The 44,845-nt window shown below is 44.3% G+C and carries 35 protein-coding genes, 7 tRNA genes, 5 other RNA genes and 2 pseudogenes; 16 read left to right on the top strand and 33 right to left on the bottom strand.

What is annotated here, in order from left to right; translation table 11 throughout:
- On the top strand, window positions 1–224 hold a 224-nt coding region (locus C6H66_RS13875; protein ID WP_146111051.1), incomplete at its 5' end, for a transposase.
- Window positions 225–377: 153 nt separating this feature from the next.
- Here C6H66_RS13875 and C6H66_RS13880 read toward each other — a convergent pair.
- Window positions 378–731 (bottom strand): hypothetical protein, encoded by a 354-nt coding sequence (locus tag C6H66_RS13880; RefSeq protein ID WP_036812805.1) that lies wholly within the window; start codon window positions 729–731, stop codon window positions 378–380.
- A 567-nt stretch (window positions 732–1,298) separates the two neighbouring features.
- Here C6H66_RS13880 and nadS (C6H66_RS13895) point away from each other — a divergent pair.
- From nadS (C6H66_RS13895) to nadS (C6H66_RS26815), 3 genes and pseudogenes are all read left to right on the top strand, one after another.
- Window positions 1,299–1,526: a NadS family protein gene (gene nadS, locus C6H66_RS13895; RefSeq protein ID WP_105395881.1), complete on the top strand. Its 228-nt coding sequence runs from the start codon at window positions 1,299–1,301 to the stop codon at window positions 1,524–1,526.
- A gap of 91 nt (window positions 1,527–1,617) precedes the next feature.
- Complete coding sequence (locus tag C6H66_RS13900; RefSeq protein WP_105395882.1) at window positions 1,618–2,787, top strand: RNA-guided endonuclease InsQ/TnpB family protein; 1,170 nt, start codon at window positions 1,618–1,620, stop codon at window positions 2,785–2,787.
- Between the two features lie 45 nt (window positions 2,788–2,832).
- Window positions 2,833–2,955: pseudogene (nadS, locus tag C6H66_RS26815) on the top strand (NadS family protein); the annotation flags it as partial.
- 75 nt (window positions 2,956–3,030) lie between these two features.
- Here the strand turns inward: nadS (C6H66_RS26815) and C6H66_RS25980 are convergent.
- From C6H66_RS25980 to C6H66_RS13955, 10 genes are all read right to left on the bottom strand, one after another.
- Window positions 3,031–3,163: non-coding RNA, RtT sRNA (locus tag C6H66_RS25980), on the bottom strand.
- A 44-nt stretch (window positions 3,164–3,207) separates the two neighbouring features.
- Window positions 3,208–3,340: non-coding RNA, RtT sRNA (locus C6H66_RS13915), on the bottom strand.
- Between the two features lie 44 nt (window positions 3,341–3,384).
- A non-coding RNA gene (locus tag C6H66_RS13920) (RtT sRNA) lies at window positions 3,385–3,517 on the bottom strand.
- A gap of 44 nt (window positions 3,518–3,561) precedes the next feature.
- A non-coding RNA gene (locus C6H66_RS13925) (RtT sRNA) lies at window positions 3,562–3,694 on the bottom strand.
- A 44-nt stretch (window positions 3,695–3,738) separates the two neighbouring features.
- Window positions 3,739–3,871: non-coding RNA, RtT sRNA (locus C6H66_RS13930), on the bottom strand.
- Window positions 3,872–3,915: 44 nt separating this feature from the next.
- A tRNA-Lys gene (locus C6H66_RS13935) sits at window positions 3,916–3,991 on the bottom strand.
- A 37-nt stretch (window positions 3,992–4,028) separates the two neighbouring features.
- A tRNA-Lys gene (locus C6H66_RS13940) sits at window positions 4,029–4,104 on the bottom strand.
- Window positions 4,105–4,147: 43 nt separating this feature from the next.
- A tRNA-Val gene (locus C6H66_RS13945) sits at window positions 4,148–4,223 on the bottom strand.
- Window positions 4,224–4,266: 43 nt separating this feature from the next.
- Window positions 4,267–4,342: transfer RNA gene (locus C6H66_RS13950), tRNA-Val, on the bottom strand.
- A 30-nt stretch (window positions 4,343–4,372) separates the two neighbouring features.
- Window positions 4,373–4,448: transfer RNA gene (locus C6H66_RS13955), tRNA-Val, on the bottom strand.
- A 270-nt stretch (window positions 4,449–4,718) separates the two neighbouring features.
- Between C6H66_RS13955 and gltX the strand changes: the two genes are divergently transcribed.
- The 3 genes from gltX to C6H66_RS13970 all read left to right on the top strand — a co-directional run bounded on the left by gltX (window position 4,719) and on the right by C6H66_RS13970 (window position 6,597).
- The gene (gene gltX / locus C6H66_RS13960; protein WP_105395883.1) at window positions 4,719–6,137 is read left to right on the top strand and encodes a glutamate--tRNA ligase; all 1,419 of its coding nucleotides are present in this window, start codon (window positions 4,719–4,721) and stop codon (window positions 6,135–6,137) included.
- A gap of 251 nt (window positions 6,138–6,388) precedes the next feature.
- Window positions 6,389–6,464, top strand: a tRNA-Ala gene (locus C6H66_RS13965).
- A 57-nt stretch (window positions 6,465–6,521) separates the two neighbouring features.
- Window positions 6,522–6,597: transfer RNA gene (locus C6H66_RS13970), tRNA-Ala, on the top strand.
- Window positions 6,598–6,692: 95 nt separating this feature from the next.
- Here the strand turns inward: C6H66_RS13970 and C6H66_RS13975 are convergent.
- The 4 genes and pseudogenes from C6H66_RS13975 to zipA form a co-directional block, all read right to left on the bottom strand.
- On the bottom strand, window positions 6,693–6,908 hold the full coding sequence (locus tag C6H66_RS13975; protein ID WP_105395896.1) for a DUF3820 family protein: 216 nt from the start codon (window positions 6,906–6,908) through the stop codon (window positions 6,693–6,695).
- 83 nt (window positions 6,909–6,991) lie between these two features.
- A complete protein-coding gene (locus C6H66_RS13980; protein WP_105395884.1) occupies window positions 6,992–8,176 on the bottom strand; it encodes a NupC/NupG family nucleoside CNT transporter in 1,185 nt (394 codons plus the stop codon).
- 362 nt (window positions 8,177–8,538) lie between these two features.
- Window positions 8,539–10,557 carry an NAD-dependent DNA ligase LigA gene (ligA, locus tag C6H66_RS13985; RefSeq protein ID WP_105395885.1) on the bottom strand — a complete coding sequence of 673 codons (2,019 nt, stop codon included), beginning with the start codon at window positions 10,555–10,557 and terminating at the stop codon, window positions 8,539–8,541.
- Between the two features lie 60 nt (window positions 10,558–10,617).
- Window positions 10,618–11,530: pseudogene (zipA, locus tag C6H66_RS13990) on the bottom strand (cell division protein ZipA).
- 250 nt (window positions 11,531–11,780) lie between these two features.
- On the opposite strand from zipA, the gene cysZ reads away from it, so the two are divergent.
- From cysZ to crr, 5 genes are all read left to right on the top strand, one after another.
- Window positions 11,781–12,521 carry a sulfate transporter CysZ gene (gene cysZ, locus C6H66_RS13995; RefSeq protein ID WP_181150207.1) on the top strand — a complete coding sequence of 247 codons (741 nt, stop codon included), beginning with the start codon at window positions 11,781–11,783 and terminating at the stop codon, window positions 12,519–12,521.
- A gap of 114 nt (window positions 12,522–12,635) precedes the next feature.
- Entirely contained in the window at window positions 12,636–13,589 is a 954-nt protein-coding gene (gene cysK / locus C6H66_RS14000; protein WP_046397729.1) for a cysteine synthase A, read from the top strand.
- A 552-nt stretch (window positions 13,590–14,141) separates the two neighbouring features.
- Window positions 14,142–14,399 carry a phosphocarrier protein Hpr gene (gene ptsH / locus C6H66_RS14005; RefSeq protein ID WP_036782535.1) on the top strand — a complete coding sequence of 86 codons (258 nt, stop codon included), beginning with the start codon at window positions 14,142–14,144 and terminating at the stop codon, window positions 14,397–14,399.
- Window positions 14,400–14,708: 309 nt separating this feature from the next.
- The gene (gene ptsI, locus C6H66_RS14010; protein WP_036782538.1) at window positions 14,709–16,436 is read left to right on the top strand and encodes a phosphoenolpyruvate-protein phosphotransferase PtsI; all 1,728 of its coding nucleotides are present in this window, start codon (window positions 14,709–14,711) and stop codon (window positions 16,434–16,436) included.
- 48 nt (window positions 16,437–16,484) lie between these two features.
- Window positions 16,485–16,994, top strand: coding sequence for a PTS glucose transporter subunit IIA (gene crr, locus C6H66_RS14015; protein WP_015833547.1), 510 nt, complete (start codon window positions 16,485–16,487; stop codon window positions 16,992–16,994).
- Window positions 16,995–17,163: 169 nt separating this feature from the next.
- Here crr and cysM read toward each other — a convergent pair whose 3' ends face one another.
- The 6 genes from cysM to C6H66_RS14045 all read right to left on the bottom strand — a co-directional run bounded on the left by cysM (window position 17,164) and on the right by C6H66_RS14045 (window position 22,825).
- Window positions 17,164–18,045: a cysteine synthase CysM gene (gene cysM / locus C6H66_RS14020; RefSeq protein WP_105395887.1), complete on the bottom strand. Its 882-nt coding sequence runs from the start codon at window positions 18,043–18,045 to the stop codon at window positions 17,164–17,166.
- 137 nt (window positions 18,046–18,182) lie between these two features.
- The gene (gene cysA / locus C6H66_RS14025) at window positions 18,183–19,271 is read right to left on the bottom strand and encodes a sulfate/thiosulfate ABC transporter ATP-binding protein CysA (RefSeq protein ID WP_046396262.1); all 1,089 of its coding nucleotides are present in this window, start codon (window positions 19,269–19,271) and stop codon (window positions 18,183–18,185) included.
- Between the two features lie 14 nt (window positions 19,272–19,285).
- Window positions 19,286–20,131, bottom strand: coding sequence for a sulfate/thiosulfate ABC transporter permease CysW (cysW, locus tag C6H66_RS14030; RefSeq protein ID WP_105395888.1), 846 nt, complete (start codon window positions 20,129–20,131; stop codon window positions 19,286–19,288).
- Window positions 20,131–20,964, bottom strand: a complete 834-nt coding sequence (gene cysT / locus C6H66_RS14035) for a sulfate/thiosulfate ABC transporter permease CysT (protein WP_040151766.1) — start codon at window positions 20,962–20,964, stop codon at window positions 20,131–20,133. Before cysT ends, cysW begins: the two co-directional genes overlap by 1 nt.
- Complete coding sequence (locus tag C6H66_RS14040) at window positions 20,964–21,986, bottom strand: sulfate ABC transporter substrate-binding protein (RefSeq protein ID WP_040151765.1); 1,023 nt, start codon at window positions 21,984–21,986, stop codon at window positions 20,964–20,966. The genes cysT and C6H66_RS14040 overlap by 1 nt, the downstream gene beginning before the upstream one ends.
- A gap of 230 nt (window positions 21,987–22,216) precedes the next feature.
- Window positions 22,217–22,825, bottom strand: a complete 609-nt coding sequence (locus C6H66_RS14045) for an RpoE-regulated lipoprotein (RefSeq protein ID WP_040151763.1) — start codon at window positions 22,823–22,825, stop codon at window positions 22,217–22,219.
- A gap of 174 nt (window positions 22,826–22,999) precedes the next feature.
- Between C6H66_RS14045 and C6H66_RS14050 the strand changes: the two genes are divergently transcribed.
- Entirely contained in the window at window positions 23,000–23,416 is a 417-nt protein-coding gene (locus C6H66_RS14050; RefSeq protein ID WP_181150206.1) for a YgiW/YdeI family stress tolerance OB fold protein, read from the top strand.
- A 46-nt stretch (window positions 23,417–23,462) separates the two neighbouring features.
- On the opposite strand, the gene C6H66_RS14055 is transcribed toward C6H66_RS14050, so the two are convergent.
- Entirely contained in the window at window positions 23,463–23,894 is a 432-nt protein-coding gene (locus C6H66_RS14055) for a GNAT family acetyltransferase (protein WP_036781605.1), read from the bottom strand.
- Between the two features lie 150 nt (window positions 23,895–24,044).
- Between C6H66_RS14055 and hemF the strand changes: the two genes are divergently transcribed.
- From hemF to C6H66_RS14070, 3 genes are all read left to right on the top strand, one after another.
- Window positions 24,045–24,953 carry an oxygen-dependent coproporphyrinogen oxidase gene (hemF, locus tag C6H66_RS14060; RefSeq protein WP_046396260.1) on the top strand — a complete coding sequence of 303 codons (909 nt, stop codon included), beginning with the start codon at window positions 24,045–24,047 and terminating at the stop codon, window positions 24,951–24,953.
- Window positions 24,954–25,186: 233 nt separating this feature from the next.
- Window positions 25,187–26,386, top strand: coding sequence for a metalloprotease PrtS (gene prtS, locus C6H66_RS14065; protein ID WP_248000678.1), 1,200 nt, complete (start codon window positions 25,187–25,189; stop codon window positions 26,384–26,386).
- 159 nt (window positions 26,387–26,545) lie between these two features.
- Window positions 26,546–26,863, top strand: a complete 318-nt coding sequence (locus C6H66_RS14070; RefSeq protein ID WP_046396755.1) for a protealysin inhibitor emfourin — start codon at window positions 26,546–26,548, stop codon at window positions 26,861–26,863.
- 24 nt (window positions 26,864–26,887) lie between these two features.
- Here the strand turns inward: C6H66_RS14070 and der are convergent, their stop codons facing one another.
- The 11 genes from der to C6H66_RS14125 form a co-directional block, all read right to left on the bottom strand.
- The gene (gene der, locus C6H66_RS14075; RefSeq protein WP_036781615.1) at window positions 26,888–28,369 is read right to left on the bottom strand and encodes a ribosome biogenesis GTPase Der; all 1,482 of its coding nucleotides are present in this window, start codon (window positions 28,367–28,369) and stop codon (window positions 26,888–26,890) included.
- Window positions 28,370–28,523: 154 nt separating this feature from the next.
- On the bottom strand, window positions 28,524–29,696 hold the full coding sequence (bamB, locus tag C6H66_RS14080; RefSeq protein WP_105395890.1) for an outer membrane protein assembly factor BamB: 1,173 nt from the start codon (window positions 29,694–29,696) through the stop codon (window positions 28,524–28,526).
- A gap of 13 nt (window positions 29,697–29,709) precedes the next feature.
- Window positions 29,710–30,330, bottom strand: a complete 621-nt coding sequence (locus C6H66_RS14085) for a YfgM family protein (protein ID WP_046396752.1) — start codon at window positions 30,328–30,330, stop codon at window positions 29,710–29,712.
- Between the two features lie 11 nt (window positions 30,331–30,341).
- Window positions 30,342–31,619, bottom strand: a complete 1,278-nt coding sequence (gene hisS, locus C6H66_RS14090; protein ID WP_105395891.1) for a histidine--tRNA ligase — start codon at window positions 31,617–31,619, stop codon at window positions 30,342–30,344.
- Between the two features lie 124 nt (window positions 31,620–31,743).
- Window positions 31,744–32,865 (bottom strand): flavodoxin-dependent (E)-4-hydroxy-3-methylbut-2-enyl-diphosphate synthase, encoded by a 1,122-nt coding sequence (ispG, locus tag C6H66_RS14095; protein ID WP_105395892.1) that lies wholly within the window; start codon window positions 32,863–32,865, stop codon window positions 31,744–31,746.
- 71 nt (window positions 32,866–32,936) lie between these two features.
- Entirely contained in the window at window positions 32,937–33,977 is a 1,041-nt protein-coding gene (gene rodZ / locus C6H66_RS14100) for a cytoskeleton protein RodZ (RefSeq protein WP_105395893.1), read from the bottom strand.
- A gap of 120 nt (window positions 33,978–34,097) precedes the next feature.
- Entirely contained in the window at window positions 34,098–34,511 is a 414-nt protein-coding gene (locus C6H66_RS14105) for a tetratricopeptide repeat protein (RefSeq protein WP_036781627.1), read from the bottom strand.
- Window positions 34,512–34,616: 105 nt separating this feature from the next.
- On the bottom strand, window positions 34,617–35,795 hold the full coding sequence (gene rlmN, locus C6H66_RS14110; protein ID WP_036781629.1) for a dual-specificity RNA methyltransferase RlmN: 1,179 nt from the start codon (window positions 35,793–35,795) through the stop codon (window positions 34,617–34,619).
- Between the two features lie 184 nt (window positions 35,796–35,979).
- Window positions 35,980–36,405, bottom strand: coding sequence for a nucleoside-diphosphate kinase (ndk, locus tag C6H66_RS14115; RefSeq protein ID WP_036781631.1), 426 nt, complete (start codon window positions 36,403–36,405; stop codon window positions 35,980–35,982).
- 222 nt (window positions 36,406–36,627) lie between these two features.
- Entirely contained in the window at window positions 36,628–38,949 is a 2,322-nt protein-coding gene (pbpC, locus tag C6H66_RS14120) for a peptidoglycan glycosyltransferase PbpC (protein WP_105395895.1), read from the bottom strand.
- A 57-nt stretch (window positions 38,950–39,006) separates the two neighbouring features.
- Window positions 39,007–44,037, bottom strand: a complete 5,031-nt coding sequence (locus C6H66_RS14125; RefSeq protein WP_105395897.1) for an alpha-2-macroglobulin family protein — start codon at window positions 44,035–44,037, stop codon at window positions 39,007–39,009.
- Window positions 44,038–44,845 lie beyond the last annotated feature (808 nt).

A 44,845-nucleotide genomic window follows, 5' to 3' on the forward strand; every position in this document is an offset into this window, starting at 1 on the left:
ATCTCCATTGGGTATTGGATGCGACGTTTCATGAGGATGATTGTCAGATTTATCGAGAAAATGCGGCGGAAAATATCGCGATATTGAGGCGAATTGCCTTGAATATGCTGAAAACAGAAGGCAGCAAATTAAGTATAAGAAAGAAACGAATGCGAGCCTGGATGAAAACGCAATTTCTGGAACAAGTCGTACAAGCAGGATTTTCTAATCTGAATAATATTTAAGCATTCATGCGGTTGCCCTGCGCGCTAAAACCAAGGCTACCAACCTTGCGAATAGCATTAAAAACAAATCACCCTATTTAAGGGTAAATGCAAAAAACCAACCTCACCAGTTGGTTTTTTACATTTATATACTATGCAGTTAAGGCTATATGGTTAAGCAGCCTTATGACGTTTATTGGATTTTCTTTTTTCACTTCTCATTGCTTTGCTGTGAGCCTCGGCGAGCACCCGTTTTTTCTCACTATTGGCAAAACGATTTAAAACTTGTCTGATTAATGGCTGGTAGCCTAAGCCATTAAGGTCAGCTATCATTTTCAAATCTTCAATCAGAGACCGATTTAATCTGATTGAAATGGGCTGTAACTCCAGCGCTTCGTTAATCAGATCTTCTGTTACATCATCAGATACTTTAACGTGAGCTTCACTACAACCAAGCTCACCGTTCTCCCATGCTTCATCAATGGAAGCTATCAGGTTATTTGCTCGCTTATCAGTTTGTTTGCTCATTTCTCTGTTTCTAGACCATATTTTTTGTAGATTCTCAATTCATCTTCGTTAGGTGCATAAGCTATCCTTATAGCCCCCCCCTTTTTCAGAGTAATAGATAAAAGACTATCTTCAACTTAACACCATAATCAGTTTCAGTTATAAACCATTTAGTGGGGAGCAGTTCTGTTATCTTCCCTTGTATCCTCAAGAAAACGTTCAACCCGATTAGAAAAACACTGGAGTATATCCTCTTCATTAACCGACGGGTTTTTACATGCTAATTTCAATCTGATGTTTGATGATATCAAGAGCTTCATGTGCTTCGGCGTTTTTAACTCATGGTTAATCTGTATATACAGAATACTCCGCTAGACAGATCTAAACAACTCAAAATGACTCACAAAATATCAATGGACTTTGTATCACTAATAGATAAGATATATTATTTGAACGTGAGATTTGTATATACACATAATGATGAAGCTCATGCTAAGAATATTGATGCTATTCTGCAATTTCACAGCACAAATACAGTACACGAGAATCTAGCTGTGGTAATAAAATTACTAAAAGATGAGGTGTAACATGAGTTTTCTTGACGAATTGAAAGCATCCCTAGAAGAAGCAGTTGAAATTAAACAAGGTAATAAAGCCGCAGCGCGTGTAACCCGATACGAAGTTGCCGACGTTAAAGCTATCCGTGCTCAACTTAACATTTCACAGGCAGAGATGGAGGAGGCTTTAGCAAAAACCGCCGTAAACCCTTGCCCAGTGCGGGCGGAGATATCAGGCGAAAAGCCCAGAGGGCTTTAGGGCTGGCGACTCCGACGTCTCCTGACTGAATGGATATCTGCCGGTAAAACAGGCTAAAATGAATGCACTTTTTTTTCAATGAGCGCTGAATATGTTAAGAGCGACCAAAGTCCGCCTCTACCCCACACCCGAACAGGCAGAGTATCTTAACGGCCAGTTCGGGGCGGTCCGTTTTGCGTACAACAAGGCGCTGCACATCAAAAAGCATGCCTACAAACGTCACGGCGTGAATTTAAATCCACGCAAAGACCTCAAACCGTTACTGGCGGTCGCGAAGCAATCCCGCAAGTATGCCTGGCTCAGGGCATATGATTCTATCGCGTTACAGCAGGCGGTGATCAATCTGCATACTGCGTTTGATAATTTTTTCAATCCGAAGTTGCGCGCCCAATTTCCCACGTTCAAACGCAAACAGGGCAGACAATCCAGCTATCACTGTGTTGGAGTGAAAGTGCTGGAGGGCGCAGTGAAGATCCCGAAATTGTCACCGATAAAGGCCCGTATACACAGAAAAATTGACGGGAAAGTGAAGAGCATTACGCTCTCTCGCACCACCACGGGAAAATATTTCGCCGCTATCCTGTGTGACGATGGCGGGGAGGCACCGGAAAAGCCGGGCGTTATCACCCGCGTGACCGGGTGTGATATGGGTTTGTCCCACTATCTTATCGAGTCGACCGGGGAGAAGGTCAATAACCCGCGTCACCTTATCAACGCCGCCCGTAACCTGCGTCGTAAGCAGAAATCGTTCTCCCGCAAACAACAGGGCAGCGCTAACCGCGGCAAGGCCCGCTTACGTCTGGCGGCAGTCCACGAACGGGTAGCCCATGCCCGCGCTGATTTTCAACACAAACTCTCTCGAACAATGGTTGACAAAAACCAAGCGGTCATTGTTGAGACGCTGAAATCGGCTAACATGATGAAGAATCACCACCTTGCCCGCGCTATCGGGGATGCGGGCTGGCATGGCTTCATCAAGAAACTGGAATACAAAGCCGCAGCGGCGGGCGTTCATCTGGTCAAACTGGATCAGTGGTTCGCCAGCTCGAAAACCTGCCATTGCTGCGGTCACAAAATGCCGGAAATGCCGCTAAATAAGCGGATCTGGCAATGCCCTTTCTGCCGAGTCGAACATGACCGCGATATCAATGCGGCGATCAACATCCAGCGCAAGGGCATAACAGAATTACAGGCGGCGGGACTCGTCGTTTCTGCCCACGGAGGCCAGCGTAAATCCGTCATAAAGACGGTGGCGGCCTGAGAAGTGGGAAGCCTAGCCGTTTTTTACGGCGGGGAGCAGTCACGCACCAGCCTTGATACAATTAAAAGCTGGGAGCAGAAGCGTCGAAATCCGACAGGACTAGCGGCAAAGGTGTTAGCTATCATCCAAGAAAACCCTAATTTCTATAAGGCCCTGGAGACGCATTGATTAAAAGTCAACTGCTCTACCGACTGAACTAACAACCTGACTGTAGGAAAATTATTCTAATTGCGTCTTTTGAGATGGTGGGTCGTGCAGGATGACTCGGCCTACTGCCTCGCCCTTCGGGCCTGCGCTCACGCGCTGTTGTCTCGCTTCGCTCGGCTCGAACCTGCGACCCATTGATTAAAAGTCAACTGCTCTACCGACTGAGCTAACAACCTGACTGTAGGAAAACTATTCTGATTGCGTCTTTTGAGATGGTGGGTCGTGCAGGATGACTCGGCCTACGGCCTCGCCCTGCGGGCCAGCGCTCACGCGCTGTTGTCTCGCTTCGCTCGGCTCGAACCTGTGACCCATTGATTAAAAGTCAACTGTTCTACCGACTGAGCTAACAACCTGACTGTAGGAAAACTATTCTAATTGCGTCTTTTGAGATGGTGGGTCGTGCAGGATGACTCGGCCTACGGCCTCGCCCTGCGGGCCAGCGCTCACGCGCTGTTGTCTCGCTTCGCTCGGCTCGAACCTGTGACCCATTGATTAAAAGTCAACTGTTCTACCGACTGAGCTAACAACCTGACTGTAGGAAAACTATTCTAATTGCGTCTTTTGAGATGGTGGGTCGTGCAGGATGACTCGGCCTACGGCCTCGCCCTGCGGGCCAGCGCTCTCGCGCTGTTGTCTCGCTTCGCTCGGCTCGAACCTGTGACCAATTGATTAAAAGTCAACTGCTCTACCGACTGAACTAACAACCTGACTGTAGGAAAAATATTCTAATTACGTCTTTTGAGATGGTGGGTCGTGCAGGATGACTCGGCCTACGGCCTCGCCCTGCGGGCCAGCGCTCTCGCGCTGTTGTCTCGCTTCGCTCGGCTCGAACCTGTGACTAATTGATTAAAAGCCAACTGCTCTACCGACTGAACTAACAACCTGACTGTAGAAAAACCATTCTAATTGCATCTTTTGAGATGGTGGGTCGTGCAGGATTCGAACCTGCGACCAATTGATTAAAAGTCAACTGCTCTACCGACTGAGCTAACGACCCATCTGTAGGAAAACTACTCTAATTACGTCTTTTGGAATGGTGGGTCGTGCAGGATTCGAACCTGCGACCAATTGATTAAAAGTCAACTGCTCTACCGACTGAGCTAACGACCCATACCAAATAGATGTGATATCGCCTGAAATAATCTTAATGAAGTGGTGGGCGATACCAGATTCGAACTGATGACCCCCTCCTTGTAAGGGAGATGCTCTACCAACTGAGCTAATCGCCCACTTCAATAACTATTACTGCTTCTATACCACTGAATTTATGATTGGTGGGCGATACCAGATTCGAACTGATGACCCCCTCCTTGTAAGGGAGATGCTCTACCAACTGAGCTAATCGCCCAATCATAAAATCTTTTTTATCACAACGAGATGGTGGGCAATACCAGATTCGAACTGATGACCCCCTCCTTGTAAGGGAGATGCTCTACCAACTGAGCTAATCGCCCCGTCGTGATGGGGTCGCATTATAGGGATAGTTCAGAATGAGTCAACGCTTTTTCTAGAGAAAAATATCGTTCGTCTCAAAATTAAACAAGGGTGAGATAATTATCGTCACTATAGGGTACAGTTTAGACAAATACACTGACTTTTCTCAACAACTCCCCGTTAACAGCATTGAGGAATTAAGGTGCAGTGATAAAATAGCCCCCCTCTTTTATTACTTAAATCACCGATAACGTTCATTGAAAAGTGAAACGTAATTAAGGCAATCCCCAATGAGTAAAATCAAAACCCGTTTCGCACCAAGCCCAACCGGCTATCTCCATGTTGGCGGTGCTCGTACCGCACTGTATTCCTGGTTATATAGCCGCCATAACAAAGGCGAATTTGTATTGCGTATCGAAGATACTGACCTTGAACGCTCAACTCAGGAAGCTATCAATGCCATTATGGACGGTATGAACTGGTTAAATCTGAATTGGGATGAAGGCCCTTATTATCAGACGAAACGTTTTGATCGCTATAATCAGGCGATCGATCAAATGCTGGAGCAAGGAAGTGCTTATCGCTGCTATTGTTCTAAAGAGCATCTGGAAGAATTGCGCGAAACTCAAATGGCAAATGGCGAGAAACCACGTTATGACGGCCGTTGCCGTGATAATTCATGTCAACATAACCCAGATCAGCCCCATGTCGTCCGTTTCCGCAATCCACAGGAAGGTTCTGTTGTTTTTAATGATCGTATCCGCGGCCCCATTGAGTTCAGCAATCAGGAACTTGATGATCTGATTATCCGTCGTACCGATGGCTCACCAACGTATAATTTCTGTGTTGTTATCGATGACTGGGATATGGAAATCACTCATGTCATCCGCGGTGAAGACCATATTAATAATACACCTCGTCAAATTAATATTCTGAAAGCGCTCAGCGCTCCCGTGCCAGAATATGCGCACGTTTCGATGATCCTCGGTGATGATGGTAAAAAGCTGTCTAAACGTCACGGTGCAGTGAGCGTGATGCAATACCGCGATGATGGTTATCTGCCAGAAGCCTTGCTGAATTATCTGGTCCGTCTGGGTTGGTCGCATGGTGATCAAGAAATTTTCAGCATTGAAGAAATGACTAAACTGTTCAGTCTGGATGCTATCAATAAATCCGCCAGCGCATTCAATACAGAAAAATTGCAATGGTTGAACCATCACTATATTAATACCCTGCCTCCAGAGAAAGTTGCCGTTCATCTAGCATGGCACATGGAGCAACAAGGTATTGATACCCGTAATGGTCCACAGTTGGTTGATCTGATTAAATTACTGGGCGAACGCTGTAAGACTCTGAAAGAGATAGCCGAATCTTGCCGCTACTTCTATGAAGATTTTGCTGAATTTGATGCCGATGCAGCGAAGAAACATTTGCGCCCAGTCGCCCGTCAACCTCTTGAAGTTGTCCGTGCGAAGCTGGCTTCAATTACTGACTGGACGCCAGAAAATGTTCATCATGCCATTCAATCCACCGCTGATGAGCTGGAAGTCGGTATGGGTAAAATCGGTATGCCATTGCGGGTTGCGGCTACCGGTGCAGGTCAATCCCCAGGTGTGGATGTCACTATTCACGCTATCGGGCAAACTCGTACTTTATCCCGTATTAATCAAGCGCTGGAGTTCATTGCTCAACGCGAAACTCAATCTTAATTAATGCATCAAAGGCATCACTTACTACAGGTGATGCCTTTCTGTTTTCCAAAAATCCTATTTAATTGCTACCTCTTTATCACTTTCCCAAACACCTTCTATTTCATTTCAACCCATTGCTCATCCTCCTGTTTTGTTAATTGATCATAAAATTGATGGCTTTTTCAACGCTTGTTGTGAGAATGATAAGTTAGCCGTTGACAGTATTTGCAGGGTTTCATATTATGCGCCCCGTTCCATTAATTTTGATTGGGGCTATAGCTCAGCTGGGAGAGCGCTTGCATGGCATGCAAGAGGTCAGCGGTTCGATCCCGCTTAGCTCCACCAAATCCTTTATATTGAGATAAGGTGTTTGGTCCTAAAATTAGGAAATACCACGCTCGTGGGGCTATAGCTCAGCTGGGAGAGCGCTTGCATGGCATGCAAGAGGTCAGCGGTTCGATCCCGCTTAGCTCCACCAAAATTATAAGGCCCTGAAAGCCATGCTTTCAGGGCCTTTTGGTTATTCCCATTCATAACCACCATTATCGAATAAAAAACAAACGTCAACTTTGGCTAGCCTTTTTTCAATGGTTTCACCAACGAATCTAGTTCCTCCAGTTTTATTGCTAAAGTCATCTCCATCAGCGCCCCCAATTTACCTTGTGGAAATTCCCCCTTACGAGCGAACCACAATAAATACTCTTCCGGTAAGTCAATGAGCATACGCCCTTTGTATTTACCGAACGGCATTGCAGTATTAGCAATTTCTATCAGGTTTTCTTTTTCCATAATTTGCACGTCTATAAGGAGAAATAGGTGAAAGGGAATCTGCATCATCCATGATGCAATATTCCACGATAAAACATCATCTTTTACAGTACCAAACCTGCAATAGCCGCAGATAAGAAGCTGACAAGCGTTGAACCAAATAGTAGTTTCAAACCAAACCGAGAAACAACATTACCCTGTTTCTCATTCAAGCCTTTAATCGCACCTGCCACAATCCCAATAGAAGAGAAGTTAGCAAAAGAAACCAAGAATACCGACAAAATACCCTGTGAACGAGGAGAAAGTTCTGTCACAATGGATTGTAAGCTGTGCATTGCCACAAATTCGTTAGCAACCAATTTGGTTGCCATAACACTACCAACCCGTAATGCTTCATCTGTAGGAATTCCAATCACCCAAGCAAATGGATAAAACACGTAGCCGAGCATTTCCTGAAAACTCTTCTCAAACACCAGGCTGAACAAAGCATTAATAGCCGCAATCAGGGCAATGAAACCAATCAACATAGCAGCAACAATGAGGGCCACTTTAAAACCCGCCAAAATATATTCACCTAGCATTTCGAAAAAACTTTGGCCTTCGTGAAGATTACTCATCTGAATATCTTCTTCACTGTCAACAGCATACGGATTAATCAGCGATAGGATGATAAAGGTACTGAACATATTAAGCACTAATGCCGCTACAACATATTTAGGCGCTAAAATTTGCATGTAAGCCCCAACGATCGACATAGAAACCGTTGACATTGCAGTCGCAGCCATCGTGTACATGCGACGCTCAGACATTTTTCCCAGTACGTCTTTATAAGCAATAAAGTTTTCAGACTGCCCAAGTATCAGCGAACTGACCGCGTTAAATGATTCCAGTTTACCCATGCCGTTGACTTTAGACAGCAGAGTACCAATAACCCGGATGATAATTGGCAATAGTTTGATATGCTGCAAAATACCAATCAGCGCAGAAATAAAGATAATCGGACACAATACATTCAGAAAGAAGAATGCTAGTTTTGCATCCATCATGCCGCCAAAAATGAATTCAGTTCCTTCACCCGCATATTTCAGTAAATGCTCAAACAACCCGGCAAATCCCATGACAAATTCCTGACCAACACCAGAATTCAGGAAAAACCAAGCCAAAATAAGCTCAATAACAAGCAATTGAATAACATAACGAGGACGAATACTTTTACGGTCATTACTTGTCAAAATAGCAAGGCCGCCAATGACAATCAAAGCTAAGAAGAAATGCAGGATCTGAGACATATCACACTCCAAACACGATAGAAAGCGAGTTTTTATCAACGCATTCTATGCAATAAAAGGCGATCAAATAAGAATATACCCGTTATCTTTCAAGTCGCCTCTTTGTTGGCTGCACTCGCTCACCCCGGTCACATAGTTATCTATTGCTCCCGGGGATTCACTCCCTTGCCGTCGCGATGCATCTTAAAATCCATAGGGTATAGATATCACATTAGACTGAAATAATTCTTACTGTAAATCTTTACTTAATGTGTCTGATCACATTTTTAGCTGAATCGAATAAGATAAGCTTTAAAAATACCTTAACAACATATGACTGATTATTGAGAAAAACTCTCAATAATCAGTATATAAACAAAAAGTTATTCACCCAATAAACGGATCATTTCTTCTTCATCAATAACCGGAATATTCAACTCATTAGCTTTAGCTAATTTTGAACCGGCAGCTTCACCCGCAATCACCAAATCTGTTTTCTTAGAAACGCTGCCCGTCACTTTTGCCCCAAGTGCAACAAGTTTAGCTTTGGCTTCATCCCTGGATAACTGATGCAATGAACCTGTCAGCACAACTGTTTTACCCGAAAATGGGCTGTCAATTTTCTCAGCTTTCGTTACAACGACCGGTTCCCAGTCGATACCGATATTATCAATCAGATCGTCAATAACTGCTTGGTTATGGGGTTCATTGAAGAAGTTAACGACATGTTTTGCCACCACTTCGCCAACATCTTGAACCTCTTTCAATGCTTCCTCATCAGCGGAACGTAATTTATCCAGTTCGCCAAAGTGAGCAGCCAAATTAGCAGCGGTCGCTTCCCCAACTTCACGGATACCCAACGCATAAAGGAAACGGGCAAAGGTGGTTTCTTTCGCTTTTTCCAACGCATCTACCACATTCTGGGCAGATTTCGGCCCCATGCGATCAAGCCCAGTCAACTTGCCTGCCGTCAGCCTGAAAAGATCGGCCGGGGTTTCGACATACTCTTTATCCACCAGCTGATCGATAATCTTTTCTCCCATGCCGTCAACATCCATCGCCCGACGGGAAACAAAATGTCTAAGTGCCTCTTTACGCTGAGCGCCACACACCAATCCCCCCGTACAACGCGCTACAGCCTCCCCTTCAATCCTTTCAATATCTGCCCCACATACCGGGCAATGTTCAGGGAAAATAACTTCATTACTGTCCTGCGGCCTTCTCACTTCCAAAACACCGACAACTTGTGGAATTACATCACCAGCACGACGGATAATAACCGTATCGCCAATCCGCAAACCTAAACGTTCAATCTCATCCGCATTGTGCAATGTTGCATTACTGACAGTCACACCAGAGACCAATACTGGCTCCAGACGTGCTACCGGTGTGATCGCACCAGTACGACCAACCTGAAACTCAACATCACGAACAATTGTCATTTGCTCTTGAGCGGGAAACTTGAACGCCGTTGCCCAACGTGGCGCACGAGCGACAAAGCCTAATGTTTCCTGTAATTCCAGCGAATTAACTTTGACAACGACACCATCGATATCAAACCCCAATGCGGAACGCTGGTTTACGATATCATGATAAAAATCAATAACCTGTTGACTATCGGTACAAACTTTAACTTTATCGCTGACCGGCAATCCCCATTTCTTAAACTGTATCAATCGCTCGTAGTGACTAGCTGGTAATTCTCCCCCTTCCAATACGCCAACACCATAACAGAAGAAAGCCAATGGGCGTTTAGCCGTAATACGGGGATCGAGCTGACGCAACGAGCCAGCCGCCGCATTACGTGGGTTAGCAAATACTTTTGCCCCCGTGCGACGCGCCTCCTCATTCAGTTTCTCAAACCCTTTTTGCGGCATGAAAACTTCACCGCGAATCTCAATACGCGCTGGAATATTTTCGCCGAATAGACGCAGGGGAATTGCACAGATAGTCCGTATATTTGATGTAATATTTTCCCCGGTTGTACCATCACCGCGGGTTGCAGCCCGTACCAACTCACCATGTTCATACAACAGGCTGACCGCCAAACCATCCAGTTTCAGCTCACAGCACACAACCAAATCCTGAGTCTCTTTCAGACGGTCACGCACCCGCTTATCAAACGCCAGATAACTCTCTTCATCAAATACGTTATCCAGTGACAACATCGGAATTTCATGGCGGACTTGTTCAAAAGCCGTCAGAGGAGCCGCTCCAACCCGCTGTGTTGGTGAATCCGATGTAATCAACTCAGGATACTGTCCTTCAAGATCCTTCAATTCCTGCATTAACCGATCATATTCCGCATCAGGGATCTCTGGCGCATCCATGACGTGATACAGATATTCATGATGACGCAGTGTTGTTCTGAGCTTTTCTATTTGTTGAGCCGTTGATTTCATGATTTATAACCAGCGATAAAAAGCCCCCGGCTGGCGGAGGCTTGAACATTCGATAATTGATTATACCTGAACACCAAGTGTGCTGCGAATACGCGCTTTATACAATTCGATTTTTTGCGGTGTTAGCATTTTTCGCTCATCATCAAGCACCACGCCCCCAACATCAGAGGCAATACGCTGAGCTGCCTGTAACATCAGTTTAAAATTCTGATTAGATTCTCCGTAAGAAGGGACTACCATAAACATGGAAATCCCCGGAGTTGTAAAATCAGCCATTGTTTCAGGATTAAATGAACCCGGTTTCACCATATTTGCCAAACTAAACAGTACCGGGCCACTACCTGATGGGTTCACGTGACGGTGAAAAATCTGCATTTCCCCAAACTGGAAGCCAGATTGCAGAATACTTTGCAGCAAGGGTTCACCATTCAATGCTTGGCCGTGATGTGCTGCTACGTGAAGAACCAAAACGATTTCTTTCACCTTGGTCTGAGTTTCTTGTTCGCCAACCGCTTCTTGAAACTTTTCTTCAATCGCAGATCTGTTTTTTTTCAGGCTCACTCTGCTCTTCGAATTCAAACAGACCGAGTTGGGGTTCCTGCTCTTCTATGACTGCTTTTCTCGCTGTCGTCTCAGGCTGATGACCCGTCAGCAACGGATCATCGCTTTCTTCAAGCGTTGCAGCATCAATTTCAGTCAACTTTTGCTGACGGCGCTCGATAGCTGGCTCAGCTTTATACTCCTGATGAGATTTCACCTGTTTATGGGCATAAGGCTTTTGCTGATTGCCGAACGCTTCATCGTCACTGTCATCGACGAAACTGTTCTGACGATCATGTTTATGACGTTTGACTGGGCGATCACGAAAAAGCGAAGAACGCTCTTTACGGCTGGTCCACAACCCATGTAACAGCAAAGCTATTATTGCTATCGCACCAACAATGATTAATATCAGACGCAAATCCTGCATCATTGCTATCTCTGTTGTTTAATTAAGTATGCCACCACGGCGGAATATTTTCTGTATTAACTGTATTTGTCAAATAACACAAGTGCAAGCTTATACACACTTTTCTTATCAGAAAGATGCCTAATAAGCCCCTTTTGCGTTCTTTTTATACAGAACAATACTAGTCAGTCGAAAATCCTACCTATATGATAGCGTTTCAATCACACAGGAGAGAATAGGAAGTATGCTGAATTTGACAAAATTGCCCAAAAATTTGAGCGGCTTTCAGTATTTGATGCAAGGTTGCAAATTAATTACTCGACCAGGCATTAAAAGATTTGTCTTATTGCCTTTGTTGGCAAATATTTTGTTTCTCGGCGGTTCATTTTGGTGGCTCTATCAGAAACTGGAGAACTGGATCCCTTGGATAGTGAGCAAAGTACCGGATTGGATGCAATGGCTCAGTTATATTTTATGGCCGATGGCCGTGCTCTCTGTTTTGCTGATTTTTACTTACTTATTCAGCACAATAGCGAATTTTATCGCAGCGCCATTCAATGGTCTGCTAGCAGAAAAACTGGAAGCGGATTTAACAGGAATCCCCGCACCGGATACCGGCGTTATAGCACTCTTCAAAGATGTTCCACGTATCCTAAAACGGGAATTAACCAAGTTGTGCTACTATATTCCACGTGCTCTGGTCTTATTGTTACTCTATTTTATTCCTGTTATCGGGCAAACTGCCGCGCCTGTGCTCTGGTTTATTTTCAGTGCCTGGATGTTATCAATTCAGTATTGTGATTATCCCTTTGATAACCACAAAGTCAGCTTTCCAACAATGCGTAGCGCCCTTCGCCAAAACAAAATAATTAATCTGCAATTTGGCGCAACAGTGAGTATTTTAACCATGATACCCATTGTCAATTTGGTGATTATGCCTATTGCCGTATGCGCGGCGACGGCAATGTGGGTCGATCGCTATCGAGATCAACACGCCCCGCGTATTATGCCATGATATTCATTTAAGTTATTCTTTTAGACAATAAAAATATATTTAAGTTATATTTCCATTAACCGGTTGTTGGCGTATTGTTGACCGGATATCACTAAAGGGAGTTGAAAGACGAGTATGAGTAAAATTTACGAAGATAATTCTTTGACTATTGGTCGTACCCCGTTAATTCGCCTAAAACACTTTGGCAATGGGCGTATTCTGGCAAAAGTAGAATCCCGTAACCCAAGTTTTAGTGTAAAATGTCGCATTGGCTCCAACATGATTTGGGATGCTGAAAAACGCGGTATCCTAAAACCGGGACAAGAATTAATAGAACCCACCAGTGGTAATACTGGTATAGCGCTTGCGTATGTCGCCGCCGCTCGGGACTATAAATTAACGCTGACAATGCCAGAAACCATGAGTATTGAACGCCGCAAGCTCTTAAAAGCATTGGGTGCTCAGTTGATACTGACGGAAGGCGCTAAAGGTATGAAAGGCGCCATTGAGAAAGCTAACGAGATTAAAGCTAGCGATCCCGACCGCTACATTATCCTGCAACAGTTCAGTAATCCGGCTAACCCGGAAATCCATGAAAAAACTACAGGCCCGGAAATCTGGGAAGATACAGACGGTGAAGTGGATGCATTTGTTTCCGGTGTAGGGACCGGCGGTACACTAACAGGCGTTACCCGTTACCTGAAAAACACCAAAGGTAAAAATGTCACCGCGGTTGCCGTAGAACCCGAAGAATCACCCGTCATCAGCCAGACTCTGGCCGGTGAAGAAGTGAAACCTGGTCCCCATAAGATTCAAGGTATTGGCGCGGGTTTTATTCCAGATAACCTTGATTTGAAACTGGTTGATCGCGTTTTCAAAATCAGTAGCGAGGAAGCAATTAAAACCGCACGTGAAATCATGGTGAAAGAGGGCATTCTGGTAGGTATTTCCTCTGGTGCCGCCGTTGCAGCAGCGGTAAAACTTTCTCAGGAACCGGAATATAAAGACAAAAATATCGTTGTCATTCTGGCTTCATCAGGTGAACGCTATTTAAGCAGCCCACTGTTTACTGACTTGTCTGATGAATAAAAGTTTTTAAGTAAGTTACTTAGATTTATTGATAAAAAAGCACCTAAATGGTGCTTTTTCTGTGTGGTAGATCAAACTTTTTCACTTTGCCAGATGATTTCTTACAATGGGTCTAGTATTTAACCAATAATAATTATTTCGATGCTCGAAATTAATTAACAGGAGTAGTAGTTTCAGTTAAGTAGTTCCGCGATCTATCTTTACTTCAAACTATCAATCAGAAGCATCGGAAAGAACAATTTTTTTGATAATGAATAAAAATTTTTATTACATTATCAACCTGAGAGTCTATCTCAGTAGACGTCGTTAGTGCTGTTTATTCTTACCAGTAAAAGTAAATACAGACAGCACACATGGCCCGGAAGTTATGGGTCGTACTAAAGAGCGTTCAGAGGCTATTTAGCGCTTTTGCCAGAACATTACTCAGTTCGCTCTTTAGGTAAATAAAATCGTCTTACATGGGATAGGCAGTGAATAAACACTCAAGTTAAAATTTGTCCATTACAAATTCTTAACTTACATAGCAAAAATCTAAGTTATTGAGGAAACGTTATGTTCCAGCAAGAAGTCACTATTACTGCGCCAAATGGCCTACACACCCGTCCCGCGGCACAGTTTGTTAAAGAAGCCAAAAGTTTCTCCTCCGATATTACACTGACTTCCGGTGGTAAAACTGCCAGTGCCAAAAGCCTGTTTAAGCTACAAACTTTGGGACTTACTCAAGGCACTGTAGTGACTATTTCTGCTGAAGGCGAAGATGAGCAAAGAGCAATCGAGCATCTGGTTAAGTTGATGGCAGAACTGGAATAATTTTCCGTTGACCGCAAAGCCAGTCAAGATCCAGAGATTGTGAATATACCCTATGGATTTCAAGATGCATCGCGACGGCCAGGGAGTGAATCCCTGGGAGCATAGCAAACTATGTGACCGGGGTGAGCGAGCGCAGCCAACAAAGAGGCAACTTGAAAGATGACGGGCATAAACAGGTATTCACTTAGCCGTTCCTCATCCCCGGATAAACTTTTATCTGGGGATGTCAGTTTAAATGCATGTCCTAAAACAGCAAACCATCTGCGGGCTGGCTCTTTAAAGAATAATTATTAGTAGTTAGGTAACATCATGATTTCAGGCATATTAGTATCACCAGGCATCGCTTTCGGTAAAGCTCTATTACTGAAAGAAGACCCAATTATTGTCAATCAGAAAAAAATCAGTCAAGAGCAAGTCGAACAAGAAATTTTCCATTTCAAGCAAGGCCGTGAAAAAGCTTCATCCCAGCTAGAAATCATCAAGAATATAGCCGCAAAAAACCTCGGAGAAGAAAAAGCTGAAATCTTCGAAGGACATATCATGCTATTGGAAGATGAAGAACTTGAGCAAGAAATTATTTCGTTAATCAAAAACGATTTCAGAACTGCGGATGCCGCAGTCTATTCCGTTATTGAAACTCAGGCCCAAGCCCTTGAAGAATTGGATGATGAATACCTGAAAGAACGTGCCACAGACGTGCGTGATATCGGTAAGCGCTTGCTGAAAAACATTCTGGGTATGCCCATTGTTGATCTTGGCTCAATTTCAGAGGAAGTCATTCTGGTTGCCAACGACCTGACTCCATCGGAAACCGCACAACTTAATCTGGAAAAAGTACTCGGGTTTATTACCGATTTAGGTGGCCGAACTTCCCACACGTCAATCATGGCCCGCTCTCTTGAACTGCCAGCGATCGTCGGTACCACCCAAGCGACAACAACCATCCAGAATGGCGATTATCTAATCCTGGACGCGGTAAATAATCACATTTATATCAATCCATCTGATGCGGAAATTGAACAGCTAAAAAAGACCAAAAACGAATATCTGGCGGAAAAAACTGAACTTGCAAAGTTGAAAGATCTCCCGGCGATGACTCTTGATGGCCATCAGGTTGAAGTCTGTGCCAATATCGGTACCGTCCGTGATGTGATTGGCGCTGAGCGCAATGGCGCCGAAGGCGTCGGTTTATACCGTACAGAATTTCTGTTTATGGATCGTGATGCGCTGCCAACAGAAGAAGAACAATTCCAAGCTTATAAAGCTGTTGCCGAAGCAATGGGCAGTCAGGCGGTTATTATACGTACGATGGATATCGGTGGTGATAAAAATCTACCCTATATGAATCTACCGAAAGAAGAGAATCCATTCCTTGGTTGGCGTGCAATTCGTATTTGCCTTGATCGAAAAGAGATCTTACATTCTCAGTTACGTGCTATCTTACGTGCATCTGCTTTCGGTAAACTACGCATTATGTTTCCAATGATTATTTCTGTAGAAGAAGTACAGGCACTGAAAGCAGAACTTGAATTGCTGAAAGGTCAGCTTCGCGAAGAAGGTAAAAAATTCGATGAAGCGATCGAAGTGGGGGTGATGGTAGAAACACCAGCTTCCGCAGTTATTGCTCATCACCTGGCAAAAGAAGTTGACTTTTTCAGTATTGGGACAAACGATCTAACTCAGTATACTCTTGCTGTAGACCGCGGTAACGAGTTGATTTCTCATCTTTATAACCCGATGCTACCAGCAGTATTGAGCCTGATTAAGCAAACCATTGATGCTTCACACGCTGAAGGTAAATGGACGGGGATGTGTGGCGAGCTTGCAGGCGATGAACGTGCTACATTGTTGCTATTAGGCATGGGGCTGGATGAGTTTAGTATGAGTGCGATTTCTATTCCCCGCATCAAGAAAATCATTCGTAATACGCGTTACGAAGATGCAAAAGCGCTAGCTGAGCAAGCACTTTCTCAGTCTACCGCTCAGGGGTTGATAGAATTGGTTGATACCTTCATCAAAGAAAAAACACTTTGCTAACAATATCGGTTAAAACGCGGTCCAGTATAAACAATTAGGAGAAGATTCATGGGTCTGTTTGATAAACTGAAATCTCTAGTTTCAGATGATAAAAAAAACAGCGGCACTATTGAAATTATCGCACCTTTATCTGGTGAGATTGTCAATATTGAAGATGTTCCAGATGTTGTTTTCGCCGAGAAAATTGTGGGCGACGGTATCGCTATAAAACCCGCCGGCAATAAAATAGTCGCACCAGTTGATGGAACAATCGGTAAAATATTTGAAACCAACCATGCGTTTTCTATCGAATCGGACAGCGGTATTGAGCTATTTGTCCATTTTGGTATTGATACGGTTGAACTTAAAGGCGAAGGCTTTAAGCGTATTGCTGAAGAAGGTCAGCGTGTACAAAAAGGTGATTTAGTTTTGGAGTTCGATCTTAAACTCCTTGAAGAAAGAGCAAAATCGACCCTGACACCTGTTGTTATTTCCAACATGGATGAGATTAAAGAGTTATCCAAGTTGAGTGGTTCTGTCACTGTTGGTGAAACCCCCATTATGCGGATTAAAAAGTAGCGACACTAAACTGTCACAATACCATTTTCATCTTAAAAAAACGGCCGACAATCACGGCTGTTTTTTTTATCTCTTATCTTGGATTTACACCATTTTCCAGTGAAAATTAGCTAGTGTGAGCAGAGTTTGCCGCCTTTTTTACTCTACTCACGCTGAATGTATAACCGAATTAATTAAATACTCCGGTAGAAAGATATCTGTCGCCACGGTCGCAGATAATGGCAACAATGACAGAACCTGGATTTTGTGCTGCAACACTTAATGCTCCGGCAACAGCACCGCCGGAACTGACCCCACAGAAAATGCCTTCTTTCTGAGCTAATAAACGCATAGTATATTCAGCTTCCTGCTGAGTGATATCCAGCACTTGATCTACTAACTCCTTGCGGAAAATGCCAGGCAAATAAGCCGGCGACCAGCGGCGAATACCTGGAATATGGCTATCCGCCGCCGGCTGTAAGCCAATAATCTGTACACTATTAGACTGGCTTTTTAAATAGCGGCTAACACCAGTAATGGTTCCAGTCGTTCCCATACTGGAAACAAAATGTGTAATACGCCCTTGCGTCTGTCGCCAAATTTCCGGCCCTGTCGTCGTAAAATGCGCTAAAGGATTATCCGGGTTATTGAATTGATCAAGAACTTTGCCTTCGCCATTACGCTCCATTTGCTGAGCTAAATCACGTGCGCCTTCCATGCCCATTGCTCTACTCACCAAAATCAGTTCTGCACCATAAGCTCGCATAGAAGCCTGACGCTCAAGGCTCATATTATCAGGCATCAATAATTTAAGATGATAACCTTTTACTGCGGCAATCATTGCCAACGCAATACCCGTATTTCCGCTAGTGGCTTCAATCAACACGTCACCGGGAGAAATTTCACCGCGCAATTCAGCTTGCTGAATCATTGATAGCGCTGTTCTGTCTTTTATCGAGCCGGCCGGATTATTACCCTCAAGTTTTACCCATATTTCCACCCCTAGCTTATCGGTGATTCGTTGTAATTTTACCAACGGGGTGTTACCTATAAAATGTTCCAAGCTTGCCACAGCTATTACCCAAATTTTATTTAATAGAAAAGCGAAATAACCATATTCAGGAATATATCGCAAGACTTAAATAAAAAATGCCCATCCCTGGCGGTAAGGAGATGAGCAAAATGGTACCAACCAAATCTAAATAATTATCAGGCAGTTTGGGCTAAACTCAATGTTTGCAATTGTTTATCACCCGCATACAAACGCGCTTCAGTGCCACCAATAAAATATCGGCTTCCTCTTGTGGGTACTGAAGTCTCATCAAACCAAATAACAGCAACCGACTCATGATGCCAGCCGAGAGGCTGAACCGAAAGCTGCCAGAAATGCCCTCTAGGACTGACCTCAGTCACCTGTACCGGCAACGGACTGGAAAGTGTCGATTGCGAGTTCATCATGATATCCCACGGACGCAAGAATACATCGACATTCCCCTGATGGATTGGTGTCACATTGAGAGGCAAGTGCTGTCCGCCAATCAATAGCTGAGAACCTTTAATTTCACCATTAAAATGATTGACCTCCCCAAGAAATTCCATCACAAAACGGCTTGCCGGATAACGCCATACCTCTTGTGGCGTACCAACCTGTTCAATATTCCCTTGTCTCATGACAACAACCCGGTCAGCCACTTCCATCGCCTCTTCCTGATCGTGAGTGACAAAGACACTGGTAAATTTAAGTTCTTCATGGAGTTGGCGTAGCCAACGGCGTAATTCCATTCTTACCTGAGCATCCAGTGCGCCAAATGGCTCATCGAGTAATAGAATTTGTGGTTCAACAGCCAATGCTCTTGCCAACGCTACCCGCTGTTTCTGCCCGCCAGAAAGTTGCGATGGATAACGTTCAGCAAGATGCGTTAATTGCACCATCTCCAGCAACTCCATAACCTTACGGCGGATAGCCGCCATATTCGGACGCCTACGTCGTGGCAATACGGTCAATCCAAAAGCAACATTATCAAACACAGTCATATGCCGAAACAGTGCATAATGCTGAAATACAAATCCAACTTGCCGATCTTTAGCATGCATACGGCTAACATCTTGCCCGTGGAAGCTCAGTTTCCCCTCGGTTTGTTGTTCCAGACCAGCAATAATCCTCAACAAGGTTGTTTTACCGGAGCCTGACGGACCAAGCAGAGCAATCATTTCTCCAGAAAAAATATTCAGAGTGACATCGCTTAGAACCTGAGTCCGACCAAAATATTTACTGATATTGTTAATTTCAATACTCATATTCTGCTCCTACCTTAACCATGTTGACGGCTTAACCGCCACTGCAAAGCACTTTTAACAATCAAAGTGATAATTGCCATCAATGCCAACAATGCCGCCGCGGTAAATGCCCCTACGGTGTTGTAATCTTGATGCAGTAGTTCAACCTGCAACGGCAATGTGTAAGTCTCACCACGAATAGCGCCGGATACCACTGAAACAGCGCCAAATTCACCAATCGCCCGGGCATTGGTCAAAACCACACCGTATAACAACGCCCAACGAATATTAGGTAACGTCACCCGCCAAAACATTTTCCAGCCAGACGCCCCCAATAAAATTGCAGCTTCATCCTCCTGGCTCCCCTGACTAAGCATCATCGGCACCAGTTCTCGCACAACAAACGGACAAGTCACAAATATCGTCACCAAGACCATCCCCGGCCAGGAAAACATCAATTGGATATCATAGGGTTCCAGCAAGCTCCCTGCCCAACCATTCGAACCATAAAATAATAAGTAGAGCAGTCCAGCTACGACCGGCGAAACAGCAAACGGAATGTCGATCAATGTCAATAAACATTGACGCCCCGGAAATTGAAAACGCGTCACCAGCCAAGCGAGCATGACGCCAAAAATTAGGTTTACCGGAACGGTAATTAATGCGATTAGTATTGTTAACCAGATGGCATGCAACATGTCAGGATCTAAAAGATTCTCAGTGACTACCTCAACTCCTTTAGAAAAGGCGGTCATAAATATCCAGACAATGGGGATCACTAACAGTAAGATTGAAAACAATACGCCTGTTATGATCAACGCCCATTTACCCCAATTTATAGGTAGTCGTTGCGCTACATGAGATTCAGATAATTCAACCATTAATGCCCTCCAATCCGTTTACCAAAGCGGCTTTGCAGAGTATTAATGCTAAACAGTAAGATCAGAGATATTGCCAATATAACCGATGCGATGGCGCTGGCCGCTGGGTAATCAAACTCCTGTAAGCGGATGAAAATCATCAGCGATACTACTTCTGTTTGCCATGCAATGTTACCGGCAATAAAGATCACCGCGCCAAATTCCCCCAAACTGCGGGTAAAAGAGAGTGCGGTGCCCGCAATTAAAGCAGGAGACAATTCTGGCAATACAACCCGCCAGAAAGTTTTCCAACGATTAGCGCCTAATGTTTGAGCTGCTTCTTCATATTCTGGCCCTAGCTCTTCAAGTACCGGCTGAATAGTTCGCACTACAAATGGCAGGCTTGTAAACGCCATCGCCACCGCAATACCCAACCAAGTATTGACTACTTTCACATCAAAGTGCCCAAGCAAAGAGCCATACCAGCCACTAACAGAGAATAGCGTTGCCAATGTCAATCCCGCTACCGCAGTAGGTAACGCAAAAGGGAGATCCATCAAGCCATCTAATAAGCTACGGCCTGGGAAACGATAGCGAGTTAAAACCCATGCCATCAGCATACCAAACACCGCATTAAACAAGCTGGCAACCGCTGCTGCCAACAATGTCACTTTGTAAGCCGCCACAACTTGGGGATTAGCAATCACCTGCCAATACTGTTCCCAAGTCATACTGGAAAGCTGCACAACTAATGCGCTCAGAGGTAACAATAAGATCAAACAGGTATAGAACAGGCTACTGCCTAAGCTTAACCCGAAACCAGGCAATACTCGTTTACTGGATCTCGAAAACATTACTTATGCCCCTCGGCCAGCAATTGATCCAGTATGCCGCCAGTATTGAAATGGGTTTTCATCACTTGCGGCCAACCACCAAATTGATCCTCCAATCGAAACAGCTTGGTTGCTGGAAAACGGGCTTTCTGCTGAGCCATCACGTCTTTATCACTGACACGATAATTAAAGCTGGTAATGATCTGCTGTGCCTGTGGGCTATAAAGATAATTTAGATAAGCTTTGGCCGCTTTCTCTGTACCATTTTTCGCAATATGCTTATCAACCCAAGCCACTGGGAATTCTGCCAGAATACCTACCGGTGGAACGATCACTTCATATTTATCATCACCATACTGCTTGCGAATGTTGTTCACTTCAGATTCGAAACTGATCAGTACATCACCCAAACCACGTTCAATAAATGAAGTTGTCGCCCCACGACCGCCAGTATCAAACACGGCGACATTTTTCAGGAAACGCTTCATCCACTCACGAGTTTTTCCTTGGTCTCCACTATTTTCCTGCTGAATAGCTCCCCAGGCAGCCAAATAAGTATATCGGCCATTACCGGAGGTTTTAGGGTTTGGGAAGACTAATTTGACATCTTGACGCACCAAGTCATCCCAATTACGAATATTTTTGGGGTTGCCTTTACGTACAAGAAACGCCATCGTGGAATAGTAAGGTGAGCTGCTATTTGGCAAACGGTTTTGCCAATCAGCTGGGATCAGCTTGCCGCGATCATGCAAAATTTGCACATCTGTTACCTGATTGTAAGTCACCACATCAGCCCGTAATCCCTGGAGAATCGCCAATGCTTGTTTGGAGGAACCGGCGTGGGATTGTTTGATTATCAATTTGTCTTGTGGATACTGTTCATTCCACTGTTTTTCAAATTCAGGATTCAGTACAGAAAATAACTCACGTGCAACATCATAAGAGCTGTTTAACAGCTCTACAGCAAAGACATGACTGCTGCCTAATAAAGTTACTACTACCAGTCCGTTTAGTATTATATTTTTTACTGAATACTTTTTCATTTCTCACCTTATCCGTTATTTCATCAAATAACGCGCCAGTAACTAATGTATCCAGTTTATTTATAACAGGGTAGATAACTATCACCGTTTAATATACTAAATTGCAATTAGAAAGCATGAAACGCAATAAGCTGGAGAAATAGTAAGGCTTTTAAATGGAAAATGCGGGCCTGTTACGGCACCGCAAGAGGAACCTAAACCGACTCAGTTGGTGCTTTAATTAGGAACGCTTATCGCTTCCAAATGATACGTTCCACTTTCCAATTTTTCAGCACATCATCAGAAGGAATCAAACCTTCAGGACCACTCCAATGGCCTGTAAACAGATAACTAACATGTCTGCTCTGTGGGGATGCACAGACAATAGCGCTCTTCTCTGATTCACCTACCGTGTTTTGGCAAGCACCAAATGCCCTGCTATAAAGTGCCGAAAATGGCATACCAACCTTTGTTCCCCAGACGGTTTCAATATTTTCATCCAACACTTCAATACGACTGATTTTTCCATCGGCCTGACCAAATAGCGCTATCTTCAATTGATCACCGTCCATTGCTTGAAAGAGTGTCACCAATTGACCATTTTTTGTTTCCATGCCGCTGCGTAAGTGGTACTTTCTATCCAACCCCTTCTCTATTGCTTCTTTATTCATTGCTGTCAGACTATTTATTTCTCCTACACCCTGATCTGAGATTTTTAAGGGGCTACCAAACCAGCTAAAAGGAGACAAATTCGACCATGAAAAACCCGATGAACCCGTACAACCGGCCAGTAACAATGCACCACTTATGGTGATAAAACGCAATCCTGTCAACATGTTAGTTAAAGTATACTTCTGCATAACTGGTTCCCTTATAGCTCAATACAGCGATAGGCACTGAGACATCACATCTGATTGTTAGTTTCAGAGAATATTTAAATTAATTACTTTAGATTAATATTTTATTGATAAAATACAACTTAGCGGTATTATTACCTCCCCCTAAAAATCATCACTATTAGTAAGGTCAATATGATGAAAAAAATATTTATAACCACCGCCTTGATTACTTTGTTCAGTATGCCGTCAATAGCTCAAACCTCACAGACGCAATTTGGTGGTTTTTCCGGTCCCGATTCAACACAACCCCCCGTCCAAGCAGCACCACAAGGTGGTTTTGTCGATCACAATGCAAGAGTTTCCACTACCCAACAAGTTAAAAATATGAGAGATGACAGTTGGGTCGTACTGGAAGGGCATATTGAATCCCGTATCCACAGTGATCACTTCATATTCCGCGATAATGCAGGAATTGTTGAAGTGGAAGTTGATCATAAATACTGGAATGGCCAAACGATAACGCCTCAAGATAGAGTCCGTCTTGAAGGTGAAGTCGATAAAGATTGGAATGGTATGACTGTTGATGTGAAAAAAGTCACTAAATTGAACTAATGGCTTGTGGCTGAGTAGGATTCTTTCACTCAGCCATATTCTAAACTCAATATTCCTGATCACCAATCAAACGCTTACTGAAAATAACGCTCTCTTGATAACGATCTTCATATTCCAGTTTTTCACACATATAGATAGTGGCATCATTATCTTCAGGAACAATAAGAACTATTTTTGGACAACCACGGGCAATCAATTTCTTTTCTAATCGGGCAATTAATGCATTCGCAATTCCCCTACCGCGAAATTCAGGATGAACTCCCAAATAATAAGCAGAGCCACGATGACCATCATAACCACCCATAATCGTCCCAACCACTTCACCAGCCACTTCCGCGACTAAAAACAGGTCAGGATCATGAGTCAATTTACGCTCAATATCCACTTCAGGATCAACACCAGGATTAAGTAAATCGCAGCGTTCCCATAAGGTGATCACTTCTTCAAAATCATCTTGTCGAAATACCCGAATTTCCATCCCTAACCAACCTGTTTTTATCGAAATAACTATTTTCTCATTATCTCCGCTTTAACACCGGAATCAATACGAAAATGCGTTCTCTTCCACTATTCTTTTCCACTAACAGCTATAATATAACGTTCACCATATCATAATAGGGAAAGAATCATGAATACACCAAACATTAATCAGATTAAATCTTTTTTCCTTTCATTACAGGATGAAATTTGCCGACAACTAGAACAGGCAGACGGCAAAGCAAAATTTACTGAGCAATGCTGGCAACGAGAAAAAGGCGGCGGAGGCCGTAGTCGAATTATGAAAGAAGGCGCGATATTCGAACAAGCAGGCGCTAATTTTTCTCATGTATCAGGAGACATACTTCCCTCATCAGCAACAGCTCTCCGTCCTGAACTGGCCGGTCGACATTATCAAGCAATGGGCGTCTCTCTGGTTATTCATCCTTTGAATCCCTATATACCAACCAGTCATGCCAATGTTCGGTTCTTTATTGCAGAAAAAGAAGGTGAAGCGCCAGTATGGTGGTTTGGTGGCGGTTTTGATTTAACACCTTATTATGGTTTTAAGGAAGATGCTATTCACTGGCACATCACCGCCAAAAATATATGTCAACCTTATGGAGAAGATGTTTATCCAAAATATAAAAAATGGTGTGATAATTATTTTTATATTAAACATCGTGATGAAGCCCGTGGAATTGGTGGCTTATTTTATGACGACTTAAATACACCTGACTTTGAACATTGTTTCAATTTCACTCAAGATGTAGGTAAAGGTTTTCTTTCTGCCTATTTACCTATTGTAGAAAAAAGGAAAAACATATTATGGGGTGAACGTGAACGACAATTTCAATTATATCGCCGTAGTCGCTATGTAGAATTTAACCTCGTTTGGGACAGAGGAACCTTATTTGGATTACAAAGTGGAGGACGAACAGAATCTATCTTAATGTCCATGCCACCATTAGTACGCTGGGAATATGATTATCACCCTGAACCAGGATCTGCGGAAGCCGCTTTATATATCGACTTTCTACCAGCAAAAAACTGGATATGATTTTTTATCATGTTAGGAATATTATAAAAAACTATTCCTAACTATTTATATTTTTATTACAGCCAATGCAATAATCCCTCACACAAAAAAACTTAACAATTTATTAACAACCCCTTAACACAAAAGAAGCAGGTTGGACCTGATGACTATCTACTGGAAACGTGTTTAATATGAACCCGTACCTAAAGAGTACCTCTAATTAATAACTAAAAATTTATTCCAGGAGATATTTTATGCAAATACAAAACAATAACTACAGAGGCGTAATACCGCCGTACATTCTTCAAAATATCTATAATAATGACAATGAAAAGAAGAAAGTATTAATGACATTAAATCACACTCAGAGTTTAATGTTGGATAATGTTATTAAAGAATCTTCCGATGATTCCGGCGATGACGATAAAGTTACTAATACAACTATACATCGTTCTATTCACGATGCAGAAAATAAACGCAAGTTGCCGGGGAAATTAGTACGAGATGAAGGAGATCCAGATAACGGAGATAAATCAGTTGATAACGCATATAGATATTTAGAAGCAACTTACAATTTCTATAAAGAAGTTTTTAATCGCAACTCATTAGATGATAAAGGAATGAAATTGATTGCCACCGTGCATTATGGAGAAGAATATATGAATGCATTCTGGGGCAACGGACAAATGGTATTTGGCGACGGAGATGGTAAAACCTTTAATGATTTCACAACCTCTGTCGATGTAATTGGCCATGAATTATCACATGGTGTTATTGAAAAAACCGCAGATTTGGTCTATTTCTTCCAGTCTGGCGCGTTGAATGAATCAATAGCGGATGTTTTTGGCTCATTAGTAAAACAACATTACCTGAAACAAAAAGCTGATGAAGCAGATTGGGTTATGGGAAGTGAATTGCTGGGCAAAGATATTAAAGGTGTAGGGATTCGTTCACTGAAAAAACCTGGCAGCGCATATGATGATGAAACTCTCGGTAAAGATCCACAGCCTGGTCATATGGATGATTATAAAGACTTGCCGATTTACAGAGACAATGGTGGTGTTCATATTAATTCGGGTATTCCTAATAAAGCCTTCTATAATCTGGCGATAAAATTAGGTGGATATGCCTGGGAAAAAGCAGGAAAAATATGGTACAACACTTTGTTGGATAAAGAGCTTGCCCGGGATGCTAATTTCGTAGCCTTCGCCAAGTTAACAATTAAACATGCTCGTGAGTTATTTGATGAGGATGTTGAAAAAGCAGCAATTGATAGCTGGACAGAAGTGGGCGTTAAAGTGAAGGAAGATAAAGATAAAGACGATAAGGGCGGTGACAAAGGCGATAAAGGCGGCGACAAGGGCGATAAAGGCGGCGACAAGGGCGATAAAGGCGGTGACAAGGGCGATAAAGACGGCGATAAAGACAAAACTAAAGATAAAACTGAAGAGTAATCTATAAACATATCGCTGGCTTAACGCCAGCGATATTTTATTATTTGTAATACCTGACTTGTAAAAAATATATCTAATAGAAGATGCCAAAATTGTTAAAGACGAATTTCACGCTATACTAAAGAGACCTGAAAAATAACCGTAAAAATTTGGTATATTATGAATAATAAAACTCTCAAACTCACAACTGATAGTAAAATTACAATTTCCCTACAAGGAGGATTTGCCGCTACGCCTGGCCTTAACCAAGATAAAATAGTGAATTTAGAATCATTGTCTTCACACCAACAACAGTTATTTCTTCAAGCCATAGAACAAGACTTTTCCGATTCTATGCCATCAGCGCCATATCCTGATCAAGATTATTATCTGCTTAGTATCGTCAATGGAAATGAAGAACACCATTTCACCCTTCCTGAGTCAGATGCACCAGAAATCATTAACCAGATATGGGACGCCGACAAAAAGGGTGGTTAATCACCACCCCTTTTCCTATTAGCATTAACGCTTTTTCAGATGCGCCATCAGACGTTTACGTTTACGCATTTGATTAGGTGTCAACGTATTACGTTTGTCAGCATAGGGATTTGCCCCTTCTTTAAACTGAATCCGAATGGGCGTCCCCATCACCTTTAGGGATCGGCGAAAATAGTTCATCAGATAACGCTTATAAGAATCAGGCAAATCAGTTACCTGATTACCGTGGATCACAACAATTGGTGGATTATAACCACCGGCATGAGCATATTTCATTTTCACCCTACGACCACGGATCATCGGCGGTTGATGATCTTCTTCGGCCATATGCATGATACGGGTTAGCAGTGAAGTATTGACACGGCGAGTAGCGCAATCATAAGCTTCAAGAATCGAGTCAAACAGATTCCCCACTCCACTGCCATGTAGAGCAGAGATAAAATGTACTCTGGCAAAGTCAACAAAACCAAGGCGATAATCCAGCATCTCCTTCACACGCTCTTTATCTTCTTGCGACATGCCATCCCACTTATTGACCGCAATGACCAATGAACGTCCGCTATTAAGAATAAAACCCAATAATGACAAATCTTGATCGGAAATGCCTTCTCGCGCATCGATCACCAGCAATACAACGTTAGCATCTTCAATCGCTTGAAGGGTTTTAATGACTGAAAATTTTTCAACCGTTTCAGTGATCTTACCGCGCTTACGTACCCCTGCGGTATCAATAAGGATATATTCGCGGCCATTGCGCTCCATTGGAATATAAATACTATCACGGGTAGTGCCAGGCATGTCGTAAACCACAACCCTTTCTTCACCCAAGATACGGTTAGTCAACGTAGACTTACCCACATTTGGCCTACCGACAATAGCTAATTTCAATGGCAGAGTTGATGGATCAAAATCCTCCTCCTCTTCTACCATCTCAATTTCATTCTGTTCCTGCTCTGCCCAATAAGCCGCGTTGGCTTCTTCCTCAGTCAGCTCAACCTCTTCTTCTTCACCTTTACCAGAGAAAGGTAACAGTACTCGTTCAATAAGCTGGGTAACGCCACGACCATGAGAAGCAGCGATAGAGTAGATATCCCCCAATCCGAGGGAATAAAATTCAGCGATTGCAGTATCAATATCCACACCATCGGTCTTATTCGCGACCAAAAAAGTGGCTCTTTCGCGGCTACGTAGATGTTTTGCTATCGCGTGATCTGCCGGCATCAGCCCGGCGCGAGCATCTACCATAAACAGAACAATATCTGCCTCTTCAATCGCCATCAAAGATTGAGCTGCCATATGGGTTTCTACACCCTCTTCGGTGCCATCGATACCACCAGTATCAATGATGATAAACTCCTGCCCTTCAACCTCAGCTCGACCATATTTACGGTCGCGAGTCAGACCTGGAAAATCCGCTACCAGCGCATCTCTTGTACGGGTTAAACGGTTAAATAATGTGGACTTACCCACATTTGGGCGCCCTACCAGAGCGACGACAGGTATCATTTGTTGATGCCTCATGACTTAATTTGAAATTAGTATTCTGCTGTTCATCACAACAGAACACTAAAAAGACGAAACGGCTCCTGTTCTCTCCAGGAGCCGTAGGACTATAACTAACGCTTTACTTTATTTCCGGTAAACAGGCAGTAAGCAATACTCAACGGGTAAACAGATAAACCGTACCGTCTTTCGCCTGTACCATTAATTTATCACTGGCTACAACCGGACGGCTCATTAAACCAGAACTATCAACTTTATGTTGAGCAACAAACTTACCGTCATCCATATTCAGCCAATGCAGATAACCTTCACTGTCACCGACAACCAGATAGCCATTATACATTTCAGGCGCGGTTAAATTACGGTGTTGCAATTTTGTCTGAGTCCACAAAGTGACGCCATCACTTTGACGCAGCCCCATAACCCGATCGTTTTGGTCAACAATATAGATATTATCACCAGAAACAACCATCTCGTTCACTGAACCCAAATCGCGCTTCCAGAGGATCTGGCCTGAACGCATATCAAGCGCCACCAGATTACCGTTATAAGCTATTGCATATATCACGCCCTCAGAAATAACCGGTGTCGTATCAACATCATTAAGACGACCGATTTCTGTAGAGCTAGTTACCTGAGAAATACGTTGTTGCCAAATCAACTGCCCCTGAGAAATCAAGACGGCGTTGACACGACCATTATCCCCACCGACGATAGCAGCACCGTAAGCCACGGCAGGCGCTGATTCACCACGCAATGATAATGATGGCGAATCCAAATTAACAGACCATCGCACTTTACCATCAGACTCACTTAATGCCTGCAACATCCCATTGCTAGTATGAATCAATACCAAACCATCACTCACCACAGGACGCGACAACGCTTCACCGGCGACGTCAGATTGCCAAGCAACTTGGCCGTCTTTGGTATCCAATGCAATAACTTTGGCACGTTCAGTGCCTACATATAGATGATCCCCTGCAACGGTCAGACCACCAGAGAGCAATGCAGGTATACGGGAAGAGAGGAGACCCGCTTTTTCAGCCAGATTCACCGACCATATCTCTTTACCACTATCAATGTCCAACGCCTTAACGATGCCATGACGATCAGCAACATAAACAGCGGAGCCTTGCCAGGTTGGCGTCAAGTGAGAATAATAACGGCCTACACCATCACCTACAGATTTATCCCAAACCTCGTTTGGGTTAAATTGATTTTCGACCTTTGGCAACGGTGACATCGTTACCGTGTCTTGCTCACTTGAACAACCAGCTAGCAGAACAGAAGCTACCAAACCAACCAAGAGTGTTTTACGCAGTTGCATTGAAAAATTCCCCTTAGCTGGATAAGTTATTCAATTTAAGATTTAACATCGATTTGATCGCCTGTGGTGAATCTGAACTCAAACCTTTGGTGTACGCTGCGCGGGCGCCGGCAATATCACCTTTTTTCAACAGTGCATCACCGCGGATATCCTCTGCGACGGCAACCCAACCGGAACCTTTGACCAGTTCCAACGTTTTCAACGCAGCATCCGTTTTATCTTCTGCCAATTGAACCCTGGCTAAGCGAATATTCGCCAGAGCCTGCAAATCCTCATTTTTTGCCTGACCAGCAGCCGCAGATAAAAACTGATCTGCTTTAGTTAACTCACTCTTTTCAACAGCAAGTTGAGCCAAATGCATGTGCGTCATCACGCCATAACTGTTATTCGTTTCACTGGCAAATTTTTCAGCAGCAGCATGACCCTCTTTTGTACTGGCAATTAATCCTCGATCTACCCGTTCAAAAGCTTCTGCGCTTTCCTGCAACTGATTTGTCTGATGAGATTGCCAATAACGCCAGCCAATCAGCGCCCCGGCACCCAGCACCAGTCCCAAAACCAAGGCTTTACCATTATTGGCAAAAAAGCGACGGATCGCGTCTACTTGTTCGTTTTCATTGGTATAGACTTCCACAGAGTCTCTCCTTAACCTAACAGTTCAGCCAAACGAGCGGCAATTTCGCTTTGCGGCGACGTTTGTTGTTCACCTGTACGTAAATCTTTAATGGCTACCTTACCAGAACGAACTTCATCCTCACCGAGGATCAGCGCAATTTTAGCGCCTTGTTTATCCGCACGTCCCAGTTGCTTCTTAAAGTTACCACCACCGTGGTTCATCATTAAACGCAATTGGGGCAACATATCACGTACTTGTTCAGCCAAAATCAATGCCGCTTGCTGACTACCTTCACCAAAAGAAGCGAGATAAACATCTGCAACTGACCGCTCCGCAGCAAATGCTGGATTAATTTCTTGTACCAGCAAAACCAGACGTTCCATCCCCATAGCAAAACCCACAGCAGGCGTTGGTCTGCCTCCCAGTTGCTCAACCAGCCCATCGTACCGACCACCGGCACAAACCGTCCCTTGAGCCCCGAGTGCCGTCGTCACCCATTCAAATACTGTGCGGTTATAATAATCCAGACCACGAACCAAACGCTGATTAATCCGATATTTGATACCCGCCCCATCAAGAAGCGCACACAGGCTATCAAAATGTTCCTTTGATTCGGCATCAAGATAATCAAACAGTTCCGGCGCATCATTAAGAAGTTGCTGAACCTCTGGATTTTTTGAATCCAGAACACGTAATGGATTGCTGTACATACGGCGTTTGCAATCTTCATCCAGCTTATCTTTGTGCTGCTCAAGAAAAGCCACCAACGCTTCGCGGTAATTGGCGCGAGCCGCCAACGAACCAATGGAATTCAGTTCAAGCGTCACATGCTCAAAAATACCGAGCTCACGCCACCAGCGGGCAGTCAATAAAATAAGTTCGGCATCAATATCAGGCCCTTGAAGACCAAAAACTTCCGCCCCTAACTGGTAGAATTGGCGGTAACGGCCTTTTTGCGGACGCTCATAACGGAACATCGGCCCTAAATACCATACGCGCTGTTCCTGATTGTACAGCAGACCATGTTCAATACCGGCACGCACACAACCTGCGGTATTTTCAGGGCGTAGGGTTATACTTTCACCATTGCGATCATCAAAGGTATACATCTCCTTTTCAACCACATCAGTGACTTCCCCAATAGCTCGTTTAAATAACGGGGTCTGCTCTACAATCGGTGTACGGATCTCACTATAACCATAACCCGCCAGTACCCGTTTCAAAATAGTTTCGATACGCTGCCAGATAACCGTATCTGTCGGCAAGTAGTCATTCATGCCTCGAATAGCTTGGATATTTTTTGCCACGTTTTATCTCTAGTTAATGATTCAAAAATGATGTTGATTGATTATAGAAGCGAATACCGACGAGCTTCAATTAACAAACAAAACAACGCTGGCTCATCATAACGATGAGCCAGTATCAGATACATTATTTGTCCAGTTGACTTATGCCAATGCGCTTATTTTCATCCAGCATTGATGCTTTAGCACGGATTTTAGCCTCAAGCTGATCAATCATATCAGTATTATCGAGGCGCTCTTTCTGCCGAACGCCATCTTCATAAAAACCACTTTTTGTTCTGGCGCCAGTGACGCCTAAAGTAGAAACCTCCGCCTCACCTGGCCCGTTAACCACACAGCCAATAATGGAAACATCCATCGGTGTGAGTAAATCCTCCAAGCGCTGTTCCAAGGCATTAACTGTGCCAATAACATCAAATTCCTGACGGGAACAGGTTGGACAAGCGATAAAGTTTATACCACGGGAACGAATACGTAATGCTTTCAGAATGTCGAAGCCCACTTTAACTTCTTCGACAGGATCAGCCGCCAGAGAAATACGTAAAGTATCACCGATACCTTCTGACAGGAGGATACCTAAGCCAATGGCTGATTTTACAGAGCCGGCACGTGCGCCACCCGCCTCGGTAATACCAAGGTGCAACGGCTGATTAATCTTCTGAGCTAACAGGCGATAAGCACCAACCGCCAGAAAAACATCCGACGCTTTTACACTGATTTTAAACTGATCAAAATTAAGTCTGTCGAGAATATCCACATGGCGCATAGCCGATTCCACCAGCGCTTCTGGGGTTGGCTCACCATATTTTTCCTGAATGTCCTTTTCCAATGATCCACCATTTACACCAATGCGGATTGGGATATTTTTATCACGGGCAGAAGCGACAACCTCACGGATACGCGCTTCACTACCGATATTGCCAGGGTTAATACGCAGACAATCGACCCCATACTCTGCAACTTTAAGTGCGATACGGTAATCAAAATGGATATCTGCAACCAAAGGAACACTCGCTTGCTGCTTAATCAACTTAAATGCTTCTGCGGCGTCCATCGTTGGTATTGATACGCGAACAATATCAACGCCAACACGCTCGAGCGATTTAATTTGTTTAACAGTCGCTTCCACATCTGTAGTACGTGTGTTTGTCATTGACTGCACCGCAATAGGCGCACCATCCCCGACTGGCACATTGCCTACATAAATACGCGTAGATTTGCGTCTTTTTATCGGCGATTCATTATGCATATAGGTGTTTCTCCCATACTTCCATGTGTTTACTGATAAAACTACAACTATGCCCTACTGCAACAGGCATTTTATTGTGCTGTTGGTACTTTAAAACGCGCGATACGGCCTGCTTTAGCAAAGCGGCTTAAATCGACAACTTGCCCCCGGAACTGTACATCCACTACAGCCGGAGCGCCGATAGTTAAATTATAAGGCAACGAGCCAGAAAGACTCAGGTGGTCACCCTTATGTTTAGTTCCACTAAACAGCGTTTTGCCATTTGCATCCACAACTTGTAACCAACAGGATGCTTTAAAATTCATCACCAATTTATTACTGTCAACCACTGCCGTTGAATTATTTTCAGGCACATTAGGTACTTGCATGGCCCCTTGATTAGCTGGCAACGGCGCAGTCTGAGTTTGTGGCCCGTTACCTGCTGGTTGAGTTTCAGGTGTTTTCACCACTTGGTTTTGAGTTGATGCCACAGATTGAGTCACTTCCTCACTATTATAACTATGAGTATTCAGACTATGAATATTCGGACTATGAGTATTCGCTGCCGCTGCATTTTCAGCAGCAGATACTGACGGCTCACTTGTTGCCTGTTCGCTGGCCGGCAACTGTGGCGCCGACTTGTGACTTTCAGTCACCTTAGCTTTTTTCTGAGCAATCTGAGCCGCCGAATGATCAGCCATCGAAATCAATTCCTTCTGTTGAGCTATGTGGTTTTGCCACCACCACGCTCCCGTCAAACTAATTACGATTAAAATAATCAACCACGTAATCCACATCAACCAACTTTCACGTTTTTTACGTTTCTTACCCAACGAAAAACTCTGCATCGGTGAAACCTTCGCTGTTTTTGCCGGAGTATGCTTATCCAGAATTGCCAGAATTTCTGCTTCTGGAATTTGGACCAACTTAGCATAAGAGCGAACATAACCACGCAGGAAAGTCGGCACCATAGTGGTTGGAATATTGTCCTCTTCAATATCACGGATAGTAGAAAGTTTTAAACACAAGCGATCAGCTACAGTCTGCTGGGTTAGCCCGTGCTGTTCACGAGCCTGACGCAGGAGCTGACCTGCGGTTAAATAAGCTTGTTCTGGAGTCGTTTCAGTATTCATTAGCAAGAAGACGCGGTACTGTTCAGGTTGTGAAAAACTTCGCGCCGGCTCCTGCTATAATCTTTAAATTACACAATAGCCTGCGCGGCGAAATAGATTTGCTATTTTACTAGCGGCAAATCACTGATAACAAACACGCCTGTTAGCATGGCTCTCAGTAAACAGAGTTTTAACTTCTTCATACTGCCCCTGCTCACAGAGAAAAACGCTGTAATGATACAATACCGTATCATTTCCTGGCGCGTACTGCATCGCCATTTTGTAACGTTGGCGGGCAGCTTTCGGCTGACCAGAATATTGCTCATACAACGCCATACCTAATTGAGCCTGATAATGGTCCGGCTTTGCCAGTAAAACCTTATCAAAGTGATATCTGGCGGCGGGCAAATTACCTTTAGCCAGATAAGCCATTCCCAGTTGAATTCGGGTTTCTGTTGCGACTTTTCGCTGTTGATCGCCGTTTGTTGGTTGATTGGAACATCCTGCCAACAACATAGCAACCACCATCATTCCCGATAACGATTTCCTTATCATTCCATCCCCACCGACCAAAGATACGCAATTGTAACTATCATTTTACTTATGCATTTCACTTATGCATTTCAGTGACTGCATGAAGCGACATACCCACATTCCCATTCAGACTGTTCTTATCTGAATAGGTTCACCTGCCTGACGTTTTTTCAATGTACGTTTGGTACGATCAATTACATCACCGGCAAGCTGACCACATGCGGCATCAATATCATCACCGCGAGTCTTGCGGACAATAGTGGTGAAACCATATTCCATCAACACCTTGGCAAAGCGATCAATCCGGCTGTTGGAACTACGACCATATGGCGCTCCCGGAAACGGGTTCCACGGAATTAAATTGATCTTACTCGGTGTCTCTTTCAAACATTCAGCTAATTGATGCGCCTGTTCCACGCTGTCATTAATATGATCCAACATGACATATTCCACCGTCACACGCCCCTGATTCGCATTGGATTTAGTCAAATAGCGGCGCACACCGGCAAGGAACTGTTCGATATTATATTTACGATTGATAGGAACGATGTCATCCCGCACATCATCTGTCGGCGCATGTAGGGAAATCGCCAAAGCAACATCGATCATATCGCCAAGCTTATCCAGTGCCGGCACCACACCAGAGGTGGATAAGGTCACGCGGCGTTTTGACAGACCAAAACCAAAATCATCCATCATGATTTCCATCGCAGGCACCACGTTATTTAGGTTAAGCAGTGGCTCTCCCATGCCCATCATCACCACATTGGTGATCGGACGGCGACCACTGGATTTCAATGAACCAATAATTTTTGCCGCTCGCCAAACCTGACCAATAATTTCCGAAACTCGCAAATTACGGTTAAATCCTTGCTGAGCGGTAGAACAGAATTTACATTCCAGTGCACAACCTACCTGAGAAGAGACACACAAAGTCGCTCGATCATCTTCCGGGATATAAACCGTTTCAACTTGCTGATCGCCAACAGTGATCGCCCACTTAATCGTACCATCGGCAGAACGTTGTTCTTCTGCGACTTCCGGCGCACGGATCTCTGCAACCTGTTGCAATTTTGCTCGCAGAATTTTATTAATATCTGTCATCTGCTCAAAATCGTCATAACAGTAGTGATACATCCACTTCATCACCTGATCAGCTCGGAAGGGTTTTTCTCCCATATCAATGAAAAACTGACGCATTTGCTTACGATTCAGATCAAGCAGGTTAATTTTACCGCCTTTCTTTTCTGGAGTTTCAGACACGACAGGAGCAGCAAATTGTGCCGCAGTATTTGGTTGGGACATTTTTGTATATTGCCTCGTTGTGACACTTTCGGCTCTGCGTTGATGAATTCAACGCGAAGTTTCAATTCGGATATCACTATCAGTTTAGCATAGTGACAAATAACAAACGCCCCGTTGAATTAACAACGGGGCGCCGCATTGTACAAACTTTAATGCAATGATGCTACGGTTAACGGCAAATCAATTAACGTGGGCAAATTTCATCTTCTGTGAAGAAATAGGCAATTTCACGGTTTGCAGACTCAACCGCATCGGAACCGTGAACCGCGTTTTCAGTAAAGCTGTCCGCATAATCAGCACGCAAAGTACCTGCTAATGCATTATCAGGATTAGTTGCTCCCATCAGGTCACGATGACGCTGTACTGCATTCTCGCCTTCCAACACCTGAACCATAATCGGGCCAGAAGTCATAAATTCCACCAGACCATCAAAGAAAGGACGGCCTTTGTGCTCCGCATAGAAGCCCTCAGCCTGTTCACGGGTCAGGTGAAGCATTTTGGCGGCAATAATTTTAAACCCGGCGCTTTCAAAACGAGCATAAATCGCCCCGATGGCATTTTTCTTCACAGCGTTAGGCTTAATAATAGAAAAAGTACGTTCAACCGTCATGGATAACCTCTTGGCTCTTCGTTCAGCAACTGATAATTTTAATTTTTCATTCCCGATAAATTAATCGGTTAATACTCATTCCGCAACCTTAGCGGAGGTAAAAGCGGCGTTGATTATAGGGGCACGAATAGCAGTTGCCTACAGAAAACATAACATTCCATTAAATTTTCCTTAGCGAAAATTACCATTTTTTCGTACAAATCACACTTTTACCTGAATCGTTTACTTCAAAGTAAAATTGACAGAATCAATTTGCCCGCCCAAATCCAAAACACTAAGCTGATATTTACCCGGTTGAGTCAAGGTCTGAACAAATCCCTGATTTTTTTCTGTGATCATTACCTGCTCTCCATTTAGAAACCACCATTGCTGCCCACCACTACCGCCTTGAGTTGTCATACGTAAATCAAGGCTGTTAAAACCGGGGAGCCGTTTCAATACATCTCCATTATGAATACCCACGATCAACAAGGGCGCTTCATCTGATTTCAACGGTGGACATTCGGGATTAATCGGCGGCAGACGCTGCGCTCGTCGCTCTTGCTCGGGTAACCATGATTCAAGGCTAATCGGCCATAAAGCGATATTTTTAGGCTGAGCATCGGGACAATCGGGGGCAACACGCAAACCGTTTTTATCCAACCATACCTGTTCATTAATACCCGAAATGGCCTCTTGCCCTACCGCAGGCAACGTAGGCGGAATGGTATTATTCAATATCCAGCTCAGACGACGCTGACGGCAATTATTATCTCCTTTCGGCAAACTCTTCCCTCCCGGCCAACAGATAACGGCCTGACTAACCGTTGCTGGACGAGGATCAACGGGGGTTCGTTTAGCCCCATTTCGCATATTGGCGAGTAACAGGTTATTGATCTGATTTATGATAGGAATCGCCGTAGCGTAGCCGAACTGCCCGACAACCGGCGTACCGTCCGGCCTGCCAACCCAAACACCGATGGTATAACGCGCGTTTAAACCGACAGCCCAAGCATCACGGTAGCCATAGCTGGTACCGGTTTTCCAGGCTAGCGGCACCTGTGCCGGTAACACATCATCAGGTTGCGGCAGAGCCTCTCCAGCCATAATCCGTCTCACTATCCATGCCGCGCCGGGTGAAAAAAGTCGCCGATCACGCAATTTCTGCTGAGGAGTGAATCTCAAAGGGGCAACCTTCCCTTGACGGGCAAACGCCGCGTAAGCCGCCACCAGTTGATCCATCCGAACTGCCGTGCCACCAAGAATCAATGATAAATTGGGTTCACTGCCGGGAGGAAAACGCAATACCGTTCCCACATTACGCATATTGGCGGTAAACCGCTTAGCGCCATAGGCTTCAAGCAGTTGCACGGCGGGTAAATTCAGTGAACGAACCAACGCTTCACTGGCACTGACCGGCCCATGAAAGCCGCTGTCAAAATTTCCCGGGCGATAATAATCAAAGCGGCGAGGCACATCCTGTAACAGTGATTCCCCATGAATTAACCCATCATCCAGCGCCATTGCATACAGAAATGGTTTCAGGGTTGATCCCGGCGAACGCCATGAACTTATCATATCGACATGACCAAAACGGCTATCATCCCGCAAATCCAACGAACCGATATAAGCTTTCACCGCCATGTCTGTATGATCAACCACTAACACGCCAATCGACGTTTTTTCTGGTAACTGGTACTTCCAATTCACCGCCATATCTTCAAGCTGGCGCTGTAATCCCACATCAAGGGTTGTTTTAATGATCTCCTGACGAGAGCCCTTCGCCATTCGTCTGGCAAGAAGCGGGGCAAGCTGTGGCGCCTGCCGAGGAGCCAACCACAACGTCTCTTGGCGAATATCAGCAACCTTCTCTTCCGGCCAGATTTTATACCGCACCAACCGTTGCAACACCTTATCACGAGCAACCTGTGCCCGTTCAGGATAGCGATCTGGCCTTAAACGACTGGGAGCCTGCGGCAAAACAGCCAATAAAGCCGCCTCTCCCGCAGAGAGTTCAGCAGGCGGTTTCGCTAAATACGCCCAACTCGCCGCACCGACGCCTTGTAACGTCCCTCCAAACGGCGCACGGTTCAGATACATCTCAAGAATTTCGTTTTTAGAATAGTGCCATTCAAGCTGCAAAGTACGCCAGATCTGTTTCAACTTGCCGCCAAAAGTACGTGAATGGGGATCAATCAACCGGGCGACCTGCATTGACAGAGTACTGCCGCCGGATAAAATTTTACCTGCCCGAATATCCTGCCAGGCAGCCCTCACCAGAGCAATCGGGTTAATACCCGGGTGTCTATAGAACCAGCGATCTTCATAAGTCAGCAATGCCTGAATATATTCCGGTGATACTTGATCCAACGTCACCGGATAACGCCAAACGCCTTCATCATCGGCAAAACGCCAAAGTGGCGTACCATCCTCACTCACGACAATACGCGCCATTTTGATTTCACGCAGTGGCAGAGGCCAAATTTTATCTGCCAGCCATAAACCCGCCGGGATCAGAAACAACAACAGCACGATCAGCCATATAAGGCGATGCGTTTTCTTCATCAATGGATACCTGGTGAGAAATCAGCCCCTACGCCAAAGCGTAAGGGCGGATAGACTTTAGCGAACAACTTCCAGTTTTTCTGGTGTAGAACCGACCGCACGCCAGTAAGGCACATACATAGATTCAACCTGTGGCGCAGGAATGGTGTAAACACCCGGAGTAACAGCACGAGCCAAATAGAGCAACGTCACTGGCTGAGAAGGATCAACCGCGACTGCCGCCACATATCGATCATCACGATATTCCATATGGCGAATCGTCGCCTGCTGCATATCGCCAATCAACTCTTGCAGATTAGCGGCACTCTCGCTCAACTTAGCGCTACTGTTAGCCAAATTTTGATTCTCCAGTTCCAAACCGGCAGGCAATAAATCAACTACCAAAGCATCCAATACGGGTTTATCTGAACTAACCACCAATTTCACAACCACCATTTCACCGCTTTTTAGACGGTCAATAGCAACTGGATTACCCTTCATATCCAGATAGCTACGCTCAATTTTCAGCACATTAGCGTAAGGTTTAGGAGAGCGCAGTGGGTAAGCCACCACATTCACTCGCGAATAGAGCGTGCTGTCACCAAGGTTACTGATACTCATACCTTGCAGAATATCCTGTGGATACAGCATCTCACTATAGGGTTTATTTCTACTTATTGGTGAATTCCACTGACTAAACAGAGCTTTCCACGGTTGCGCCGATGTATCAATAAAGAAACGTCCCGCCAGATAGAGTGAATTACTCTCCTGAGTTGAAAAATAATTGCGGGATGTCAATTCATCAGACAACGCCAACAATTTCTCATCACGCTCTTTTATCTGCATATTATTTTCAGTCAACAGAGCAACAATCATTGCGTTGTCGCGGATGGCACTACCGTAATCACCTAAATCTAAATCATCATTACGGTTTTTGCTGATCCCCAAATGAACCGCTTCATCCGCTCGGGTATTATCCCCCATCAGTTTCAGTGCAATGCCCAATTGCACCAGTGACAAGCCATTGCCAGCTTGCTGACTGCGTTCATAAACTTGTCTCAAAGCACCCAATGGCGCTTTCTGTTGATTAGCAAGCACCAGACCGGCATAAGCCTGAACCGAGAATCGCATTGCCTCCTGATTCTGGCTGTAGGGATAGTTAATAACACTCTTATCCTGTAAATAACGTAACAGACGATTATTGGCAGAAGTCAACACCTCTTTAGGTACGCTGTAACCGCGTTGACTTGCACGGAATAGAAAATCGGTGGCATAGGCCGTTAACCAATACTCTTCATCACCGGTTTTATCCCATAAAGCAAAGCTACCGTCATGACGCTGCATACTCAGTAGATGAATAATTCCCTCATCAATACTTGCCCGGCGTTTATCATCATCTTCCGTCATAATGCCCAAGCTATTCAGCTCTGCTTTGTTCGAATAGAGTGACGGGTAAAGCCCGCTGATTGTCTGCTCAAGGCAGCCATACGGATAAGCGTACAATTCACGAATATAGCGTGAAATCTGTAACGGCGGACGGCTGCTCAGTAACAACTGCCCCTCGGCTCCTACTGGTGATAAACCCGACAAGGCATCCGACGGCATCTGCCACTCCTCTCCCGGATGAATAACATTAGCGAACAGAACAGTTTCCGCTGGCTGTGCCGGACGCACGCCAATCTTCCAACTATTTTGGTACGGTTTCACATTTTCACCCGGCAAATTCAGACCATTAATCGTCAGGGAAACCTCTCCTTGACCAGAACCGTACTGCGCTGTGACCGGGATCTCCACGGTGGTGCGTTTGCCTTTTTCCAAAACTATCTCTTTGCTAACATCCCCCTCTAGCCTAATCAGGTCATCAGCAGCAAAGTTCAAGGTCAAGTTTTGCGTCTGTTCAGTTAAGTTAGTTAAATCCAACGACAACAATGCGCTATCACCACCGGCCATAAAACGAGGGAGGGCCATCTGTGCAACCACCGGCGCCGCAACGACAACTTTACTTTCACCGTGGCCGAACTCATCTTCACTCCACGCTTGAGCCATCAGTCTCAATTCACCGTTGAAATCAGGGATTGGCAAAACGATCTGCCCTTCGCCGTTTTCATCCAATGTCACCGGCTGTGCCTGTTCAGCGATAATCTTAACTTCGGTTAATGGTTTTCTACCGCCACGCTCAAGGGCACTATCATCACCATCACCGCCAAAACGCAGATTCGCCAGACGGCCTTCACCTTCAATCAACTGACCATAGACATCATATTGATCGACGCTGTAACGCTTACGACCAAAGAAAGCCTCATAGGGGTCCGGGGTTTTAAAATTCGTGACATTCAACACCCCTGTATCGACAGCAGAAAGCAGCACATTAACCTGCTTAGGTAATTTTCGCCCTTGCTGTGGCGTCGCTTTGACTTTAACGGTCAAATTTTGATTCGGACGCATTTTTTCCGGTGCGGATAGCGTTAAATCCAGTTTACGATTTTCATCAGCCAACGGCAGGTGCAACACGCCAATGGCCCGTTTCGGTGTCGCCTGACGAGATTTATCATCTGGACGCACCACCACCGCGGTTAAATAAAGGTCATGACGACGCCACTCTTTATTCACCGGCACTTCCACATCCAAACCTTGCTCTGGCACATCAATTTTTTGCCACCAAAGCGGCCCTTCGCTGGACTCCACCAACAGATAACCTTTACCGGCCTGTGGTGCGGCCATATGCAGTTTTATCTTCTCGCCTACCCGATAAGCAGGTTTATCCAAAGACAATTTCACCTGATCAGGACGAACAGCCCCTGTGCCACCGGTATTGTCCTGCCATGAGTAACCGGCCCAGAAATTAACGCTGGTCACTAATTGATTTTCTGGATTAACCACTTCAATACGGTACGAACCCCAATCAACCGGAAAACTTATCTTTGCGGTACCATCTTGAGCAATTTGGATATGTTCATCCGCCATCATCAAATCTTTCTGGTCATAGCCTGATTGCCAACCTTCACCATCCGACCAGCGCCAATAATAGTCACGGCGCTCATAAATCAGACGGGCGGTTAAATCTTTTGCAGCATATTTTTTTCCATCAGCATCGGCATACACCAGCGCAAATTGCGCCAGTGAATTTTCATCCACATTGTAACGGCTTTGATAACGACCTACGCGATAGTCATAAATCTCTTTCTGATTAAACAGCGGACGGATACCCACCAGCTTTTCTGTCGGCCAAACAACCTGTTCAACCCGCCGAGTTACCGGGCGGCCACCCGATTCAAGCAAACTTGCCTGTACAATGACGTTTACCGGCGAAGAGACCGAACTCCAGTTGTCGGCACTGACATTAATTACGGCTTTACCATCATTCCCTAAAACCAGATCAAACTCATCCAATGTGCGACTAAGATTGTCCTCTGTAACCGCACCAAACTCATAGCCAGGCAATTTTGCTACCGCATCACGAGCTGGACGCAGGAATAATTGCCCTTGCAGACGATTATATGCAGCAGGCGCACCATATAGATAACGGCCGTTAATCACGAAATCCACATCGTGGTCTTTCATCACCGGGTGAGACTCACTGCTAATTTCCAGCGCCATACGCTCCGGCAGAAAATCTTCGACATTAAACTTGTAATAACGGGGTTTGTTATCACCCAAATCAAAACGTAGCGACCAGAGGCCGGTAGCCGCTGACAGAGGGATTACATAACGATATTGATACAATCCATTTTCAGGTTGCCAGACAAAACTATGGACTACCTGACCATCGGTTTTCAGCACATCCACTTTAACTGGCTGACTTTTCACTGCGCGGCCATCGCCATCACGCAACAGGCCATTGACAATCAACGTTTCACCCGGACGATAAAGATCACGAGGCCCAAAAACAAAAAACTGTTTGCTATACCCTTGTGAGCCAGAAATATCGAACTCAGACAGATCCAGCGCCGGTGATACCAAATCAATCATACTGGTCTGGTGGTCACGAGTAGCGAGCAATAGTTTCGCTTTCGCATTTTTCTCCAGACTGACGTGTCCATCATCGTCCGTCGTTGCCTTTGACAATAATTGCCCTTTCTCATCCAACAAACGTATTTCCACCCCTTTCAGGCTGCTACCTTGCGCCAAAGATTGGGTAAACACATCCATCCTATCCAGATAGCTGTGCATAGAAACACCAATATCACTTAAGGTAAACATTGTTGCTGGATTAGTGTCAGTGTATTTACCTGCTTGTTGCATCACCGCCAGATAAACGCCATCTTTCTGTAACTCTTTGATATTACTTAATGGCAACAGTAATTTTTCGCGGGTATTCAGTGTTGGATTCAGATCGAAACGGCCGGTATAAACCAGTTCCGCGCCTTTGAGCATCTCTTCAGATTCCCAAGAACTCATATTGTTGCGATATTGCCACTGTGCAATAAAAGCGGGTAATGCTGTCTCTTTGATCCTGAAAAAATTAACATCAATACGATTTACATTCAGGGCTAATACCGGCAAACCTTCAGCGACTTTACTGGGTAACAAAGAGCCTTTGCTGGCAAAACCGACGGACGGAGAAATCGTCGCGGTTGTCAGCGTTTTCTCATAAACCGTTTCGAGTTGACGATCATTGATACCTTTAACACCTTTATCTACGGTCAATTGCAACTCACGGGAGGGCGGCAAATGGCGCAAACGAAGCTCCATCATGTTATCTGATAGTTCCCAGGCACCATCAAGTTTGCCCTCTTTAACATCGACCAAACGAACATTCTGAGCAAAATCCTGATTTGGATCTAAAGGAACAGAAAATGTCACCACCATTGCACTAGCGCCATCAAGCTGAACTTCGGAAGCATCCAGAATCTTCACTGGTTTACCGGCATAACGTTTTGCTAATTCAGCCAGTGATGCCGCATCTTTCTGTCTTACGGATTTTGGTGGAATACTTGATTGCTGAGGTGTTTTTTCGCTTTGAATTTCTGTGGACTGTGGCTGAGCCACGTGCTTATTATCAGTACTATCAGATTGGTCACAACCAGAAAGCATCAGCAAAGAAGCCAAAATCACCGCCAAATAACGTTTGTTTTTTCCTGGTCGTTGCCAGAATTGACCTTGATTCATAACCATAACCCCTGTCTTAACTCCAACCAACTGATGGCAGGATTTAATGAATAACTTTATATACCCGTTATCTTTCAAGTTTCCTCTTTATTGGCGACACTCACCCCGATCACATAGTTCGCTATGCTCCCGGGGGATTCACTCCCTTGCCGTCGCGATGCATCTTGAAATCCATAGGGTATATACCGCCTATTTATATTAGGCAACGTACAGACATTAAGTTCATATAATAGCCTGTTATTTTAACGAATTAAACATCACGGAGACGATAAATAAATCTAAATTTATCGATTCAATTTTCCATTAAGAACTCTATTTATCTAGTAAAAAAAATTTTCGTTATTTCCCTCAGTGACCGAAGATAGCCCTTTACTGCACCACCTGCCCGATAATTCACAAGAAATAAAACAATATAAAATCGACCATTAAAACAAGATTAAACAAACAAGAAATGATCATTATCGTACTGGTTATAAATATCACTACCGGATTAAATATACTCTATTTCAACATAACATTATTTAATAAATTAATTATCTCAAGCAATAAATAATTTTAATAAATATATATTTAACGTTTTATTTAATACATTACTAACCATTTATTAAGACTAATCATTATCTCAATAGGATATTTATAACAAATAAAAAGCCATGTAAATAAAACACATTTAACTTCTGATGCAGAAATTACCATTAATCTGTAATCTGTAATCTGTAATCTGTAATCTGTAATCTGTAATCTGTAATCTGTAATCTGTAATCTGTAATCTGTAATCTGTAATCTGTAATCTGTAATCTGTAATCTG

Origin of the sequence: Photorhabdus hindustanensis, from assembly GCF_002968995.1 — a bacterium.
GTDB lineage: Bacteria > Pseudomonadota > Gammaproteobacteria > Enterobacterales > Enterobacteriaceae > Photorhabdus > Photorhabdus akhurstii.

What these genes read in the sequence shown, in the direction of transcription:
- ligA (WP_105395885.1), bottom strand. Translation starts at nt 10,557, where the DNA reads ATGAAATCAACGGCTCAACAAATAGAAAAGCTCAGAACAACACTGCGT.
- cysK (WP_046397729.1), top strand. Translation starts at nt 12,636, where the DNA reads ATGAGTAAAATTTACGAAGATAATTCTTTGACTATTGGTCGTACCCCG.
- prtS (WP_248000678.1), top strand. Translation starts at nt 25,187, where the DNA reads ATGCAAATACAAAACAATAACTACAGAGGCGTAATACCGCCGTACATT.
- C6H66_RS14040 (WP_040151765.1), bottom strand. Translation starts at nt 21,986, where the DNA reads ATGAAAAAGTATTCAGTAAAAAATATAATACTAAACGGACTGGTAGTA.
- C6H66_RS13975 (WP_105395896.1), bottom strand. Translation starts at nt 6,908, where the DNA reads ATGGAAAAAGAAAACCTGATAGAAATTGCTAATACTGCAATGCCGTTC.
- der (WP_036781615.1), bottom strand. Translation starts at nt 28,369, where the DNA reads ATGATACCTGTCGTCGCTCTGGTAGGGCGCCCAAATGTGGGTAAGTCC.
- nadS (WP_105395881.1), top strand. Translation starts at nt 1,299, where the DNA reads ATGAGTTTTCTTGACGAATTGAAAGCATCCCTAGAAGAAGCAGTTGAA.
- ndk (WP_036781631.1), bottom strand. Translation starts at nt 36,405, where the DNA reads ATGACGGTTGAACGTACTTTTTCTATTATTAAGCCTAACGCTGTGAAG.
- crr (WP_015833547.1), top strand. Translation starts at nt 16,485, where the DNA reads ATGGGTCTGTTTGATAAACTGAAATCTCTAGTTTCAGATGATAAAAAA.
- C6H66_RS13880 (WP_036812805.1), bottom strand. Translation starts at nt 731, where the DNA reads ATGAGCAAACAAACTGATAAGCGAGCAAATAACCTGATAGCTTCCATT.
- cysT (WP_040151766.1), bottom strand. Translation starts at nt 20,964, where the DNA reads ATGTTTTCGAGATCCAGTAAACGAGTATTGCCTGGTTTCGGGTTAAGC.
- C6H66_RS14045 (WP_040151763.1), bottom strand. Translation starts at nt 22,825, where the DNA reads ATGCAGAAGTATACTTTAACTAACATGTTGACAGGATTGCGTTTTATC.
- C6H66_RS14050 (WP_181150206.1), top strand. Translation starts at nt 23,000, where the DNA reads ATGAAAAAAATATTTATAACCACCGCCTTGATTACTTTGTTCAGTATG.
- rodZ (WP_105395893.1), bottom strand. Translation starts at nt 33,977, where the DNA reads ATGAATACTGAAACGACTCCAGAACAAGCTTATTTAACCGCAGGTCAG.
- C6H66_RS14105 (WP_036781627.1), bottom strand. Translation starts at nt 34,511, where the DNA reads ATGATAAGGAAATCGTTATCGGGAATGATGGTGGTTGCTATGTTGTTG.
- cysW (WP_105395888.1), bottom strand. Translation starts at nt 20,131, where the DNA reads ATGGTTGAATTATCTGAATCTCATGTAGCGCAACGACTACCTATAAAT.
- ptsI (WP_036782538.1), top strand. Translation starts at nt 14,709, where the DNA reads ATGATTTCAGGCATATTAGTATCACCAGGCATCGCTTTCGGTAAAGCT.
- cysA (WP_046396262.1), bottom strand. Translation starts at nt 19,271, where the DNA reads ATGAGTATTGAAATTAACAATATCAGTAAATATTTTGGTCGGACTCAG.
- hemF (WP_046396260.1), top strand. Translation starts at nt 24,045, where the DNA reads ATGAATACACCAAACATTAATCAGATTAAATCTTTTTTCCTTTCATTA.
- gltX (WP_105395883.1), top strand. Translation starts at nt 4,719, where the DNA reads ATGAGTAAAATCAAAACCCGTTTCGCACCAAGCCCAACCGGCTATCTC.
- C6H66_RS13900 (WP_105395882.1), top strand. Translation starts at nt 1,618, where the DNA reads ATGTTAAGAGCGACCAAAGTCCGCCTCTACCCCACACCCGAACAGGCA.
- rlmN (WP_036781629.1), bottom strand. Translation starts at nt 35,795, where the DNA reads ATGTCCCAACCAAATACTGCGGCACAATTTGCTGCTCCTGTCGTGTCT.
- C6H66_RS14055 (WP_036781605.1), bottom strand. Translation starts at nt 23,894, where the DNA reads ATGGAAATTCGGGTATTTCGACAAGATGATTTTGAAGAAGTGATCACC.
- C6H66_RS14125 (WP_105395897.1), bottom strand. Translation starts at nt 44,037, where the DNA reads ATGAATCAAGGTCAATTCTGGCAACGACCAGGAAAAAACAAACGTTAT.
- C6H66_RS14070 (WP_046396755.1), top strand. Translation starts at nt 26,546, where the DNA reads ATGAATAATAAAACTCTCAAACTCACAACTGATAGTAAAATTACAATT.
- pbpC (WP_105395895.1), bottom strand. Translation starts at nt 38,949, where the DNA reads ATGAAGAAAACGCATCGCCTTATATGGCTGATCGTGCTGTTGTTGTTT.
- bamB (WP_105395890.1), bottom strand. Translation starts at nt 29,696, where the DNA reads ATGCAACTGCGTAAAACACTCTTGGTTGGTTTGGTAGCTTCTGTTCTG.
- C6H66_RS13980 (WP_105395884.1), bottom strand. Translation starts at nt 8,176, where the DNA reads ATGTCTCAGATCCTGCATTTCTTCTTAGCTTTGATTGTCATTGGCGGC.
- ptsH (WP_036782535.1), top strand. Translation starts at nt 14,142, where the DNA reads ATGTTCCAGCAAGAAGTCACTATTACTGCGCCAAATGGCCTACACACC.
- ispG (WP_105395892.1), bottom strand. Translation starts at nt 32,865, where the DNA reads ATGCATAATGAATCGCCGATAAAAAGACGCAAATCTACGCGTATTTAT.